The 57,671-nt window shown below is 70.3% G+C and carries 33 protein-coding genes, 1 tRNA gene, 2 pseudogenes and 1 riboswitch; of the genes and pseudogenes, 17 read left to right on the forward strand and 19 right to left on the reverse strand.

Annotated elements, in window-relative coordinates:
* Positions 1–286: 286 nt before the first annotated feature.
* Positions 287–835 (reverse strand): MarR family winged helix-turn-helix transcriptional regulator, encoded by a 549-nt coding sequence (locus AQI70_RS05510; protein WP_004000040.1) that lies wholly within the window; start codon positions 833–835, stop codon positions 287–289.
* Between the two features lie 133 nt (positions 836–968).
* On the opposite strand from AQI70_RS05510, the gene AQI70_RS05515 reads away from it, so the two are divergent.
* Positions 969–2,237, forward strand: a complete 1,269-nt coding sequence (locus AQI70_RS05515; protein WP_208607320.1) for an MFS transporter — start codon at positions 969–971, stop codon at positions 2,235–2,237.
* A gap of 446 nt (positions 2,238–2,683) precedes the next feature.
* Here AQI70_RS05515 and AQI70_RS05520 read toward each other — a convergent pair whose 3' ends face one another.
* Together AQI70_RS05520 and AQI70_RS05525 are read right to left on the reverse strand one after the other, a co-directional pair.
* Entirely contained in the window at positions 2,684–4,342 is a 1,659-nt protein-coding gene (locus tag AQI70_RS05520) for an ATP-binding SpoIIE family protein phosphatase (protein ID WP_062145119.1), read from the reverse strand.
* A gap of 195 nt (positions 4,343–4,537) precedes the next feature.
* A complete protein-coding gene (locus AQI70_RS05525; protein WP_062145121.1) occupies positions 4,538–5,935 on the reverse strand; it encodes an NAD(P)/FAD-dependent oxidoreductase in 1,398 nt (465 codons plus the stop codon).
* A gap of 384 nt (positions 5,936–6,319) precedes the next feature.
* On the opposite strand from AQI70_RS05525, the gene AQI70_RS05530 reads away from it, so the two are divergent.
* Both AQI70_RS05530 and AQI70_RS05535 read left to right on the forward strand, forming a co-directional pair.
* A complete protein-coding gene (locus AQI70_RS05530; RefSeq protein ID WP_062145123.1) occupies positions 6,320–7,099 on the forward strand; it encodes a TetR/AcrR family transcriptional regulator in 780 nt (259 codons plus the stop codon).
* Between the two features lie 316 nt (positions 7,100–7,415).
* The gene (locus AQI70_RS05535; protein ID WP_062145125.1) at positions 7,416–9,344 is read left to right on the forward strand and encodes a sigma-70 family RNA polymerase sigma factor; all 1,929 of its coding nucleotides are present in this window, start codon (positions 7,416–7,418) and stop codon (positions 9,342–9,344) included.
* A gap of 18 nt (positions 9,345–9,362) precedes the next feature.
* Here the strand turns inward: AQI70_RS05535 and AQI70_RS05540 are convergent, their stop codons facing one another.
* Positions 9,363–12,746, reverse strand: coding sequence for an AfsR/SARP family transcriptional regulator (locus tag AQI70_RS05540; protein WP_062145127.1), 3,384 nt, complete (start codon positions 12,744–12,746; stop codon positions 9,363–9,365).
* Between the two features lie 356 nt (positions 12,747–13,102).
* The gene (locus AQI70_RS05545; RefSeq protein WP_062145129.1) at positions 13,103–15,202 is read right to left on the reverse strand and encodes an asparagine synthase-related protein; all 2,100 of its coding nucleotides are present in this window, start codon (positions 15,200–15,202) and stop codon (positions 13,103–13,105) included.
* 725 nt (positions 15,203–15,927) lie between these two features.
* On the opposite strand from AQI70_RS05545, the gene AQI70_RS05550 reads away from it, so the two are divergent.
* From AQI70_RS05550 to AQI70_RS05565, 4 genes are all read left to right on the forward strand, one after another.
* Positions 15,928–17,352, forward strand: coding sequence for an NsdA family TPR-like regulatory protein (locus tag AQI70_RS05550; RefSeq protein ID WP_062145131.1), 1,425 nt, complete (start codon positions 15,928–15,930; stop codon positions 17,350–17,352).
* 99 nt (positions 17,353–17,451) lie between these two features.
* Positions 17,452–18,693, forward strand: coding sequence for an L-2-hydroxyglutarate oxidase (gene lhgO, locus AQI70_RS05555; protein ID WP_244181485.1), 1,242 nt, complete (start codon positions 17,452–17,454; stop codon positions 18,691–18,693).
* A 265-nt stretch (positions 18,694–18,958) separates the two neighbouring features.
* Entirely contained in the window at positions 18,959–19,810 is an 852-nt protein-coding gene (gene trmB, locus AQI70_RS05560) for a tRNA (guanosine(46)-N7)-methyltransferase TrmB (protein ID WP_208607298.1), read from the forward strand.
* Positions 19,811–19,938: 128 nt separating this feature from the next.
* On the forward strand, positions 19,939–21,285 hold the full coding sequence (locus AQI70_RS05565) for a PrsW family intramembrane metalloprotease (RefSeq protein ID WP_062145137.1): 1,347 nt from the start codon (positions 19,939–19,941) through the stop codon (positions 21,283–21,285).
* 360 nt (positions 21,286–21,645) lie between these two features.
* Here AQI70_RS05565 and AQI70_RS05570 read toward each other — a convergent pair whose 3' ends face one another.
* The 5 genes from AQI70_RS05570 to AQI70_RS05590 all read right to left on the reverse strand — a co-directional run bounded on the left by AQI70_RS05570 (position 21,646) and on the right by AQI70_RS05590 (position 26,909).
* Positions 21,646–22,593: an aldo/keto reductase gene (locus AQI70_RS05570; protein WP_062145139.1), complete on the reverse strand. Its 948-nt coding sequence runs from the start codon at positions 22,591–22,593 to the stop codon at positions 21,646–21,648.
* Positions 22,594–22,717: 124 nt separating this feature from the next.
* Positions 22,718–23,743 carry a M23 family metallopeptidase gene (locus tag AQI70_RS05575; protein WP_062145141.1) on the reverse strand — a complete coding sequence of 342 codons (1,026 nt, stop codon included), beginning with the start codon at positions 23,741–23,743 and terminating at the stop codon, positions 22,718–22,720.
* Positions 23,744–23,754: 11 nt separating this feature from the next.
* Positions 23,755–23,920: riboswitch (cyclic di-AMP (ydaO/yuaA leader) on the reverse strand.
* A 237-nt stretch (positions 23,921–24,157) separates the two neighbouring features.
* Complete coding sequence (locus AQI70_RS05580; RefSeq protein WP_062145143.1) at positions 24,158–25,267, reverse strand: PP2C family protein-serine/threonine phosphatase; 1,110 nt, start codon at positions 25,265–25,267, stop codon at positions 24,158–24,160.
* A gap of 117 nt (positions 25,268–25,384) precedes the next feature.
* A tRNA-Met gene (locus tag AQI70_RS05585) sits at positions 25,385–25,458 on the reverse strand.
* A gap of 317 nt (positions 25,459–25,775) precedes the next feature.
* Positions 25,776–26,909 carry a dihydrofolate reductase family protein gene (locus tag AQI70_RS05590; protein ID WP_062145145.1) on the reverse strand — a complete coding sequence of 378 codons (1,134 nt, stop codon included), beginning with the start codon at positions 26,907–26,909 and terminating at the stop codon, positions 25,776–25,778.
* A 64-nt stretch (positions 26,910–26,973) separates the two neighbouring features.
* Between AQI70_RS05590 and AQI70_RS05595 the strand changes: the two genes are divergently transcribed.
* Both AQI70_RS05595 and AQI70_RS05600 read left to right on the forward strand, forming a co-directional pair.
* Positions 26,974–27,489, forward strand: a complete 516-nt coding sequence (locus AQI70_RS05595; protein WP_062145147.1) for a MarR family winged helix-turn-helix transcriptional regulator — start codon at positions 26,974–26,976, stop codon at positions 27,487–27,489.
* A gap of 111 nt (positions 27,490–27,600) precedes the next feature.
* Complete coding sequence (locus AQI70_RS05600) at positions 27,601–28,245, forward strand: GTP cyclohydrolase II (RefSeq protein ID WP_062145149.1); 645 nt, start codon at positions 27,601–27,603, stop codon at positions 28,243–28,245.
* Between the two features lie 98 nt (positions 28,246–28,343).
* Here the strand turns inward: AQI70_RS05600 and AQI70_RS05605 are convergent, their stop codons facing one another.
* Positions 28,344–31,625: a S8 family serine peptidase gene (locus AQI70_RS05605; RefSeq protein ID WP_062145151.1), complete on the reverse strand. Its 3,282-nt coding sequence runs from the start codon at positions 31,623–31,625 to the stop codon at positions 28,344–28,346.
* Positions 31,626–32,190: 565 nt separating this feature from the next.
* Here AQI70_RS05605 and AQI70_RS05610 point away from each other — a divergent pair.
* Together AQI70_RS05610 and AQI70_RS05615 are read left to right on the forward strand one after the other, a co-directional pair.
* The gene (locus AQI70_RS05610) at positions 32,191–32,556 is read left to right on the forward strand and encodes a hypothetical protein (RefSeq protein WP_062145153.1); all 366 of its coding nucleotides are present in this window, start codon (positions 32,191–32,193) and stop codon (positions 32,554–32,556) included.
* A gap of 334 nt (positions 32,557–32,890) precedes the next feature.
* Complete coding sequence (locus AQI70_RS05615; protein ID WP_341845939.1) at positions 32,891–34,174, forward strand: serine/threonine-protein kinase; 1,284 nt, start codon at positions 32,891–32,893, stop codon at positions 34,172–34,174.
* A gap of 218 nt (positions 34,175–34,392) precedes the next feature.
* On the opposite strand, the pseudogene AQI70_RS40880 reads toward AQI70_RS05615, so the two are convergent.
* The 6 genes and pseudogenes from AQI70_RS40880 to AQI70_RS05640 all read right to left on the reverse strand — a co-directional run.
* Positions 34,393–34,839 (reverse strand): annotated as a pseudogene (locus AQI70_RS40880) (universal stress protein); the annotation flags it as partial.
* Between the two features lie 31 nt (positions 34,840–34,870).
* Positions 34,871–36,085, reverse strand: a complete 1,215-nt coding sequence (locus AQI70_RS05620) for an SLC13 family permease (RefSeq protein ID WP_425264609.1) — start codon at positions 36,083–36,085, stop codon at positions 34,871–34,873.
* Between the two features lie 569 nt (positions 36,086–36,654).
* Positions 36,655–37,407 (reverse strand): hypothetical protein, encoded by a 753-nt coding sequence (locus AQI70_RS38970; RefSeq protein ID WP_159042615.1) that lies wholly within the window; start codon positions 37,405–37,407, stop codon positions 36,655–36,657.
* A gap of 97 nt (positions 37,408–37,504) precedes the next feature.
* Positions 37,505–44,050 (reverse strand): hypothetical protein, encoded by a 6,546-nt coding sequence (locus tag AQI70_RS38975; RefSeq protein ID WP_159042616.1) that lies wholly within the window; start codon positions 44,048–44,050, stop codon positions 37,505–37,507.
* Between the two features lie 237 nt (positions 44,051–44,287).
* Positions 44,288–44,827 carry a GNAT family N-acetyltransferase gene (locus AQI70_RS05635; RefSeq protein WP_208607299.1) on the reverse strand — a complete coding sequence of 180 codons (540 nt, stop codon included), beginning with the start codon at positions 44,825–44,827 and terminating at the stop codon, positions 44,288–44,290.
* Positions 44,824–46,107, reverse strand: a complete 1,284-nt coding sequence (locus AQI70_RS05640; protein ID WP_079051164.1) for an NsdA family TPR-like regulatory protein — start codon at positions 46,105–46,107, stop codon at positions 44,824–44,826. Before AQI70_RS05640 ends, AQI70_RS05635 begins: the two co-directional genes overlap by 4 nt.
* A gap of 241 nt (positions 46,108–46,348) precedes the next feature.
* On the opposite strand from AQI70_RS05640, the gene AQI70_RS05645 reads away from it, so the two are divergent.
* The 6 genes and pseudogenes from AQI70_RS05645 (at position 46,349) to AQI70_RS05670 (ending at position 55,348) form a co-directional block, all read left to right on the forward strand.
* A complete protein-coding gene (locus AQI70_RS05645; RefSeq protein WP_062145161.1) occupies positions 46,349–46,795 on the forward strand; it encodes an ATP-binding protein in 447 nt (148 codons plus the stop codon).
* 606 nt (positions 46,796–47,401) lie between these two features.
* Positions 47,402–47,581: an FxLD family lanthipeptide gene (locus AQI70_RS05650; protein WP_062145163.1), complete on the forward strand. Its 180-nt coding sequence runs from the start codon at positions 47,402–47,404 to the stop codon at positions 47,579–47,581.
* Between the two features lie 217 nt (positions 47,582–47,798).
* On the forward strand, positions 47,799–50,753 hold the full coding sequence (locus tag AQI70_RS05655; RefSeq protein ID WP_062145165.1) for a lantibiotic dehydratase: 2,955 nt from the start codon (positions 47,799–47,801) through the stop codon (positions 50,751–50,753).
* On the forward strand, positions 50,750–52,024 hold the full coding sequence (locus tag AQI70_RS05660; protein ID WP_062146436.1) for a lanthionine synthetase C family protein: 1,275 nt from the start codon (positions 50,750–50,752) through the stop codon (positions 52,022–52,024). Before AQI70_RS05655 ends, AQI70_RS05660 begins: the two co-directional genes overlap by 4 nt.
* A gap of 21 nt (positions 52,025–52,045) precedes the next feature.
* Positions 52,046–54,127: a methyltransferase, FxLD system gene (gene fxlM / locus AQI70_RS05665; RefSeq protein ID WP_062145168.1), complete on the forward strand. Its 2,082-nt coding sequence runs from the start codon at positions 52,046–52,048 to the stop codon at positions 54,125–54,127.
* Positions 54,128–54,215: 88 nt separating this feature from the next.
* Positions 54,216–55,348, forward strand: a pseudogene (locus AQI70_RS05670) (hypothetical protein).
* A 6-nt stretch (positions 55,349–55,354) separates the two neighbouring features.
* Here AQI70_RS05670 and AQI70_RS05675 read toward each other — a convergent pair.
* Positions 55,355–57,070, reverse strand: a complete 1,716-nt coding sequence (locus AQI70_RS05675) for a relaxase/mobilization nuclease domain-containing protein (protein ID WP_062145170.1) — start codon at positions 57,068–57,070, stop codon at positions 55,355–55,357.
* Positions 57,067–57,636: a MobC family plasmid mobilization relaxosome protein gene (locus AQI70_RS05680; RefSeq protein ID WP_062145172.1), complete on the reverse strand. Its 570-nt coding sequence runs from the start codon at positions 57,634–57,636 to the stop codon at positions 57,067–57,069. Before AQI70_RS05680 ends, AQI70_RS05675 begins: the two co-directional genes overlap by 4 nt.
* Positions 57,637–57,671: the final 35 nt, after the last annotated feature.

The raw sequence follows: 57,671 nt of genomic DNA on the forward strand, positions 1-57,671 counted from the left end.
TGGGCTGTCTTCGCGGCCGTTGGGCCGTTCCGACGTCTCAAACCTTAGCGGATCCTCTCGGCGATTCCCAATCGGGCCGCCGAGTCCCAATTCGAATTGAATTCGGGCACGCCGAAATCAACCCCGTCGGGAGATCGTGCTGGTGGTTTGGGTTGCCGCTTTCGCGGCGGGAGGTGCAGTCGCAGAACCGTTACGGCTCCGCGGCAACCCGAAGAACCTTACGGATCTGGCAGAGCGGTGTCAAGCGTTCCCTGTCAAGATCTTTTCCTGTGGGTCAGGGCTCGCGTCAGTCGAGGTCGCTGAGGCGTCCGCCGGCGTCCGGCTGGGCGTGTTCCACCCTGCGGAGCAGGCGGGTGAGGACCTCGCCCAGGGCCGTGCGCTCCTCCGCCGAGAGGTCCTGGAGCAGGTCCTCCTCGAAGACCGACGCCAGCCTCATCGCCTCCAGCCACTTCTCGCGACCCTCCCCTGTCAGCTCCACGATGACGCGGACGCGGTTCGACTCGTCTCGTTCCCGGGTTACCAGACCCTCGGCGACCATGCGGTCGATCCGGTGGGTCATGGCGGCCGGGGTGAGGCCGAGGCGCTTGGCGAGGTCGCTGGGGCCCATGCGGTAGGGGGCGCCGGAGAGGACGAGGGCCTTGAGGACCTCCCACTCGGCGTTACTGATGCCGAGGGCGGCGGTCTGGCGGCCGTAGGCGACGTTCATGCGGCGGTTCAGGCGGGACAGCGCCGAGACGATCTTCTCGACCTGGGGATCGAGGTCCTGGAACTCGCGCTGGTAGGCGGCGATCTGCTCTTCGAGTGTCGGCTCGCTGATGCCGGTGGTGTCGCCCATGGGCCGAGTATCGCATGGGCTTGCTTGGCCTTAAAGTCCTTCGATGTGTACTGTTTAGCTTCGAAGTTTAGGTTTGAAGTCTTCAGGTTTGCATGTGAGAGAGGTGAACGTGACCAGGGCGATGGGCGCAGCGATGCGCCGGATCCACGTGGGCAATGCACTCAGCGCGTTCGGGCTCGGCTTCACCGTCCCCTATCTGTACGTCTATGTGGCGCAGGTGCGGGGGCTCGGTGCCATGACGGCGGGGCTCGTCCTCGCCGTGTTCGCCGTGGCCGCGCTGGTCGTGCTGCCGTTCGCCGGGCGGGCGATCGTGCGGCGGGGCCCGCTGCCGGTGCTGCTCGCCGCTCTGGTCACCGCCGCGCTCGGGGCGCTGAGCCTGGGGCTCGCGGGGAGTGCGGCGTCCGTACTGCTGGCGGCGGCCGCACTGGGAGCGGGGCAGGCCGTGATGCAGCCGGCGCTCGCCACGATGATCGTGGACTGTTCGACGGCGGAGACGCGGTCGCGGGCGTTCGCGATGCAGTTCTTTCTGCAGAACCTGGGGCTCGGGGTCGGCGGGCTGATCGGTGGTCATCTCGTCGACGCGACGAGCGTCTCGTCCTTCACCCTGCTGTTCGCGATCGAGGCGGCGATGTTCCTGCTGCTCGTCGTGGTGATGTCGACGGTGCGGATGCCGCAGGCGCCTCGGATCGAGGGGGCGCCGGGGGCCGGGTCGGCGAAGGGCAGCTGGAAGCAGTTGCTGGGGAACCGGGCGATGGTGCAGCTGTGTGTGCTGGGCTTCGTGCTGTTCTTCGCTTGCTATGGGCAGTTCGAGTCGGGACTCGCCGCGTACGGGGTCGAGGCCGCCGGGGTGTCCACGTCCGCGCTCGGGACGGCGCTGGCTGCCAACACCGCGGTGATCGTCGTGGCGCAGTTCGTCGTGCTGAAGTTCGTCGAGCGGCAGCGGCGGTCGCGGGTGATCGCGGCTGTGGGGCTGATCTGGGCGGTGGCGTGGGTTGCCGCGGGGTATGCGGGGCTGGGGCACGGGAGTCAGGAGATGGCTGTGGCGGCCTTCGTCTCCACCTATGCCTTGTTCGGGCTGGGGGAGGCGATGTTGTCGCCGACTGTCGCTCCGTTGGTGGCTGACTTGGCGCCTGAGGGGATGGCTGGGCAGTACAACTCCGCTTTTGCTCTGGTCAAGCAGCTTGCGTTGGCGGTTGGGCCGGCGGTGGGTGGGCCGATGGGGGCCTCGCTGCATGGGCCGTACATTGTGACGTTTCTGGTGTTTTCACTGGGTATCATGGTTCTTGCGCTGCGGTTGGGGCGTCGGCTCACCGATGTGCAGGATCAGCCGTGGCTTGCGAAGAGTCGGGTGGTGGCGGAGGGGGCTGTCTCGCCGACGGGGCGGCCTCGGGCGCACGCCTGAGTTTTTCTCGCCCCCGCCGCCCCATCCTCCAGGGGCTCCGCCCCTTCGACCCCGGCCCCCCTGGGGGCCTGCGGCCCCCAGACCCCCGCTATCGGCCCTGAACGGGCCTCGTCCTCAAACGCCGGACGGGCTGGATGATGCCGACCGGCGCTGGGTAGTGGCCGTCGTCGGGTGTGAGGAAGGGGCCGCTGCTGGGTGTGGGGCCCCAGCGGGTGGGTGGGGATCGGGATGGGGCGGTCTCGTCCTCAAACGCCGGACGGGCTGACATTGCCGGACCGGCGCCGAGAAGTGACCGCCACCGGCTGTGGGAAAGCGACCGCCGCCAGGTGCGCGGCCCCAGCGGGTGGGCGGGGCCAGGGATGGCCACGGCCGCGTCCTCAAACGCCGGACGGGCTGAAACACACCGGGCGGGCTGGATGATGCCGGGCGGCGCTGCGAAGTCGCGGCTAGCGGGGTGCTGTCTTCGGTAGGACGAACTCGCACCAGACCGCCTTCCCGCCTCCCGGTGTTCGCCGGGAGCCCCAGGCGGAGGCGATGGTGGCGACGATGGCGATGCCTCGGCCGGATTCGTCGCCCGGTTCGGCGCGGCGGCGGCGGGGGAGGTGGTCGTCGCCGTCGGTGACCTCGATGATCAGGCGGCGGTCGGTGCGGCGGAGCCGTAGGCGCATGGGTGGGGTGCCGTGTTGGAGGGAGTTGGCCACCAGTTCGCTGGTGGCGAGGACGCCCAGGTCGTGGAGGTCGGTCGGGAAGCGCCAGCTCGTCAGGACGCCGGAGGCGAAGGCACGCGCGCGGGGGGCTGCCTCGATGCCGCCCAGGAGTTCCAGGGCGGCGTTGCGGAAGAGGTCGCTGTCGGGGCCCGTGCGGGACGGGTGCTGGAGGACCAGGACCGCCACGTCGTCGTCGTGGTCCGCGGTGACGCCTGCGCTGCGGACCAGGCGGTCGCAGACGACCTGGGGGGTGCCGGTCGCGCCGGCCAGGGCTCGTTCGAGGGAGGCGATTCCCTCGTCGAGGTCCTCGTCCCGGCGTTCCACCAGACCGTCCGTGTAGAGGACGGCCGTGGAGCCGGGGCTCAGGGCGATCGAGCCGGAGGCGTGCATCCAGCCGCCGGTGCCGAGGGGCGGGCCGGTGGGTTCGTCGGCGCGTTGGACCTCGCCGTTCTCGTCGCGGACGAGGATCGGGAGGTGGCCGGCGGAGGCGTACACCAGGCGGCCCTCGTTCGGGTCGTGGATGGCGTAGACGCAGGTGGCGATCTGGTTGGCGTCGATTTCGGTCGCCAGGCCGTCGAGGAGCTGGAGGACCTCGTGCGGGGGGAGGTCCAGGCGGGCGTAGGCCCTCACCGCCGTACGGAGTTGCCCCATGACCGCTGCCGCCCGTACGCCTCTGCCCATCACGTCGCCGATCACCAGGGCCGTGCGGCCGCCGCCCAGGGTGATCACGTCGTACCAGTCGCCGCCGACGGCGGCCTCCGTGCCGCCCGGGTGGTAGGTGGCGGCGATGCGCAGGTCGTCCGGTTGTTCCAGCTCCTGGGGGAGGAGGGAGCGCTGGAGGGTGACGGCTGTCTCGCGTTGGCGGCGTTCGCTGGCGCGGAGGCGTTCGGCGGCTTCCGCGTGGTCGGTGACGTCCGTGGCGAAGATGAGGACGCCGCCGTCTCCCTCCGCCACAGGGGTGCAGCTGAAGGTGTACGAACGGCCGTCGGGGGCCTTGCGGGACTTGAGGGTGCGGGGCTTGCCGCTGCGCAGGACCTGGTCGAGGAGGGGCAGCAGGCCCAGTTCGGCCAGTTCGGGGAGGGCGTCGCGGGCCGGTTCGCCCGGAGGGCGTACGCCGAAGGCCGTGGCGTAGGCGTCGTTGACGTACGCGAGACGGTGGTCGGTGCCGTGGACCAGGGCCACCAGGGCCGGGACGCGGTCGAGGACCTCGCGGACCGGCAGTTCGTCCACGGCGGGGATCGGCTTGGCGTCGTCGGTGAGTTGTTCGGCGCGGGCCGCGGGGACCGAGCCCGGGCTCTCTCCCCGGCGGTCCTGGGTGACTGCCGCTGCGGGTTCGGTCCGCGCTGCGGCGCGGCGCTGCGTTCCGGGGAGCCGGGCGCTCCAGCGCGTGAAGTTCACGAATCCTTGCCTCGTGTCGTCGTCTTCTGCCGGCTCCGGGCCCGGCCGGGGGGTCTGCGGGGTGGCGCCCCGGGGTTGCAGCACTGGGGGGAGAGCCTCGTGGGTCGGGATCGGTTCGGGATCAGTCTGGCAGTGCGGCCGACCTGGCCGACACCCGTCAGACGCCTGCCCGGTCGGTGGAGTTCCTGGGTCCGGTCAGGACGACCCCTTCGGGTTCCCTTCCGGGTTGTGAGGAGCCTTTCCACCGGCCGCGAGTTCGAACTCCGCACGGGGATGTTCGAGCGAACCGAGGGAGACGATCTCCCTCTTGAAGAGTCCCGACAGGGTCCACTCGGCCAGGACTCGGGCCTTGCGGTTGAAGGTCGGCACCCTGCTGAGGTGGTAGACGCGGTGCATGAACCAGGCAGGGTAGCCCTTCAGCTTGCGTCCGTAGACGTGTGCGACCCCTTTGTGGAAGCCGAGGGAGGCGACCGAGCCCGCGTACTTGTGGGCGTAGGTCTCCAGGGGTTCGCCGCGCAGGGCGTGGGCGATGTTGTCGCCCAGGACCTTCGCCTGGCGCAGGGCGTGCTGGGCGTTGGGGGCGCATTCCTTGCCGGGTTCGCCGGCGGTGGCGTCGGGGACGGCGGTGACGTCGGGGACGGCGGCGGCGTCTCCCGCGGCCCACGCGTGCGTGGTGCCCTCGATCGTCAGCTCGGGGGTGCACTTCAGCCTGCCGCGCTCATTGAGCGGCAGGTCGGTCCTGGCGAGGATCGGGTGGGGTTTGACGCCGGCCGTCCAGACGACCGTACGGGTCGGGAAGCGGGCGCCGTCGCTGAGGACGGCGATGCGGTCGGCGCAGGAGTCCAGGCGGGTGTTCAGACGTACGTCGATGTTGCGGCGGCGCAGTTCGGTGACGGTGTAGCGGCCCATGTCCTCGCCGACCTCGGGGAGGATGCGGTCGGAGGCCTCGACGAGGATCCACTTCATGTCCTCGGGGCGGACGTTGTGGTAGTAGCGCGTGGCGTAGCGGGCCATGTCCTCGAGTTCGCCGAGTGCCTCCACGCCCGCGTAGCCGCCTCCCACGAAGACGAAGGTGAGGGCCGCGTCGCGGATCGCGGGGTCGCGGGTGGAGGAGGCGATGTCCATCTGCTCGATGACGTGGTTGCGCAGGCCGATGGCCTCTTCGACGGTCTTGAAACCGATGCCGTGGTCGGCGAGGCCAGGGATGGGCAGGGTGCGCGAGACGGAGCCGGGGGCGAGGACGAGTTCGTCGTACGACAGCTGTTCGGTGCCTGTGCCCTCCTCCGCCGTCGCCAGGGTGGTGAGGGTCGCGGTGCGCTTCGCGTGGTCGATGGCGGTGGCCTCACCGACGATGACCCGGCACTGGGGCAGGACGCGGCGCAGAGGTACGACGACGTGGCGTGGGGAGATGGAGCCTGCGGCTGCCTCGGGGAGGAACGGCTGATACGTCATGTACGGGTCCGGAGTGACCACCGTGATCTCGGCCTCGCCCCGCCGCAGTTCCTGTTTGAGTCTGCGCTGGAGGCGCAGGGCCGTGTACATCCCGACGTAGCCGCCGCCGACAACGAGAATGCGCGCACGTTCCTTCACCATCCCATGACGCACCCGGCGCTTGCGTTTGTCCACAGGCTCGACAATTTGTGTGACCGGAGGCCGGCGGCGCCGCGATTTGGCCGAATTGCCGGAGTGCGGAGAAAGTTCGCAGGTCAATGGGTGTGCGCCGGGGGATCGCGGGTGGCGCAATCGGGACGTAAACGACCCGTACTCCGATCGGGGGGCGCTCCGTGCGGAACCTGCCCCTTCTGAATTGACCCCCTCTCAACTATGTTCGTGTGTCGACGGGGTGTAGGGGGATGCGCTCTTCGAGTCCGTGAGTCACACGGGACGGGCTCGTTGTCCGGGCTTGTTCCGCGACGCTCCGGCTTGCAATGACGGGGAGAGTCTCCGGGGGGAGACGTCATTACCGGGGGATCGCTTATGCATGTTCAGGATTCTCGTTGGGCTTCCGCATCCGCCCTCGCAGCGGGCGGCGGGGCGGTGAGCGGCACGATGAGCGCGGCGACGGGCAACGGACGCGGGGACCAAGCGCGTACGACGCCGCTGCGCGTGGACGCACAGCGCAATCTGGAGCACGTGCTGCGTGCGGCGCGCGAGGTCTTCGGCGAGCTGGGATACGGCGCGCCGATGGAGGACGTGGCGCGGCGCGCGCGGGTCGGCGTCGGGACGGTGTACCGGCGCTTCCCGAGCAAGGACGTCCTGGTGCGGCGGATAGCCGAGGAGGAGACCTCCCGGCTGACCGACCAGGCACGTGCGGCGCTCGGTCAGGAGGACGAGCCGTGGTCGGCGCTCTCGCGCTTCCTGCGCACGTCGGTGGCCTCGGGCGCGGGCCGGCTGCTGCCGCCGCAGGTGCTGCGGGTCGGGGTCGCGGATGACGTCGTGCTCGACGAGGCGCGGGTGCCGCAGCAGCGGATGCAGCCCGGTGCCGGTGAGCTGCGGCTGGTGCCGGAGCAGTCGGCGGCGGTGACGGCGCACCCGGCGGACGACGCGGGGGCGGCGGCGCTGCTCGACGTGGTGGGCCAGCTCGTGGAGCGGGCGCGCGCGGCGGGTGAGCTGCGGGCCGACGTGTCGGTGTCGGACGTCCTGCTGGTGATCGCGACGGCGGCGCCCTCGCTGCCGGATGCGGCGCAGCAGGCGGCGGCCTCCGCGCGGCTGCTGGACATCCTGCTGGAGGGGTTGCGGTCGCGGCCTCAGGCGTGATCCGGCCGGTGTGACGACCGTGGCTCGGCACGGGTGACCGGAGGCGGGGTGCTGCGCCGCCCTCGCCTCGAACACCCTCGCGAGCCATGCCGGGCATTTCGGTCGCCGCACTCGACTCCCGCCGGGCGAGTCTCGACTCCCGCCCGGTGAGGGTCGTTTGAGCTTTCCCCATACGGGTGATGGCCAGTACTGCCGTGCGAGAAAATCCCCACGGATGAGTGGATGGTCCGTACTGGTGGGTCCTGGACCAAAAGCCGATGTGGCACCCTGACCCGGTGTCCGGGACTGGTGGAGCTGGCGGCGGGGGCTTTCCGCGATGAGCGTTGACGGGTGGGACGAGTCACGCGGTGACGGTGACTCGGCGACTCCGCAGGTGCCGAGTCAGGGCGGACGGGCGGACCTGCCGCCACGCGGCGACTCGCCGGAGCGACGCACACGGGGCCGTGCGGAGGGCAGCGTCCCGGCACAGCGCGACCGGCGCGAGGAGAGCGTGCTGCCGCCACCGCGTGAGCTGCCGCCGTCGGACGCCGATCTGATCGGCCGGATGCGCTCCGACGACGACACCGCCTACGAGGAGCTGTACCGGCGCCACGCCGAAGCGGTGCGCCGGTACGCGCGCACCTGCTGCCGTGACGCCCACACCGCGGACGACCTCACGGCCGAGGTCTTCGCCCGCATGCTCCAGGCGGTACGCGGCGGCTCCGGCCCCGAGCACGCCGTACGCGCGTATCTGCTCACCTCGATCCGGCGGGCCGCCGCGGACTGGACGAAGTCGGCGCGGCGGGAGCAGCTGGTCGACGACTTCGCCGTGTTCGCCGCGCAGTCCGCGCGCGTCTCCGAAGTCTCGGACGACACCCTGGACCTGGGCGCCGATGTGCGGGCGATGCACGAGGCCGAGCAGTCCATGGCCATGCAGGCCTTCCGGTCGCTGCCGGAGCGCTGGCAGGCCGTGCTGTGGCACACCGAGGTCGAGGACGAGTCGCCCAGCGAGGTCGCCACGCTCTTCGGGCTCGACGCCAACGGCACGCGCGTGCTCGCCAGCCGCGCCCGTGAGGGCCTCAAGCAGGCCTATCTCCAGGCCCATGTCAGCGCCAGCCTCGCCAGCGACGAGGGGTGCGCCCGCTACGCCGACCGGCTCGGCGCCTACGCCCGCGGCAGCCTGCGCACCCGCGCCGAGCGGGGCCTGCGCAAGCACCTGGAGGAGTGCGCCAAGTGCCGGCTGGCCGCGGGCCAGATCAAGGAAGTCGCCAGCGGTATCCCCGCCGTCGTGCCGGTCGCGGTCATCGGCTGGTTCGGCGCCGCCGGGTACGCCAAGGCGGCCGGACTCATCGCCGGCGGTGCGGGGGCCGGTGCGGCCGGTGCCGCGGGGGCGGCCGCGGCGGCGGGTGGCGGGTCGTCGGGCGGGGCAAGCACGGGCGGCGGCGCGGCGGTCTCGGAGGGGCTGGGCGCGCCGCTGAAGGCCGGTGTCGCGGCCGGTGTGGTCGCCGTGGGCGTGGCGGCGGCGATCGTGATCGCGCTGTCCGGCAACGACAAGCCGGTCGACAACGCGGACGCCAAGCAGCCTCCCGCGCCCTCCCCCATCGTCGAGGAGACGCCGACGCCCGAGCCGCCGGAGAAGGAGTCCGCGCCACAGCCGCCGGCCATCGTGCCGGCCGCGGAGCCCGAGCCGACGCCGACACCCACACCGACTCCGCCCCAGTCACCCACCCCCACGCCCGATCCGCCGCGCACGCCTTCTCCGACGCCGCCCCCCACACCCACGCCGACGCCCACACCCCCGCCCACGCCGACTCCGACACCCCCGCCGGCCCCGGTCGTCTACCAGTGGAGCGAGCTGTCGTACGACGTCGCTGGTGACGGCACCGCGCCGGAGATGCGCATCGGCGGGAGCAGCTGGGTGTGGCAGCGGTACGGCATGTCCATCGGCGACAAGCACTACGCGCACGGCGTCACCGTGCACGGCCGGTCCTCCGTCACCATCGATCTCAACCGGGAGTGCTCCGCCTACGACGCGATGGTCGGCGTCGACGACACGAACCTGGGGCTCGGCACGTTCTCCTTCTCCGTTCACGCCGACGGCGTCCGGCTGTGGTCGTCCGGAGCGATCAAGGGCGGGGACCCGGCGGTGCCCGTCCATGTGAACCTGGCCGGACGCCAGACCGTACGGCTGGTGGTCGAGCCGCACAGCGCCTTCGACACCCTGCTGCTGGCGGACTGGGCGGAGTCCAAGTTCAGCTGCGTGTAGCGCCCTCGGCTTCGGGAGCTACGGGGCCCGCTCGGCCGGGTGGTGGAGATCGCGCACGGCCTCGGCGAGGTCGCGCTGGACGTCGTCCTGGGTGAGGGCGGTGCCCTTGGTGTGCTCGGCGGTGAACCGCTCGGCGCCGAGGGCGGCGCGGGCGGCGGCCTCGGCCCGCTCGGCGTGCGCACGCTCCGGCAGGGGGCGTGGATGGCCACGACGCCAGCGCTCCGAGGCAGCCAGCAGGCGGACCGAGCGCGGATGGTCGCCGAGGTCGGTCAGCAGATCCGCCGCGGCGTCCACGAGGGTCGTCGTGATCACATCGGCGCACCGGTTCGCCACGGCCAGGTGCAGCGTGTGGGCGAGGAGAGGCAGTCCGTGCTCCGGACCCGACTCGCCCGTCACGATCAGGGCATCGAGCGCGTTCAGCATCACCATGAACTGGGGCGGTGGCGTGCCATGGGCGGCCGCCGCGCGGGCCGCCTCGTACATCTCACGCGCGCGTGCGGTGTCCTTGTCGTCCAGCGCGATCCAAGCCCGCATCAGCAGCACGAACGCCCGTGAGTCCGCCACGCCGTACCGGTCGGCCGCGGCGCTCGCCTCGTCCAGCGCGGTCAGCGCTGCCGTACGGTCGCCCGAGCGGTAGGCGATCTCGGCGAGCCGGGCGACGATGAACGGGGTCTCGGCGTAGGCGCCCACCTCGTGGGCGAGGCGCAGCGCCTCCTCGTACTCGCCCTTGGCCTCCTCGAAGCGGCTGCGCAGCATGGCCGTCTCGCCGGCCGCGCTGCACACCTGGGCCCGCATCCAGCGGTCGCCGGTGCGGCGGCTGAGGACGCGCAGCTCCGCGAGGTCGTCGTCGACGCCTGCCAAGCCGCCCGGTGAGTCGACAAGCAGGTGCGTGCGGAACATCAGGACGCAGCCCACCTCCCAGTCGCCGCCGTGCTCACGGCAGTTGGCGAGCACGGCGTCCATGAAGGACCTGGCGTTCACCGAGTCGCCCACGAAGAGGTGGGTGAACGGCCAGACCAGACCCGGCATACGGGCCGCCTCCGGGCCGCCCCGGACGAAGTGGGCCCGCACCCGCTCGACGTACCGCCGCAGTCGCTCGTCCCGCCGCCGCTCCAGCGGTTCGAACTCGATGGCGAGAAACAGATGCAGGAGGCGGAGGTTCATCCGGGGCGCATGCCGCGGATGGTGTGCCTCCCCGTCCGGGGCGGCGAGGAAAGTGTCCACCGGGTCGGGGGTGGAAGGAGCGGCGGGGGTGGGTGGTCCGCCGGTGTCCAGGGCGGCACACAGGCGCAGCACCCGGTCGATCCAGGCCGCGCCCTCGACGCGGTAGTTGCGCAGCCACCAGAACCAGCCCATGGCGAGGGCGATGGAGGTGGCATCCGGCTCGTCGCCTGCCGTGAGGGCCCGGTCGAGGGCCGCCCGGATGTTGTCCAGCTCCGTCTCCAGGCGGGAGATCCACGGGAGTTGACCGGCGGAACGCAGGAGCGGATCGGCCTCCTCGACGAGCCCGCGCACCCACCCGCGGTGTCGGCGCTCGGCCGCGAGGCGCAGCTCGGGGACCTCGGCGGCGCGCTCGACGGCGTACTCGTGGATGGTCTCCAGCATGCGGTACCGCATCCCGTCGGAGCCGTCCCGCTCGCACGGGGCGGCCACGATCAGGGACTTGTCGACGAGCGCGCCCATGAGGTCCGCGACCGGTCCGGTGCACACGGCCTCCGCCGCCGTCAGGTCCCAGCCGCCCGCGAAGACCGACGCCTCGCGCAGCACTGTCCGCTCCTGCTCGTCGAGCAGTTCCCAGGACCAGTCGACGACCGCGCGCAGGGTCTGTTGGCGGGGCAGGACCGTACGGCTTCCGGAGGTGAGGAGGCGGAAGCGGTCGTCGAGGCGGTCGGCGATCTGCCGGGGGGTGAGCAGCCGGAGCCGGGCCGCCGCCAGCTCGATGGCGAGCGGCAGACCGTCGAGGCGGCGGCAGATCTCGGCGACGGCCTCCTGGTCGCGGCCGTCGCTCAGCACGGCGTCGGTGTCGGGGCGGACGGCCGCCGCGCGCTCCGCGAAGAGTCGGTGCGCCTGGTCGGGGGGCAGGGGCTCGACCGGGCGCACCGACTCGCCGGGCACGCCCAGGGGCTCGCGGCTGGTGGCGAGGATGGTGAGCCCTGGGCAGTGGGTGAGCAGGGTCTCGGCGAGGGTGGCGGCCGCGCCGATGACATGTTCGCAGTTGTCAAGGATCAGGAGTCGGCTGCGCGGCGCGCAGTACTCGATCAGCAGGGCGACCGGGTCGTCCTGCGGGGCCGTGAGCTCGTTGGTCATGAGCACGGTCTCGCGCAGACCGAGCGCGTTGACCACCGCGCCTGGCACCGCCTCCGGCCGGTCGAGGGGGGCGAGCTCGACGAGCCATGCCTGGGGGAGGCCGGCGGCGGCTTCCTCGGCGAGGCGGGTCTTTCCAGAGCCGCCCGGTCCGGTGAGTGTGACCAGTCGGGCCCTGTGCAATTCGGAACGGATGGCGTCGAGTTCGAGTTCCCGGCCCACGAAAGAGGTAAGGCGAGGACGGAGGTTGCCGTTGGGTTCTGGGGGGTGGGGGTGGGGGTGGTGGGGAGCTGGCGGGGTGGGATGCGGTTGGGGGGTCGGGTTGAGGGCCAGGGTGGGGGTCGGGGCCGGTTGTCGGTTGGGGCCGGCCTCGGGGTGCTCCGGTGTGAGCAGTTCCGTGTGCAGGGAGCGGAGTTGGGGTCCGGGGTCGGTGCCGAGGCCGTCGGCGAGGGTGCGGCGGGCGGTTTCGTACGCGGCGAGGGCGTCGGCGGTGCGGCCCGTGGCGCGCAGGGCGCGGATGAGGTGGGAGTGCAGCGGTTCGTCGTACGGGTGCGCCGCGGTGAGTTCCTTGAGTTCGGGTACGACGGCCTGGGCGCGGCCGAGTCGCAGGTCCGCCTCGATACGGGCTCGGGTCGCCTCCAGGCGCAGGGCGTCCAGGCGGGTCGCGGTGGTGGTGCGGTCGGGGAGGTCGGCCAGGGCGGGGCCGCGCCACAGGGCCAGGGCGGTGGCCAGGTCGCGGGCGGCTGTGGAAGGGGCGCCGTGGGTGAGGGCGGCGGTGCCCTGGCGTACGAGGCGTTCGAAGACGAAGAGGTCCACGTCGTCCTTGGTCGCCGTGAGTCGGTAGTCGCCGGGGGCGGAGGTGATGGTGGCCTTGCCGAGGGTGCGGCGCAGGCGGCCGATCAGGGCCTGGAGGGCGGCGGGGGCGTCCTTGGGTGGGGCGCCGGCCCAGACCTCGTCTATCAGGGTGTGGGAGGTGGTGATGTGGCCGGGGCGTAGGGCCAGGGCGGTGAGCAGGGCGCGCAGGCGGGGGCCGTCTAGGGATATGACGGTGCCGTGATCGTCTTCCGCCTGGGTGACGCCCAGGATTCTGTACCGCACCGGGTCATTGTCGCGGGGGTGGCTGTTGGGGGCACGGGTTTTGTGGGCTTGGGGGGCGTGGGGTGGGGGTTTGTGGTTGCGGTGGTCGCGTGGGTGGGCGCTGGGAGGGTTTTCGCCCCCGCCGCCCCTACCCTTCCCATCCTGAAGGGGCTCCGCCCCTTCCACCCCGCCAGGGGGCTCCGCCCCCTGGACCCCCAGGCCTTTGCCCACCCACCACCCGACTCGGTCCGCCAAGAGGCGGGCTCGCGGGTCTGCACCACTCGGTCCGCCAAGAGGCAGCGCCGCCGGACGGAACGACCACCGCCCCCACTGGCCAGCCAGCCCACAAGGAACTGGCCCCACCCCTCCGACGCCCCCTACCCCCTGCGCACCGCAGCCCCCGCCCCCAGCGCCCCCCGCTGGGGCGTGATCCCCGCCGGTACCGCTCGCTGGCGGGCGGGGGTGCCCGTCCAGCAGGTGCCGCGGCGGGCCAGTAGGCGGCGTAGCCAGAGTTCCAGGGAGACCAGGTCGGCCAGGCCGTCCAGGGGCAACGGCTCGCCCTCGGCCGCCGCGCGGAGGGCCTTGCGGACGACTCGGGCCTCCACCAGGCCCGCCTGGGCCAGGAGGGGGGTGCCGAACAGGGCCATCAGTGAGTCCGCTGCCACCCTCAGGCCGGTTCGCGCGGCTACCGCCGTGGGGGCGTGGGACGGGACGCCCCAGCCCGGTGGGAGGTCGGCCACTCCGGCGCCCTCCAGGACCGTGCGGAGGATTGCCGCGCGGGCGCCCGGCTGGACGCGCAGGGCCTCCGGGAGGGCTCGGCAGGCTCGGACTACCTGGTTGTCGAGGAACGGGGTGTGCAGGCGTTGGGAGCGGATCTCGGCGGCCTGTTCGAGGACGCGTAGGTCCGCCGCGTGGCGGGCCAGTGCCGCACGCGCGCGATAGTCGCCCGGACGCTGGCCCGGGCCCACTCCGTTGCGGTGTGTGGCCGCTTGCAGGCGAACCGATACTTCAGCCAGCGCCTCGCCGGTCAGCCAGCGGGCCGCCGGGCCCGGTCTGGCCCAGGTGAGCGCGGCGAGCGACGCCCCTACGGCACCTCCGGGCTCGTCGAAGCGGCGGTGGAGGAGGCGGTCCGCCAGGGATTCCAGGCCCGTTCGGTAGGGGGTGCGGGACAGTTTGCGTGCCGCGCCGTACACGCGCGCGGGGACCAGCACCGAGCCGTCCGCCTTCGTCAGGGCCGCGACCGGGCGGACCAGGTGGCGGCGTTTGCGGTCCATCAGGAGGTCCGCGAGGCGGGCGGGGTGGGCGTCGAGGACCTGGCGGGCGCCGTAGCCGGTGAAGTGGTCCGCGCTGCCGGACGCCAGGCGTGCGCGGTGCCTCGCCGCCGTCACCAGGCTCGGTCCCGGCTCGTCCGTCAGCGGGCCGTCCAGGTCGGCGTACGGCAGCGTCTCCTCGCCGCCGGTCACCACCACGTGGTGCAGGCGGGGGTTGGCCGCCAGGGTTCCGGCGCGTTCCATCTCGGCCTCGCGGCCGCCCACCGCCAGGTCGTTGAAGGTGACGGCCAGGAGGCGTTCCCCCGCGCCCGTGCCGTGGCCCAGGACCGTGCCCGGCATGCCGGGGAGGCCGGCGGCCAGCAGCGCGAGGGTTGCCGAAGCCGGTCCCCCGGACAGGTCCGCCCCGATGCCCGGAACCGGCATCCCGCGCGCGGCGCGCCGCTCGGCGGGGCCCATCCCCGGCACCGGCCCGGGGTCTATGTCGGCGCCGGGCACATGGCGGGGCGCGGACAGACGCGCGCGTACCGCCTCGATCAGCGCGTCCCGTACGGCGTCCACCGCGCTGTCCGGGTCCGCCGTGGGCGCGGCCACCGCCAGCGAGGCGACCGGCTCGTACCCGGCGATCTCCCGGGTCCCCGCGCGCAGGATCAGCGCATGTCCGGGCGGAATGCGCCGTACGCCGTCGTACGGGGTGGAGTCGTGCAGGGCGGCCGGTACGTCGGGGGCGGCGAGCAGGGCGGCGAGGTGCCCGAAGTCGAGGTTGGCCTCGATGAGGTCGGCGAGGGGGAGCGCGGCGGTCGCATACGCCGTACCGCCCGCCCACGGGGTGTAGAACACCGGCCGTGCGCCCGCCAGGTCGCCGCACACCGTGACCCTGCGGCCGACCTGGACGACGGCCGTGTAGCTGCCGGGCCACGCGGTCAGATGCCGAAGTGCCCCTCCGCGCGCGGCGAAGAGGCCGACCCGCAGCTGTTCGTCGGTGGCGCCGCATGTCCCCAGGACGGCGATCCGGTTCTGCGCGTCGGCCTTCACCACGCGCACCTCGTCCGGGCGCCAGTCACCGACCGCCCACAGCGGATCGGGGTCGCCCCACAGGAGTTGGGACCCCACCGGGTGCACGGTCTCGCCGTCGCTTCCGGTGGCCCCCGCGGAGCCGATCCGGGCGGCCACCGCGGCGGTGCTGCTCCATCCCACCAACCACCGCATCGACGCCTCCACAGGCTGTGGACAACCAGTGCACCGAACGAACCGGGTCACCATGCTGCCATGAAGGGCGCGCGCCGGAGCGGCGGCGGAGCCGCTCGAGATCCGGTAATCGCGCCTGCGCGGGCGCCCCCGTGCCGATCGGGGCGCGAGTCGGACACGGCCCGAACTCAAGGACGGGGCAAGGGGATCGATGGACGGCCGCGACGCGAATGCGCCCCCGGTACGCTCCCCGAAAACGCCCTTCGCGCCCTCAACTGCCATGGTGGGAGCGGTAATCACCCCAAGGCAGCGGGGTCGATTTTCGGCCAAATCGGCGCTGTAGAGACAGGCTCGCGCACACTCCGTGCAAGCCCTGCGGACTACTCGCCGTGCTCGGCGTGCGCGCAGTCCGGGGAACGGAGTTCGCCCCCCGGACCGTTCCGCCGCCCGCGGGGATGGAGGCGGCGGAATCCCCCAGCCCACTGGATCCAGTACAGCGGGCCGACCCACGCACGAGTCATGGAACCGTTCCCCGGATGGCCGGAGAAGAGCGCACGGACGGGCGCACGGCCACACAGCGGGAGCACGCCACAACTGTCCGTACAGAGGCCGTACTTCAGTACGGACCACAATCCCGCCATCCGGAAGAATGCCCCTTAACGCTTGGGATGCGGCGAACTACGCTGGGTTTACGAATGCCGCGTGGTTATGCCAGCGCGGCAGCCGTCTGTGTCGAGGGGTGGCGCATGTCCAGGGAGCAACGCGGGCCGAACGAAAAACTCGGCACCGTTCTCGCCCTCGCGGGAATCAGCAACGCAGGACTCGCCCGACGCGTCAACGACCTTGGCGCTCAGCGGGGACTGACTCTTCGCTACGACAAGACGTCGGTGGCGCGCTGGGTGTCGAAGGGCATGGTGCCGCAGGGTGCGGCGCCGCACCTCATCGCGGCCGCCATCGGCCAGAAGCTGGGCCGTCCGGTGCCGCTCCACGAGATCGGCCTGGCGGACGCGGACCCCGCACCCGAAGTGGGCCTCGCCTTCCCCCGGGACGTCGGACAGGCGGTGAAGTCGGCGACGGAGCTGTACCGTCTCGACCTCGCCGGGCGTCGCGCCGGCTCCGGCGGCATCTGGCAGTCGCTGGCCGGATCGTTCGCAGTAAGCGCATACGCAACGCCTGCCTCACGGTGGCTGATAACCCCGGCCGACAGTTCGGTGGCGCGCGAGGCGACCCCGGCCGAGGGCTCCGGCGCACCGCTCAAAGTCGGCCACAGCGATGTGCAGAAGCTGCGGGAGGCCGCCGAGGACGCCAGGCGCTGGGACTCCAAGTACGGAGGCGGCGACTGGCGTTCGTCCATGGTGCCGGAGTGCCTGCGGGTGGAGGCGGCACCGCTGCTGCTCGGCTCGTACTCCGACGAGGTGGGGCGGGCGCTGTTCGGCGCGAGTGCCGAACTCACGCGTCTGGCCGGGTGGATGGCCTTCGACACCGGGCAGCAGGAGGCCGCCCAGCGCTACTACATCCAGGCGCTGCGGCTCGCGCGGGCCGCCGCCGACGTCCCCCTCGGGGGGTACGTGCTGGCGTCGATGTCGCTGCAGGCGACCTACCGGGGCTTCGGCGACGAGGGCGTCGACCTCGCGCAGGCCGCCCTGGAACGCAACCGGGGGCTCGCCACGGCCCGCACCATGAGCTTCTTCCGACTCGTCGAGGCACGCGCGCACGCACGCGCGGGTGACGCGCAGGCGGCGGGCGCCGCACTGAAGGCCGCCGAGGGCTGGCTGGAGCGGTCCAGGGAGGGCGACAACGACCCCTCATGGCTCGGGTTCTACTCCTACGACCGGTTCGCCGCCGACGCCGCGGAGTGCTACCGGGATCTGAAGGCGCCACGGCAGGTGCGGCGGTTCACGGAGCAGGCGCTGTCGAAACCGACGGAGGAGTTCGTGCGCTCGCACGGGCTGCGGCTCGTCGTTTCGGCGGTCGCCGAGCTCGAATCGGGCAATCTCGATGCCGCATGCGAGCAGGGCGTGCGGGCGGTGGAGGTCGCGGGGCGCATATCGTCGGCCCGCACCACCGAGTATGTGAAGGATCTTCTGCATCGGCTGGAGCCGTACGGGGACGAGCCGCGGGTGGTGGAGCTGCGGGAGCGGGCACGGCCACTGCTCATGGCTCCCGCCTAGGAGTGAGTGCCCGACTGCCCCGTCAGTGCTCCCTCGGTGCCCCGTCGCCTGCCGGGGCGCTGTCCGCCTGCCGCGTTTGAAGGCGATGTCAGTGGCACAGTGCACTATCGGAAGCGGGAGGTGGTGCAGGTGCGGCCGGGGATCGCTTACGACTGCGATGTGCTCGTGATCGGGGGTGGGATCGTCGGGCTGTCCACGGCGTATGCGATCACGCGTGCCGCGCCGGGGACGCGGGTGACCGTGCTGGAGAAGGAGCCGGGGCCGGCCCGGCATCAGACTGGGCGCAACAGCGGGGTCATCCACAGCGGGATCTACTACCGGCCCGGCTCCCTGAAGGCGCGCTATGCGGTGCGGGGCGCCGCCGAGATGGTCAAGTTCTGCGCGGAGTACGGCATCGCGCACGCCGTCACCGGCAAGCTGATCGTCGCCACGGAGCGGGAGGAGCTGCCCCGGCTGCACGCGCTGGTGCAGCGCGGGCGGGAGAACGGCATTCCGGTGCGGGAGCTGGGCGCCGCGCAGATCGCGGAGTACGAGCCCGAGGTGCGGGGGCTCGCCGCGATACACGTCGGGACGACGGGCGTGTGCGACTTCGTCGGGGTGGCGCGGCAGCTGGCCGAGGCGTCGGGGGCGGAGATCCGCTACGGCGCGGAGGTCGAGCGCGTCGACCGGCGGGCGGAGCTGGGGGTCGCCGTACGGACCTCGCGCGGGGACGTCGTGCGGGGGCGGGTGCTGGTGAACTGTGCCGGGCTGCACTGCGACGAGGTGGCCCGGCTGACGGGGGACGAGCCGGAAGTGCGGATCGTGCCGTTCCGCGGGGAGTACTACTCGCTGGCACGGCCCGAGCTGGTGCGGGGGCTGGTGTATCCGGTGCCTGACCCGGCGTTTCCGTTTCTCGGTGTGCATCTCACGCGCGGGATCGACGGGAGCGTGCACATCGGACCCAACGCGGTGCCGGCGCTGGCCCGCGAAGGGTACGGGTGGGGAGTCGTACGGCCGCGGGAGGTCGGCGCGACGGTGGCCTGGCCCGGAGTGTGGCGGATGGCCCGGCGGCACTGGCGGTACGGGGCCGGGGAGCTGCGCCGGTCGGTGTCCAAGGGGGCGTTCGCGGGGGCGGTACGGAGACTGTTGCCGGCCGTGACGTCCGATGATCTGGTGCCGGCGGCTGCGGGCGTGCGGGCGCAGGCGGTGTTGCGGGACGGGACGCTGGTGGACGACTTCCTGATCAGGGAGGGGGACCGGGCCGTGCATGTGCTGAACGCGCCTTCCCCGGCGGCTACGGCGTCGCTGCCGATCGGGCGGGAGGTGGCGCGCAGGGCGTTGGCGGTGTTGCGGGGGGTGTGAGCGGTGTGGGGTGGTGTGAGCGGTGTGGGGTGGTGTGAGCGGTGTGGGCAGCGTGAGCAGTGTGAGGTGGTGTGAGCGGTGTGGGCAGCGTGAGCAGTGTGGGGGACCGCCGGCACTGGGGCCGTCTGGATGGGCTGGGCGATGGCGTCCGGGTCAGAGGATGATCGTTGGCCGCATGGAGGGCGATCGCTGGTCGCATGGGTGTCATCGGGCCCGGACACCGGGCGGCTCGTCGGCTTGGCGGCGCCGTAAAATCGGTTGCACTGTGTCTGACTCCCTCAACGCCCCCGACGTCCCCCAGCCCGGCACCACCGGTCGGTCCGACAACGACGGTGAGCACCCCCGCCACCTGCCCGGTGTCTCCGTTCGGCATAGCCGGGCCAAGGGTGAGCCCCGGTTTCCGGACGGGCCCAAGGCCGATCCCGCCGGGTCCCACTTCGAGCGGCGGATCCGGAGTTTTCAGCCGCGGCGGAGCCGGGTGACCGCGGGCCAGGCGGACGCGTTGCAGCGGCTGTGGCCCAAGTGGGGGCTCGACATCGACGGGCAGCGGGTCGTCGACCTCGGCGAGCTGTTCGGGAACGACAATCCCGTCGTCCTCGAGATCGGCTTCGGGATGGGCGAGGCCACCGCGCAGATGGCCGCCGCCGACCCCGGCACCAACATCCTCGCCGTCGACGTACACACCCCGGGGCAGGGAAACCTGCTCAGCCTCGCCGACCGGAACGGGCTGAACAACGTCCGCGTCGGCAACGGCGACGCCATCATCCTGCTGCGCGAGATGCTCGCGCCGGACTCGCTCGACGGGCTGCGCGTCTACTTCCCCGACCCCTGGCCCAAGAAGCGGCACCACAAGCGGCGGCTCATCCAGCCCGAGTTCCTCAGCCTCGCCGCGACCCGGCTGAAACCCGGCGCCCTCGTGCACTGCGCCACCGACTGGGAACCGTACGCCGAACAGATGCTCGAAGCGCTGACCGCGCACCCCGACTTCGAGAACACCCAGGCCGACGGCGGTTTCGCGCCGCGTCCGCAGTTCCGGCCGCTGACCCGTTTCGAGGGGCAGGGACTGGACAAGGGACATGTGGTGAACGACCTGCTCTTCCGCCGCGTAGAGCGGTAGGAGCAGCGGGAAGAAAGCGAAGAACAGCAGACCAGCACCGACAAGAGCACTGAGAGCAACCCCCCACCGGCGCCTGAGCCCCCTCGCGCTGCTGCGGGCGGCGCCCTTCCCTCGTTAGGGTCAATGCCGTGGCCACCTGTCCCCCGTATCCGACGCCCCCCACCGGTCCCACCGGCGGTGCACTGCGGCAGGCGCACTGGTGGCAGAAGCGGTGGGTGCGTTACGGCGCGCTCAGCACCCTGCTCGCGCTGTCCGGGCTGGTCATCCTCGCCCTGGTGCGTGAGCAGACCGGCACCGAAGGGTTCCTGGTCGGGCTGGGGCTCGCCGTCCTGCCCGTGCCGCTGCTCGTCGCCTCCTTCCGGTGGCTGGACCGGGTCGAGCCGGGCCCCTGGCGCAATCTGGTGTTCTCCTTCGCCTGGGGCGCCTGCGCGGCGGCGCTGATAGCGATCGTCGCCAACAGCTTCGCGACCAGATGGATAGCGACGGCGACCGCCGATCCGTCCCACGCGGACACGCTCGGCGCGACGGTCATAGCGCCCGTCGTGGAGGAGACCGCGAAGGCCGCCGCCGTCTTACTCGTCTTCCTCTTCCGCAGGCAGGACTTCACCGGGATCGTCGACGGCGTGGTGATAGCGGGGGTCACGGCCACCGGATTCGCCTTCACCGAGAACATCCTCTACCTCGGCACCGCCTTCGGTACCGACCAGCTCTCCGGCGACAGCGGCATCGCCTCCGTCACCGCGGCGACCTTCTTCGTCCGCGTCATCATGTCGCCGTTCGCGCATCCGCTCTTCACCGTCCTCACCGGCATCGGCTTCGGGATCGCGGCGCTGTCGGGCGAACGGCAGCACCTGCGCCGCGTCTTCCTCCCGCTTTCCGGGCTGCTGCTCGCCATGGGCATGCACGCGCTGTGGAACGGCTCGTCGACCTTCGGTGAGTTCGGGTTCTTCGCCGTGTACGCGGCTTTCATGGTGCCCGCGTTCGGGCTGCTGACCTGGCTGGTGATCTGGACGCGGCAGCGTGAGCTGAGAACCGTGCGGGAGGAACTGCCCGCATATGTCCTCGCCGGGTGGCTGGCGCCGGCGGAGCCCTTCGCGCTCGGGTCGATGCGGGCCCGGCGGGTGGCCCGGCAGTATGCGCGGCGCCATGGTGGGCGGGCGGCCGGCCGGGCGGTGGCGCAGTACGAGGCCTACGCGACGTCGTTGGCGTTCCTGCGGCATCGGGGGCGTCGGGGGCGGGCCGGGGCGGACTTCGTCGTGCGGGAACGGGAGTTGCTGTACGAGCTGTGGCGGCGTCGGGAGGTTGCTCGGCCGGCGCTGGAGCGGGCGGCGGGTGCGGCGCAGGCTTGGCCGGGGTATGGGTATGGCTATGCGGGGCCGGTGGCGGTTTACTGGCCGGCGTACGGGCAGGGGGGTGCTGGGCAGGTCCACGGGTCGGTGGCGCCGTATCCCGCGTACAACCCGTATCGGTCGTGACCGGGGGTTTTCCTCGCCCCCGCCGCCCCTACCCGTCCCATCCCCCAGGGGCTCCGCCCCTTCGACCCCGGGCCTCCTGGGGGCCTGCGGCCCCCAGACCCCCGCTATCGGCCCTGAACGGGCCTCGTCCTCAAACGCCGGACGGGCTGAGATCGCCGGGACCCGCGCCGAGAAGTGACCCTCGCCGGGTATGGGCAAGTGACCGCCGTCCCGCGCGCGACCCCAGCGGGTGGGCGGGGGCTGGGGGTGATGCGGTCTCGTGCTCGGACCTCGGAGGCCGGTGCAGGCCGATGCAGGCCGGTGCAGGCCGATGCAGGCCGATGCAGGCCGGTGCTCAGAGGTCGTGAGGTGGCCGGGGGATCAGGCCGACGCTTCCGTCAGGCGGGTGAGTTCCTCGTCTGTCAGGGTCAGTTCCGCCACGCCCAGCAGCGCCGGGAGTTGGTCGACCGTCCGGGCCGAGGCGATGGGGGCCGTGACCGTCGGCTGGGCGGCGAGCCAGGCGAGGGCTGCCGTGGCTACCGGGACCTCGTGGGAGTGGGCCACCTCGTCCAGGGCGGACAGCACCCTGCGGCCCCGCTCGGTCTCCAGGTGCTTGGCGGCGCCCTGGGCGCGCGGGCTGCCCACCGTGGTGCCGGCGCGGTACTTGCCGGTGAGGAAGCCGGACGCCAGGGCGTAGTACGGAACCGCGGCCAGGCCTTCGCGCTCGGCGAGGTTCTGGAGTTCGCCCTCGTAGGTGTCGCGTGAGACCAGGTTGTAGTGGGGCTGCAGGGCCACGTACCGGGCGAGGCCCTCGCGGTCGGAGAAGTCCAGGGACGCCTGCAGCCGCTCGGCGGAGATGTTGGACGCGGCGATGTGGCGCACCTTGCCCGCCTTCACCAGGTCGTCCAGTGCGCCGATGATCTCCTCGACGGGGACTTCGGGCTTGTCGAAGTGGGTGTAGTAGAGGTCGATGTAGTCGGTGCCGAGACGGCGCAGGGAGGCGTCGGCGGCGGCCTTGATGTTGGCCGCGGTCAGGCCCTGGAAGTCGGGGTGCTGGCTGACCTTCGTGGCGATGACGACGTCCGAGCGGTTGCCGCGCGCCTTCAGCCAGTTGCCGATGATGGTCTCGGACTCGCCGCCGACGTTGCCCTCGACCCACGCCGAGTACGCGTCGGCCGTGTCGATGAAGTTGCCGCCTGCCGCTGTGTAGGCGTCGAGGACGGCGAAGGACTCGGTCTCGTCGGCGGTCCAGCCGAAGACGTTGCCACCGAGGGCGAGGGGGAAGACCTCAAGGCCGGAGGAGCCGAGCTTGCGAAGAGAGACAGTCATGCTCCATATCAACGCCCTTGGCGGAGGCCGGGCTTCCGGGACCGCCGCAAAGATCCCGTAAACAAGCGAGCCGGCGCTCCGGACATGCAGGGCATCGGAGCGCCGGGTGAACCTCAAGGGTCGTTCAGGGCGTGAGGCCCTTGCCGCGCAGCCACGCCAGCGGGTCGATGCCGTTGCTGCTGCCGTCGGGGTGCACCTCAAGGTGCAGGTGGGCGCCGGTCACGTTGCCCGTCGCACCCACGCGGCCGATGACGTCGCCCGTGCTGACCTTCTGGCCCACGCTCACGCTGATCGAGGACTGGTGGGCGTACCAGATCTCGGTGCCGTCCTCCAGGGTGAGCACCGTCTTGTAGCCGTACGACCCGTCCCAGCCGGCGAAGGTGATCGTGCCGGTGTGCACCGCCTTGATCAGCGTGCCGGAGGGGGCGGCGAAGTCGAGGCCCGTGTGGTAGCCGGAGGACCAGTAGGCGCCGGCCTGACCGAAGGTCGAGGTGATGGTGTACGAGGAGGTCGGCAGCGCGAACTGCTTGGCCAGCTCGGCGAGGCGCTCCGCCTCGGCCTTCTTGCGGGCCTCCTCCTCGGCCTTGGCCTTCGCGGCGGCGGCCTTGGCCTCGGCCTCCTTCTCCGCCTTGGCGGCCGCGGCGGCGGCCTCCTTCTCGGCGGCGGCGACCGCGTCGGCGACGGCCTTGCTCTCGATCTGGTCCTGCTGCTGCTCGACCTGGGCCATGATCCGGGCCCGCAGCGCCTCACCGGCGTCGCCGGCGCCCTGCGTGGTCTCCTCGGTGACCTCGCCCATGGTGCTCAGCGCGGTCGCGGAGTCCTCGGGGTTGTCGGAGGAGTCGTCCGAGACGAGGGGCAGGTCGGGGATGGAGATGGAGACCGGCGGCTTGCCGGTCTGCGCGGTGGCCATGCCGCCCGCGCCGACGGCGGCTATGACGCCGACGCCGAGAACTGTGGAGCTGCGGGCGAGTCCCCCGCCGCGCTGCTTGGTGACGCGATGCCTGCCGCGGACCGGACGGATGGACTCCGCGGTGGGGTTCCACTCCTCGAACGGGGCCTCGTCGGTGCGGTAGCGGTCGTAGCCGAAGGTGTCGGTGCTGCGCTGACTCGGCACAAACGGGGCTTGCGGAGCAGGCCTGTTGGACGCCACGTGGGCGTACTCCTTTCCTTCCTTCTCGCCTACCGGGTTAGCTGACGGGTTCGGAGCAGGAAGGTCTCCTACGCGCGTAAACCGGCCGTGAGTTCACGGCGGTTTTCGCGCGATTCACCCCAGGGTGGTGGTTCCCCGGTTCCCGTACTGCGGTACGGGATTCGGCGCGTGCGCACGGAGCCGCCTCTTGTGACGGCTGGGACGACCGCGCTGCGTTATCGAACGTTAATAGACCCGGGGTAGGGATTCCAAGCTGTTCCACTTGATCGTTAACGATTTCCGCGTGGACTTACGGGTCACGAGCGGGCCAAATCGGGCGAGTTGACCAGAGCGCGAGGGGCGCGTCAGCGCTGACGGTTTGTCAGTTGTTATGCGGAGGGGGGTCGCCCGGTCACGGTTGGTGACAGGCGGGGATCAGGGCCGTCGTACGGCGAGGAGGGCCAGGTCGTCCGCCATGCCGCCGCCGGAGTGCCGGCGCACCTCCGCTTCGAGCTCGTCGATCAGCGCCGCCGGTTCGGGAAAGACGCCGGCCCGGCCCGCGAGCCGCACCTCGGGGTCGTAGAACCGTCCGCTGTCGTCCCGCGCCTCCGTCAGGCCGTCGGTGTAGAGCAGCAGCGTGGCCCCGCTCGGGAATCCGGCCTCCTCGGCCCGGTCGGGCCAGGCGCCGAGCTCGCCCATGCCGAGCGGCAGCGCGGGCTCGGTGGCGAGGAGCGAGGTCACGGTGCCGTCGGCGTACAGCAGCAGGGGTGGTGGATGGCCGCGGTTGACGATGCGGACGACGCCGTTGCCGTGCGGGAGCTCGGCCAGTACGACGGTGGTGAACCCCTCGTAGGACTCGGTTCCGTCGCGCCGTGTGCGCTCGCGGGCCAGCGCCCGCTCCAGGCGCTGTGCGACCGCCTCCAGTGTGGCCTCCTGCTCGGCGGCCTCCCGGAAGGCGCCGATGAGCACGGCGACGACCGCGACGGCACCCATGCCCTTGCCGCGCACGTCCCCCACGACGAGGCGTACGCCGTGCGGGCTGTCCTGCACGGCGTACAGGTCGCCGCCGATGGAGGCACCCTCCTGCGCCGCCTCGTACCGTGCCGCGATCTGGAACCCGCCGATGCGTTCCGGGGGTGCGGGCAGTACGGCCCGCTGGGCGGCCTCGGCGATCTCACGGGCGGAGGCGAGGCGCTCGCCGGTGCGGCGGACGAGGAGGTTGATGAGGACGGCCAGGCCGGAGACGGTCGCGATGGTGACGAGTTCGGTGATCGTGGTGGCGTCGAAGGCGACGCCGAGATGGATGCGGACGCCGAGTGCGACGGCGAGCGCCGCGATGCCTGTGAGGACCGTGTCGCGCCGGGAGTAGAGCGGGGCGGCGATGAGGGGGGCGGCGGTGAACAGCGGGGCGCCGGTGAAGTCCGCGGGGGTGACGTAGTCGTACACGCCGCCCAGCGCGATCAGGAGGGCAGGGAGCAGCAGAACGAATCGGCGGGCATAGGAGATCCGCCGCCCGCCGGCTCTGGCGTACGGTCCCTCCTCCACGTCACCAGGGTGGCCCGGGAGGGGGGTGGGTGGCGAGCGCTGAGGGCCGACCGGATGACATGGCCCGGGAAACACTCAGGGCCCGGAACTGATCAGTTCCGGGCCCTGAGCCTTCAGTAGCGGGGACAGGATTTGAACCTGCGACCTCTGGGTTATGAGCCCAGCGAGCTACCGAGCTGCTCCACCCCGCGTCGTTGAATCCATAGTACGCCATCCGCAGGACCCGAAGCACACGGCTTTCCGACGCCCGGCCGTGGCCTGCGGTTTTTTGGTCGGTGACGGGGCTTGGGCGGAGGGGTACGACAAGGGGTTTCCTCGCCCCCGCCGCCCCTACCCGTCCCATCCCCCAGGGGCTCCGCCCCTTCAACCCCGGCCCCCCTGGGGGCCTGTGGCCCCCAGACCCCGCTTCGGCCCTGAACGGGCCTCGTCCTCAAACGCCGGACGGGCTGGGTAATACTGACCGGCGTTGGGAAGTGACCGCTCTCACACCGCCAACGCCGTCCGGCCGTCAAGGCAGCAAGTGAGCGTTCGGTGCCTTGGCCTGGGTCTCGTACTCGGGCAGGACCAGGACGTCCACCCCCGCCGCCGCCAGCAGCCCGCTCCCGTCGGCCCCCGCCACGAACGTGTCCGGCTCTCGCCATGCCGTCACCACCCGCCGCACCCCCGCTTCGAGGATCAGCCGTGCGCAGGGCACCGGGCGGGAGGCCCGGTGGGTGCATGGCTCCAGGCTGGTGTACACGGTCGCGGAGGCCAGCCTGGGGTCGCCGGGCGCCAGCTTCGCGAGCGCCGCCTCCTCCGCGTGCACCACCGGGTCGTCGCCCTCGCGGGAGTGCCCGCGGGCCAGTTCCGTCCCGTCGGCCGCGACGACCACCGCGCCGACGCTGAACGCCGTCCGCGACGGTGGGCACTGGGCGGCCAGTTCGCACGCCAGCGCCAGCCAGTGGCGGTCGGCGGCGGAGGGGAGGGTGCCCGTTCCGGGGGCGGTGGGCTGGTAGCGCATCAGCACGACGTCCTCGATCCGGCGCGTCTCCAGCAGGCGCAGCCGTCCCTCCTGATACCCGCCCGGGCCGAACAGCCGGGGCGCGTCCGGGTCCCCCACGAACAGCGGCGCCAGCACCAGCTGCAACTCGTCGGCCAGCCCCTGCTGGAGCAGCTGCGTGTGGATCGTGCCGCCGCCCTCGACCATCAGCCGGTCGACGCCGCGCACCTCGTGCAGATGCCGCAGCAGGTCCCGCCAGTCCAGCTCCGCGCCCAGCGCGACCACGTCCGCCGCGACCGGCGTCCGCCGCAGCCGCTCCGCGCCCTTGTCCGTCGTGCAGACGAGCTTCTCGCCGCCCGTGTGCCAGAAGTTCGCCGTGGGGTCCAGCTCGCCCGAGGCGCTGACCGTGACCTTCAGGGGGTACTCCGGCTTGCCCGCCGCCACCCGCGCCGCGCGCCGCTCGGCCGAGTTCACGAGCAGCCGTGGGTTGTCGGCCCGGATCGTGCCGGCGCCGATCAGGATCGCGTCCACGGACGCCCGTACCTCGTCGACCCGGTCGAAGTCGGCCGGGCTGGAGAGGAGCAGGCGCTCGGGGGTGGTGTCGTCGAGGTAACCGTCGAGCGAGACCGCGGCGGACAGCAGGACATAGGGGTACGACGGCATCGGCGCGCTCCGGCTCGGCAATCTCGGTCTTGGTTCAACTTTGAAACAAACCTACACTGGTCGCATGACGACTCGCTGGCTCACTCCGGAGGAGCAGCGCGCCTGGCGCGCCTACATCGCCTCCGTCGCCCTCGTGGAGGACGCACTGGACCGGCAGCTCCAGCAGGAAGCCGGCATGCCCCACCTGTATTACTCCATCCTGGCCTCCCTCTCCGAGGCCCCGGAGCGCCGGTTGCGCATGACCGACCTCGCGGAGCGGCTGAAGATCACCCGCAGCCGGCTGACGTACGCCGTGACGCGGCTGGAGAAGGACGGTCTGGTGCGGCGCGAGGACTGCCGCTGGGACAAGCGGGGCAGCATCGCGACCCTCACCGACGAGGGGATGCGGGTCCTGGAGCGCGCGGCACCGGGTCATGTGGAGACCGTACGGGCGCTGCTCTTCGACCGGCTGACCCCGGAGCAGGTCGGGCAGCTGGAGGAGATCTTCACGGCGGTCGGCGAGGGGTTCCAGGGGGACAGCGCGCACGCCACGCCGGAGGACGTGCCCTGGCGGCGGCGCTCCCCCAAGTCCTGCTCGTGACCTGCGCGACAAACTTGTTGCTTCAAATTTAAAGCATGGGGTAGGGTCCTGAACCGAGGAACTGCTTCAAATCTGAAGCAGATGGCCACGTACGGAACCCGGAGAACCCGCATGCCCGACTTCACCGCCGCCGCCACCCAGCGCGCCCGTGTCCGGGTCCCGCTGCGCTTCCACGACGGCTACCGCGCCGACGCCGAACTCGTCACCTTCCACGGCCTGGCGGACGGCCGGGAGCACGTGGCCGCCGTCCTCGGCGACCCGGCCCCCGGCACCACCCCACTGGTCCGGCTGCACTCCGAGTGCCTGACCGGCGACGTCTTCGGCTCGGCCCGCTGCGACTGCGGCCCCCAGCTGCGCGAGGCCGTCGAGCGCATCGCCGAGCGCGGCGGCGTACTGCTGTACCTCCGCCAGGAGGGCCGGGGCATCGGCCTCTACAACAAGCTCGACGCGTACGCCCTCCAGGACCAGGGCCTGGACACCTACGCCGCGAACGCCGCCCTCGGCCTCCCGGAGGACGCCCGCGACTACACGGCGGCCGCCCAGATGCTCACCGCCCTCGGCGTCGGCGAGGTGGACCTGCTCTCCAACAACCCGGACAAGGCGGGCCAGTTGCGCGCCCTCGGCATCGAGGTCCGTGACCGCGTCCCCACCGGCGTCTTCGCCACCCCGGACAACGTCCGCTATCTGCGCGCCAAGGTCCTGCAGACCCAGCACACGCTGCCCCTGGGCGACCTCGCGGAACTCGGCGTCGGCTGACCGTACGGCAACGGGAAGGGGCGGGTGTCCGGCATCGGACACCCGCCCCTCACTCGTGCGATCACTCGCGCGAGACGGCTACAGCAGCCGTACGGCGACTACGGCGTGACCTTCTGGATCGTCACCCCGCCCACACCCGCGGTCGTGCCGCGCGTGTTCACCAGCCGTACCTCGCCGAAGAGCTGCCGGCCCTCGGGCACCGCCCGCGCGACGGTGACGTTCGCCGACACCTTCGCCGAGTCGCCCGTGCCGAGCTTCACCGGCGCCGAGCCGTCGACCGTGACCGAGCCGAGCGAGGACGAGAAGAACGCGTCCCGGTAGTCGAACGCGGTCGAGCCGGACGGCACCTCGAAGCCAACCACCTCGACGGTGTACGTACCGGCGGCCGGGTCGGCGATGGAGACGGACTCCTCGGAGTCGCCGTCCGCGGACTGGCCGACCAGGTCGCCCTTGGCGTCGTACACGCTCAGGTCGAGGTCGGAGCCCAGGTCGGAGACCTTGCCGATGGCCACGTCCAGCGACGTGGTGCCCTCGGGCACCTCGATCGTGCTGGTCTGCGTCGCACCGTCGGCGATGGTCGGCCGCGCGGTCCTGGACGAGCCGAGCGCGCCGCCCTTGAGGCTGCCCCCGACGGCCTCCAGCTTGTTGGTCACCGTCCAGGAGGCGGCGACCGGGGTGCCGACCTTGGCCTCCGGCACGGTCACGGACTCGGGGTCGAAGGACGCGCCGTACACGGTGGCGTTCAGCTTGTACGGGTTGTCCAGCAGGGCCGACGTACGGCGCGAGTCGACCTCGATCTCCCAGACGCCGGGCAGTGGGTCCTCGTACCGGGCGATGTCCGTGGTGTTCGGGTCGTCGTCGGCGACCTGGGTGCCGTACGGGCTGATCGCGCTGAACAGCGTCCGGCTGCCCTCCTTCAGCCCGCCCAGCGTGACCTGGAGCGACTTCGCGCCCTCGGGGACGGTCACGAAGTAGGACCTGAAGTTGTTGCGCTGCACCGAGCCCGAGGCGGTGAAGGTGTGCTGCACCGGCGTGGAGACCACGACGGTGTTGAGGATCTGCTTGTCGACGCCCACGGTCCGCGGGTCGTCGGCGACCAGGATCGCGCTCTTGATGCCCGCGCGCTTGGGCGCGGCCTGCACCTTGACGGTCACCGCCTTGTTCAGCGGCAGGTCGACGACCCTCGGGCCGGCGATCGAGAAGGTGCGGGCCTTGTTGTTCACCAGGCGCAGGGTGTGCGGGAGCGAGCCGGCGGGGCCGGACGTACGGGTGATGGTGACGTCGTACGTCTTCTTCTGCCCGGCCTTCAGGCCGCCCTCGCGGTCGTAGACGCCGGTGCCGAAGCCCGGCGTCTTCAGCGCCTGGTCGAGCGCGGTGTCGACCGGGGCCTTGACGGCGTAGTCGTGGGCGGTGGCGCCTGCCTTGATCGCCTTCCAGGCGTCGACGATGTCGATGAGGCCGGCACCCTCCTCGTACGCCTGAAGCCCCTTGATGTGCTTGGCGGTCGAGGTGAGGGCGGTGCGCAGCTTCTCCGGCGTCAGCTTGACGCCCTGCTGCTCGGCGGCGCTCAGCAGCAGCGCGCTCGCGCCCGCCGTCTGCGGGGACGCCATCGACGTGCCGTTGTACATGGCGTAGCCGGCCGGCAGCTTCCAGCCCGCCTCGGCGATGGGCGCGCCGGGCATCCAGGCCGGGATCGGGCTGACCGCGGAGCCGGGGGCGACGACGGTCGGGGTGAAGCCGCCGTCCTCACGGGGGCCGCGCGAGGAGAAGTTGAACAGCTGGTACCTGTTCTTCACGCCGGTGCCGTAGTTGGCGGCGAAGGTCTCCTTGGAGACGCCCGCGCCGACCGAGATGACCTTGTCGGCGAGGCCGGGGTCGCCGATGGTGTTGGCGCCGGGGCCGGAGTTGCCGCCGGAGATCACGAGCTGCACGCCGTAGGTGTCGATCAGGCGGGTGTACAGCTCGGCGCGGGCGTTGTTGCCGTCGTTCAGCGGCGGCAGGCCGCCGATGGACATGTTGACGACGTCGACGCCGCGGTTGACGACGAGGTCGATCATGCCCTCGGTCATCGCGACGCTGGAGCAGCCGGGGCCGAAGACGCAGGCCCGGGACGACACGATCGTCGCGCCGGGGGCGGCGCCGTTCATGTGCTTGCTGCCGAGCATGCCGTGCGCGGCGGTGATGCCGGCCACGTGGGTGCCGTGCGAGCCGGCGGTGAGGCCGATGTTGACGAAGTCGGCCTTCTTGCCGGCCCAGTCGCCGCCCAGCGGGTCCATCGGGACGTCCTTGCGGATCTCCACGACGAAGTCCTGGCTCTCGGGGATGTCCGTGGCCGGGTCGTCGGTGCCGAAGTGGCCGACCTGGTGGCCGTCCTTGTACGGCTTCATCGGGGTGTCGTCGGTGAAGTCGCCGTTGTCGTCGACGTCGACGGTGACCGTGCCGGCGGTGGGGTCGTAGAGGACGCCCCAGTCGTCGGTGGTGTCGCCGTCGCGGTTGACGTCACCGTCGGCGTCGCCGTCCGTGACCTTGCCCTGGTTGGTGACGGCCTCGCGGAAGGTGCTGATCCGGTACGAGCCCTCGGGGGCCTTCCAGCTCTTGCCGCCGTAGGTGAAGGACGACCCGGAGACGGAGGTGGTCATCGGCCGCCAGGTGCCGTCGCCGTCGACGATCGGGTCCGTGGCGGTCACCCAGTCGACGATCTTGCGCTCACCGGTCGTCGTCTTCTGCAACGACGGGCTCGCGAGGTCGACGCCGGTGTCGAGGACACCGATGGTCACGCCGCGGCCGTCGGCCTTGGGGTTCTTCTTCACGAAGTCGACGGCGCCCGTCTCGAAGGACGGGTTGTACGGGTTCTTCGCGGGGGTGTTCTCGTCCGGGCCGGGGTAAGTGGCCGCGGAGGCGCTGGTCTTGCTGCCGCTGTCGAGGCTCGGCTCCTCCAGGGGTATCTCGTTGCGCAGGTCGATGGCCTGCACGGAGGAGAGCTTCGCGGCGGCGGCGATGGCCGAGTCCGCCTTGCCGGTCGGCACGGTGGCCCGTACGTAGCCGAGCTTGTCGTAGGTACGGCCCACGGAGCCGCCCTTGATCGCGTCCAGCTCCTCGGCGACCTTCTCGGTCTGCCCGGGGGCCGTGGCGATCATCATCGTGACGGTCTTGTCGCGCTGTGCCTTGGCCTCCGCGAGGAGGTCGGCGTCGTCCGAACCGAGCTTGTCGTGCGCGGACTTGACGCCGGGGTCGGCCGCGGTGGCGGTGGAGCCGTCCGCGGCGAGGGCGAGGGGTATGGGCCCGGCCGCGGAGAGCGCGGCGACGAGGCCGGCGGCCACGGCGATACGGGCGACGCGTGTCGCGCCCGGTATCGGGGCCGGGTGGGGGGTGGTGGGCATGGTGATCCCTGGTCCTGAAGGAACGTAGGCACCGGCGGCCGTATCGAGCATCTTCGACCGCCGCGGTCCGGAATGTGATCCCAGATGATCGCCTAGCTTTCCTCAACGGACCGATTTCTGTTGATACTTCACGGACGCGAGATCGCCGACTGGCGGGAACTCGCCATACGCCACCGGGGATGTACCGGGCCAGTCTGTGACATTCCTGTGAGGTGAGGTGAGGTGAGGTGAGGCGAGGTGACCGGGCCGGGGACCGGGCCGGTGACCGACCGACCCCGCTCACGGTGGTCGCCCCCCGGCCGCCCCCACCGGGCCAATCCACCTCCCCGGCCTCCCAGTTCCGGCCGTCACACACTCTTGGCCCATTACTTCCCGGCGAATACCCCGAACAACTTCCGCAGCACCGCCGCCGAATTCTCACGACCTCCCGTACCGGGATGAATCGCGGTGACGTGTAACGCTCCTCCGGAGTGCGGCGCAGTTTTTGGCAAGGGCGCGCGAGTGCCCGCACGTCGCTCTTCCGTGCCGTCGAGGCGGTGCACACGTCAGTCAGATTGGGAACCCCGTGAGTAACACCGAACCCCGTTACGACAATCAGCAGTACGACCACAACCACCAGGGCCAGAGCCAGCCGTACAGAAGCCCCAGGGACGGCTCGGCCGCACGGCGAGCAGCCCTGACAGCCCACACCCTCGGCGACATCGCCGCCGTGTTCCTGGGCCTGTGGGTCCTGCTCTACCTGCTCGAAGCCAACCAGGCGAACGTGTTCGTCGAGTTTGTGAAAGACGTCGCCGACTGGCTGGCGTGGTGGTCGCAGGACATCTTCACGATGGACACGGAGGGCCTTCGCGTTCTGCTCAACTACGGCCTGCCCGCGGTGATTTATCTGCTGGTCGGGCACGGTATAGCAACGTGGATTCGGCGGCTCTGAGTGGCGGCTCCGAGTCGATCCACCCCACGTCGATTCTGTGAAGAATCCACGATGATTCGGCGGCGGATTTGAAACCGCATTTCGAGGGGTCCTGGGATTCGGTCGGCAATCCTGCGGAATTCGAGGAACGCCGGACCGGCCCGGGCGCCCGTCGGCCGAGGCACACCACCAGCAGGCAGCTGTCGGGGGGCAGGCCCCCGCCCGCCCGAGGGTGCTGTGACGTCGTGCGCTCCGAGTGCGCTGAAAGGTGGTACGGGTCGCCGCGTGCCCTGTGGGGCGCTCCCCGCACCGACGGGTACGGCGACGACAACAGGCGGGTACGGGGACGTGGTACGTGGTGCTGGTAGCGGAGCGGTACTGGCTGGAGCAGCCCCTCGGCCGGGGTGCAATGGGCGAGGTGTGGCGCGCCCGGGACGAGTTGCTGGGCCGCATCGTGGCCGTCAAGCTGCTCCTCGCAGAGGCGGACGAGACGGCGACCCGGCGTTTCCGCCGCGAGGCGGAGATCGCCGCCCGGCTGAACCATCCCCATGTGGTGGCCCTGTACGACGCCGGAGCCCACGAGGGCAGGCTCTTCCTGGCGATGGAGTTCGTCGACGGCGGCAGCCTGGCCGGACAGCTCGCGGTGCACGGTGTGCTGCCCCCTGAGCAGGTCGCCCGTATCGCGGCGCAGATCGCGACGGGTCTGTCCACCGCGCACCAGCAGGGCGTCATCCACCGGGACATCAAGCCCAGCAACCTGCTGCTGTCCACCGACGGCATGGCGAAGATCTCGGACTTCGGAATCGCGCGGATCGTCCACGAGACTTCGGCACCGCTGACCATGACCGGGCAGATCCTGGGCACCAGCTCCTACCTCGCTCCGGAGCGTGCCCTGGGACGCCCGGCCGGCCCCGCGTCCGACGTGTACTCCCTGGGCTGCGTGCTGTACGAGCTGCTCACCGGCCGGCCGCCCTTCCTCGCGGACACCGCCGCCGCCGTCGTGCACCAGCACGTCGATGCCCTCCCCACCCGGCCGGGCGAGCTGCGGCCCGGCCTGCCCGGCAGTTTCGAGGACTATCTGCTGCGCCTGCTGGCCAAGGAGCCCGGCCACCGGCCCACCGCCGAACGCGTCGCCGACTGGTTCACCGCCTGGCACACCGACCAGCACGCCCCCACGTCCGGGCCGCACATGGCGCAGCACGCCGCCGCGGCCACGCTGTCATCGCCCCCGCGGGCACGGCAGCACGCCCGACGGCGCACCACGCTGCTCCTCGGCACCGCCGGCGCCGTCCTCTTCGGCTCCTCCGTTCTGCTCGGCACCACCCTGGGCAGCCAAGCGGACGGCCAGCCGGGGGGTGCGGGCCCCTCCCCCACGCCCACCGCACCGACGACCACGCCCACCACGCCGACGACCACCCCCGGCGAGCCCTCAAGCCCGCGGCAGACCGGCGCGCCCACCACCTCGCCCACCACCGCACCACCGCCCGCTCATCGGACCAGCCCCACTCCGACGGCCCGCCCGACCAGCGCCACGCCGTCCGCGACGCCCACGGAGTCTGCGACCTCGCCGGAGTTTGCGACCACGCCCACGCAACCGGCCAAGAAGAAGGGCCCCAAGCGCAAGTCGACGGCCAGGTAGCCGCCGCCACGGCCGACATCGTCCGGAGCGCTTGCCCGGCGGGGCTGCGTCAGGGGCGGTGGCCGGGGCCGGGGGGGCGGGGACGAGGGTGCGGGCGGCGGGGACGCGGGCGGAGGTGCGGACGGCGGGGACGCGGGCGGAGGTGCGGACGGCGGGCCCGGGGGCGGAGGTGTGTGCGGCTGTGTGTGCGGGGCCTCGCCGGGCCAGACCAGGAGGACGGGGCAGGGTGCGTGGTCGACGACGAAGCGGGCGGCGTGGCCGAGGCTGTGCGGGCCGAGGCGGGTGGGGTCTCCGTCGCGGGCGCAGATCAGCAGGTCCGCGGCCCGGACCGCGGCGACGACCTCGCGCTCGACGCGCCCGGCGCGCTCCACGCGGGCGCAGGGACGTCCCAGGCGGTCGGCGGCGGCCCGCAGCAACTGCCGGGCGGAGGCGGCGGCCAGCTGCTCGACCCGGGTGCCGGGGTCGCTCCCCCAGCCGTCGGCCGGGCCGTGCCCCCGGGGGTGGCCGCGGCCGAGGAGGCCGGCGAAGGCGCCGTGCGCGGTCGCGGCGACGGTGTCGTCGTGGACGTAGAGCAGCACGGTCTCCGCGTCCGGTGCCGTGCGGCTGCGGGCGGCGTCCACGCAGGCGGGCCAGGTGCCCTCGGTGATCCAGACGATGACGCTCATGGGCGGCTCCGGCGCTGCGGACGGGACGGGCTCAGGTGCCGATGGTGTGCAGCATCCCCCACAGCGCCACGGTGGAAGCAAGCAGTGTGGCCGGTACGGTCACCAGGCCGAGCCGGGTGAAGTGGCCGAGGTCGGCGCGGGTGTCGTGGGCGTGCAGGATGCGCCGCCACAGCAGGGTGGCCAGCGAGCCGACATAGGCGAGGTTGGGGCCGAGGTTCACGCCGATCAGCACCGCGAGAACCGGGCCGGGGCCGCCGGGCGCGGTCAGCGGGAGCAGAGCCAGGACCGCGGGCAGGTTGTTGATCAGATTGGCGAGCAGGGCGGCCACACCGGCCACCGCCAGGAGCGCCGGCAGCGAGGTGCCGTCCGGCAGCAGACGGCCGAGCCCGGCTTCCAGGCCGTTGTTGACGACCGCCTGCACCACGATGCCCAACGCCAGCACGAACAGGCAGAACAAAGGGGCGGCGGCACTGGCCAGTTCGCGTACGCCGGTCCGGCGCCGCCTGAGCGCCCGCCCGCCGAGCACGAGCACCCCGCCGAGCGCCGCCCACGCCGGTTCGAGCCCGGCGAAGGAGGTCACGGCGAACCCGCCCAGCGTCAGCGCCAGCACGACGAGCGTGAACACCGGGAAGCCCCGGCCCTTCTCCTGGCTGTCCGGCGCGACGGGGACGGCGAGGTCGGCGCGGAAGTACCACCGGAAGACCAGGTACTCGACGGCGACCGCGGCCAGCCAGGGCAGCGCCATCAACGCGGCGAACCGGGTGAAGGTCAGGCCGCTGGCGCTGAGCGCCAGCAGGTTGGTCAGATTCGACACCGGCAGCAGCAGGGAGGCGGAGTTCGCCAGGTGGGCGGTGGCGTACACGTGGGGACGCGGCCGGGCACCGGCTCGGGCGGCGGTGACGAAGACGACCGGGGTGAGCAGCACGACCGTCGCGTCGAGGCTGAGGACAGCCGTGATCGCGGAGGCCACGGCGAACACCCCGGCCAGCAGCCGCGGCGGACTGCCGCCGCACCAGCGGGCCACGGCCGCCCCGGCCGCCTCGAACAGCCCCTCGTCCGCGCACAGCCGCGCCAGCACCAGGATGAGCGCGAGGAAGACGACCACCGGCAGCAGGCTCCGTGTCTGCTCCCAGGCGTCCTGCGGCGACACCGCGCCGACGGCCACGGCCAGCCCGGCAGCCGGAACGGCGGCCGCAGCCTCCGGCCAGCCCCGGGGGCGTACGACGGCGAAGGCGAGCACACCCAGCAGCAGGGCAGCGGAGACGATCCCGGAGACGACGGTGGCGGACAGCGGACTTTCTCTCCTCCAGCACCAGGGGGGCCGGACGGCACCCTTCGAACAGCAACGCTCAAAAGGCTCGCACCCCTGGGTAAGGCGGGAGTCAACGCCCCGGCCCCCAGTGGACCGGCCGGCACAACACCCCTCGCCCCACGCCGGTTTCGCCCTCCGTAGCCGTCGACCCTCGCCATGACGCCGGCGCACAAGGGCCCGGAAACGAGTCAGCGCCCGAGCCGACCGAAGCCGACCCGGACGCTGCGTAGCAGGTCAGAGGGCATATCCCCCGCCTACCACCGGTAGGCCCTGTGGGACTCGAACCCACAACCAATGGATTAAAAGTCCTGGCCAAAGCTTGCTGGGTGGTTCCGGACGCTGGTTCGGCGTCCAGAACCACCTGGTCAGAGCATGTGCGCCGTAAGTGCCGATCCGCCGCGTGGCCGGTTGTGCCGCACCGTCCGCTCACGCATCGCTCACGCGTTACACCTCGCCAGGACAGCCGCTGGAGGTGATGCGTGGGCGGCAGCCCTCGCGCCGACTTACGAACTAGTTTTGGCACGGGCCACCACGCGTTCTGCGAGCTTCAGCCGCGCTCGTGAGAGCTTCCTGATTTGCCGCAGTGCTGATTCGGCTCGCTCTGGTGCCGTCAGGCTTGTGCCCTGTTCCCTTTGCTGACGTCCTTGTGCGAGTTGTAGGGACGCCGACCTGTCAGTCAGTCGCTCGTCCAGTCGTTCCTCCGCATGCTCCGCCGCATCAGCGATGGACTCAAGTTGCTGCCTTTCCTCCTCCCCCAGAGTTGCTCCTCGCTGCTCAAGCCACGCGCGGATGTCGCTTGGGTCGACGTCAGCGAGGGCCGTCAGTCGCCAAAGCTCTTGCTCTTCCGACAACAAGTCGAGTGCCGCCGGCAGTACCGTCCACCACGAGACGTCATCGTCCTGCTCCGGCATACGTGCCCTTCGCCATGGGCTTGTTTCCTCCAAGCCGCTAACGACTTGCCTGGCAGATTCGGGAGGCCAGCCCTGGGGCCAATTCGATCGTGCTTCCCAAACTCGCAGGACCAGATCTTCGCAGTTACGCGCGGCTTCTTCCCGCACGGAGGCGTCATCGGCTTCCTCCACATCGCGCATGAGTTGCGCAATGCGCAGAGCCATCCACCTCGACAGCAGCGTGGAGTCGTCTCCGCCGAGCTCAGTTGTGATGCGCAGACCCAAGGCGAATGTGTCAGCTCCGAGAAGATGCTCTGCTGCCTGGCGCTGAGTGTCCTCGGCACTGTTGGTGTGTCTTTCGTCCATGCCGTTCTGTGGCTCTTTTCCGGCTTTGTTGGTCGCCGGTGGGCCAGCGGATGCGGTTGAGGTTCCTGCCTCAGCCTTGTCACCTGGGTGGTACGGCTCAGATGGTCTGGTCAACCTCGACGCTGACTCGCCGTCCGTCCTCGTGGAGGACGGTGTAACGGGCTCGCCGGTGTTCATCTTTCGCCTCCTGCTGGCTGCGGTTCATGAGATACACATGGGCGTCTGCTGCCAAGGCGAGGCTGAGGCAGCGTTCCTTGAGATATGCCATCAAGACGTCGCGACGTACCGAGAGGTAGGAGCCTGAATAGTCGTCGTATGTGTTGCGCTGACCGCGTTTGTTCTCGTCTCCCCAGCACGTCATGTGGGCGGCGATCTTTCCTTTCGGGTCGATGAATTGAGTGCCTGCCGCGTTAGCAGACAGATGAGCCCAAGCGAAAAAGTCCGTGAAAAGTGAGCGTTGAGCGGTAGTGATTCCACCCGTCAGCGGGTCGTCGCGGTCTAGGCCGCCGTCGTCTGACTCGCGATAAACGATCCAGCCGAGCAGTTGCAGCTTGGGTTCATCTATTTCGTCTCCCCATGGCGGCCCCTCGCCAGCCCCAGGCAGGCCCTGCGGACGTGTGCTGCTTGCCAGAGCAGCGAGTAGGGCGGCACTGGCTTCTGGGGTTACTAGAGCGCTGGTCAACCAGGCCGTACACGAATGGCGGTCAGAATAGGTGGTGATGGATGCGGACACTACGATCATTTCGGGATCGTCATCGAGCATGTCCAGTTCGCGGCATGCCTGTCGCGCTACAGCGGCTCCGTCGAATCCCCTCCGAACTGCTGAATCCGGATCAACAGCAGACGTGGAAGCATCCTGAGACGTCGTCGTTTGCACTGAGGTAATGGCGTCGTCTAGCTGGAGCCGATCCCACATACCGAGGGTGAGCGAGCGAGCCGGAACCGGTTCGCGGATATCGGCCAGCCAGTGGGTTGATGAGTGGGGAAGATGACCGGTCAGCCAGCCCGTCCACTCGTCGTCGTCACGCCAGTGTCTGAGCACGGGGTTTTCCCCGTCGATAAGTTCGCCAGCCACCATGTGGAGTGCGTGGTACTCCAGGTACTTCTGGAGCGTTTCCACAATCGGCAAGGAACCATGGTCAGCACTGATCAGCGCCCACGACCGCTCGTGTTGGGCCGCCCTGGGGTCCTGCCGTGTTTCCTCGGAGCTCCGGCCCCACCGCTCGCTGATCCACTTGTCTGCACTCTGCATGACGTCGGCGAGAAACACTCCGTCGAATGCCTCTGCCAGAGGGGAGTACCAGTACGGTACGACGTCCATAGAGTCGAAGTGGAAGCGCGTGTCGTAGTCGCCATAACGCGATCCAACGTTCCGTACGTCGCGTGAGGTGCTGCACAATCGAGGCCGATTCGCGAACGCGAGGTCGCTGACAACGTGCGCAGGCAATGCCTCAGGATGAGCTGCGGCCACGTCGAGCGCCGCTTGGCGTGCCAACTCGCGAATAGCTGCATGGGGCTGACTTCGGTCTACTGCCATTGCGGCTAGTTCAGTGGCCAGCGGCACTAGGACCAGTGGGGCTTCACTGGCTACCCGCGCGAAGACGATGAGCAGCCACTGTTGAGCTGATAGCGGAAAGAATTCAAGCGTGGCGGAACGGAAACTACCACCGGTGGAGAATTCCGTTACGCAGCGCCAGAGCGCGTCAGCCACAGAGCTGCCGTCGCTGCTTCGAGTCAGGATAATTCGTGCCGTGTGTGCAGCTCGCCATCGCACGCGCCGGTCGGGATGGCCGAGCAGGGCCCACAATACCGCTGCAAAGAGTGTGCTCGAGTCCTCTGGTGGTTCAGGCAAGGTCTCTCGGGCGGCCTTGATGTCAGCTGCGGAATTACTAATCGCCGAAGCAGCGGGAATCCGTGTGATAGGTGCAGAGTTGGGTAGAGACGGACGAGAGTCCAAAGCCCATTCGATGATTTGTGAAAGTGTGGACGTGGCCGGCAGTGTTTCTGCCAGTGATGCTGCCAACGTGTAAAGCTGGTTGGCAGTCAACTCATCGAGGTGAGCAGATGCTGACGGAAGGAGCCAATTTGACCATCCCGGTTCATTACTTGGCAATTTTAGCAATAGGCCGTAGTTGCCATGCCGATCTAGTCCGGTGGTGAATAGGTCGAGTAGATGTCGCGATACCCACATCGGCAGATGCTGGCTAGCCCAGTCACGCACGCTTGCGCTCGCACGCCATTCGTAGCATAGCCCGCTCACTACGCGCGCTACCTGGGGTGCGCGGGCGCCCCGCACCCCACGATCGGCGAGTTTTAGGAGCTCCTCCAGCGCCGTAGTACGTCCCGACGGGCCGGCGCGATGAGCCGCAGTCGTCAGGTAGGTGACTACGCGTTCATCAGAGGCATAATGAGCGACAAGTACGGGGAGATCCTGATCGGCTCGGATGAAACTCGCCGCACTGACTAGGCCAGCAATGTCCACTGCTTGCTCTTCACCGGATCCTCCCCAGTCCCGTGAGGAGCGGATGGCTGGCTTATTTGCGCTTAGGGCGGAAAGTTCCTGTGCACGGGATTGCAGTCGCTGCGCGGCCTGAATCTGACCCAGTCCCATTTCTTGAATGGCAGTATTGAGATTACGGGAAGCGTCACCTTGTTGGTGAGGCGGTAGATCGCGAACGACCCAGTCGGCGAGCGTTCCGAGGCACGTGACGGCCTGGCTACGACCCGCCGGTCCCTGGTTGAGGAGGCATCTGAGAACAGTGACCGCAGGGGTTACCACATCGGAGTGCTGACTGAGCAGCCGCAGCATCCAGAACGCCTCAAAGCCGCCGACTGTTCCTGTCTCGGCGAGGAGAGGAATGACCGTGCCAATGCCTTCAGATAGGCCCACGTGTCCGTCGTCCTCCCACCGGCAGGCGAGAGCTAGACCAGACGGCCCGTGGAGTCGGCTCGCCACGCTGAGAGCGAGCCGGTATGGCACTTGTTCCCGAGGGTCCGGCACAAAGGGGGTGGCGTCTTCAACTGCGTGGGCGAGCCGACGGGCGATGTGTGCACGGTCTCCGCCTGTTGTGGGGTCTGTTGGCCGATCGGGGATCCGGTCGGCAATCGTGAGCAGAGCCCGTAGCCTCAGGGCGACATCCACGTCCACGCCGCTGGCGGCATCTACTGCGGCAGCGAACAGGTCCGCGGCCAGAGCCGTGTCAGCGTGTTGCGCTGCCGCCGCTGCGTCCAGGAGTACGTCCCGCCGTTCTGTTGCCGGGACCGTCGCTGCACCCATGACGTCTCCCACCCGCTGAAGTAGCTGAAGAGCAACTTCTCGGGCGACCCCATTTTCAAGGAGGATACGGCTCATTTGCACCCACGCGTATGCCGACCCGTCGGCCAACTGCTGTCCGATGCTCTTCCCTACGTCTGCCAACAGATTTTCGATCTGCATCTGCATGGCATTTGCCTCTATGCTGGTGAACGCGGCCATGGCCCGTGCAGCTGATACCAATGCCTCGACCGCAGCCATGAACCAGACGCGTTGGCGATTACCAGGCCGGTCGAATCTATGCTCTGATCCCTGGGCCTCCACCCGACTACGCACGACCTGTACGACCTCTGCAGTTGCCAGCTCGACATCGTCAGCGCGGGATTTACGATCGGCGGCAACTTTCACACATTCGGCCTGTGTAGTTACTACAGGCAGCAAGTCATTAGCAATCTGCAAGAAAAGCCGACGTGTGGACTCATTCTTGTCATAACTTCGGTCATTATCGGTCGGTGGCCGCAAATTGTCTGGGAGCAGCTTCTCAGCTGTGATTTTGGAGCCGCGGATGGCGGCTTCCAGGCATGCCGCCTTCAACGGACTAAGCATCTCGCTGCTGCCGGTGTAACTATTGAGGTGAGACGGTACTGGCGGCGCAAAGCGCCGGAGTAGACGTCTCACCTTGGATTTGGCGGCACCATGCGCCAGCGCGATCTCACAGAACGGCATACCCCACTCGGCTGGATGGCTCACCGGGCGCAGAGGCAACCGGTCTAGCCGGGTCGCAACCTGCAGTACCCACCTGCCGGGCAGACTTTCCCCGGCCCGTGCGTAGGCGACTGCGAACTGGGCCTGGGTCCATGCACTGGCTCGTACCTGATTCAGGTCCCGAATTGCCTGCTTGACGGGCACATGCGCAGGTGCATGTTGGGCCACGTGCCACGTTACCTTGTCAACGAATTGGGGCGGATTCCAGCCGGCCGCCAGGCGATGGGCGCGATTTAGGCCACGCAGCACGTATGCCGCATGTACGCCGTAGGCGATGTCCTCTGCGCTCAGTTCCCAGCCCGCGTCCTGCCGCGACCAGGCCCGCAGCCACGCGTAGGCAAGGTCGAGTTGCTCGACCGCCTCTGCCGTACGTCCGTTCAGCCATGCAAGCATGGCTGCGGCCCGGAAGTGAGCGCGGCCTCGCCAAGTGCCCGATTCTTCTCGCAACAAGATCTCGGCGACTGTGCTCGCATCTGCATGTAGCAATGCGAGTTCCGGCCGCTGACGGACCGTGTCAACGAGGCTGGAATCGGTGCGGGCTGCGTCCCCTGCAGCCAGCAGGAGTCGGACCGCATCTCCGGATGCGTTGTTGTCATTGCGCTCCATGACCGCGCGCAGTGCCAGCGTGAGCCGGGTCCGTTGAGCTTGGGCTCGTGCTATGCCGTCTGCGATCGCCGCTGGCGCGCCTTCATCAAGTGCTATGGCGAGCAGTTCTTCGTGGCGGCCGGAGTTAAAAAGATGCTCACCAACCAGTCGTGCTGCTTCCTCGTCGACATGGCGGTGGTGAAGGAAGTCCTCAGCAAAGAGATCGTGGGCCTGGCGTACATCGGACACTGACAACTTTTGACGCAAATGATTCTCAAAGTCCTCGTCGGCGAAACCGACGGCGCCGTCGGAGATTCGCAGCGCCGGAAACAAGTCGTCGCACAGCTGCCGCACGCGGCCTTCGTTGGTCTTCAGTACCCGGGCGAGTGTCGAGGGCCGCGCAGGGCGGGCCATGGCAGCAAGGACGCCCATGTGCTGCTGCCGCACGTCGCGGTCATGGACGGTGGAGAAGGCGCTATCTAGGACCTCGTCGAAGATGGCTGCCAGGCCGGCTTCCGCGCGTACGAGTACGTCCTCGATATCCAGCATGGCTGGGGTTTCACTCGTGCCTTGTGACCGCTGCTCCCCAGCGCCCAGTGCGTATGTCTGGACGCGCGCCACTCCGTTGCTGGCGGCATGGAAGGCCGCGCATTGGTTATCCGTTGCGTTCGGATACATCGAACGCAACATCGCCGCGCTGGCCGAGGCATCAAATGCGCCAAGTGCTGTCTCAGTGATACCTGTCTCTTCGGCTCCAGCCAGGACGTCCGAGCGACGAGCGCTGCGTGCAGTCATCAGCACTCGCACGTTAGGCGGCAGTTGCATGTGCCACAGCCCACGCACGAACGGTTCAGCTCCACTACGGTGCGCCGCGAAAACGGCGTTATCGGCAGCATCGACTGCGACAACGAGGAGGGCGGACTCTGGCAGTGCGTCTGCCACCACGGTGAGCGTTCTCTCAAGTCCTCGCCAAAGCTCACTGTGGACGACTGGCCCATCGGGCACCACCAAGGGCAGAGCGCCGCCTCGAACCGCGACGTCGTTTGCGATCTGGACAACGGCCCGTTCGCTGTGCCGATCGTTGGCCGGATTGAGGTACTGGCCGTCGCCGTAGCAGTCGTACGCAACGAGGATCGATCCTGGTGGCAGTTCGGCTTCCAACGCAGTCAGAACGGTTGTCTTGCCGACACCCGGCCCACCGTGCGCCAGGAGCTTTCCGGCCGTTGCACCCGTTACAGCTGCGGCCAGACTCTGCGGCTGGGCCGTTGGTACAAGCTTCTTAGGCTTCGCCACAAGTGTGGGATAGGGAAATAGCGATCGTTCCCCGCTTGCACCCAAAGCGACGATGATGTCAGCGCGACTCAGCCCAGGGTCACCCGCTGTTTCTGGGAGCATCTGCTGGCGCATGAGTTCTATCAGCCCGATGACTCCAGGACGGGACGAGCCGACGAGGAAGGAGGATGCCTCCTGGTGGAGTGTCAGCGTCTGCAGTGCCCGGCTGTCAGCGCCACAGCCAGAAAGGTCCAATACCCGAACAAAATCAGTAAACCGACCACTCTTCAGCCCGGACGCCGAACGCAACTTGGTCAAGATCTGCTGGTGAGGCTTGGCCAGTGAAGCAAAGGCGCGTCCCGCGTGCGCACCCAGCGGTCGGTCCGCCAGTGCTGCCTGGGCCGATTTCAGCGCATTGAGGAGGTCGACGTCGGCTGGCTGGTTACTCACCAGTGCGACATTGATCTTGCTTACTACGGTCGACGCATCCCAGTCTTCTGCTAGCCCGCTGAACATGTCTGCCAAGCGGCGAAGCGGAGGTGCACCGCCAGGGGTCTTGGCCTGGCACAGTCTGGCCGCCGTCCAGGCTCGACCTGAGTGCTTGACGCTGTATTTCAGCTGAGTCAAAACCAGACGATTCGCTGTCGCGAAGGTGTCTCCGCCGTAGTATTCACTCAGGTCGCAGCCCAAGTAGCGATCATCTTCTTCGGCTGCGTCAGCTGGTGATAGCCCCTCCAACCGCAGAATCCTCAGGTCGGTGTGGGGCATCAGGAGTTGCAATGCACGCCGGGCTGCCCATAGCAGGTGGAAATCATCCCCGGCTCGTGATTCGCGAACAGAAATGACTCGCTCCGGACGGATCGGGCACGCAATGCGCGCTACTAGCAGACCTAGTTCATTGTCCCGCAGATCAGCAGACCAGGACCCGCGGAGCGAGTAGCGATCCCAAACTGACGGTCAAGATCTACTGCGATCGGCTCTGTAACGAATGGAGAGACGTCGGGATCAGCGAATGATGCGGATCATCACCGTGAGGACTGGCGAAGCCGGTGACGGTTGGCTCTGCCCGATGTCCTCGTACCCCCACGACTTGTAGAGCGCGTGAACCTTTCCGTCGCCGGCGGCCGGGTTGACCATGAGCGTGACGTACGGCTCGTCGCGGGTGGCGAGGAGGGCGTCGTGGATACGGCGGGCGGTGCCGGTCTTCCGCCAGGTCGGCCGGACGCCGATCTCCTTGAGGGCCACGGCAGGGCGCTCGGTGTACTTCTCGGCCGGCGTCGGGGTGGTGCGCTGCCAGTAGCGGTCGCCGTGTTCGATGGTGTTGCCGTAGGCGTAACCGACCGGGTGCCCGTCCGCGTACGCGAGGACGGCTGTGAACCCCGGCTCGGTGCTGTGTCGGTCCAGGCGTTCGCCGAACGCGGTGACGGCGTAGTTCGGCAGGTGGAGGAGCGGGGCGCGCACGTCTGCGTACACGTCGAGGAGGTCACCGCGGGCTGTGTCGAGGGTGGTGAAGGTGCGCAGTTCGATGGAGGGCGCCGTGGTCATGCGGCCATCCTCCAGGCGGCGGTGTGCTCGGTCCAGGTCTGCACGGTGGAGCTGCCAGGCGCGGTGGCGCGCAGTGCGGCCCCGAACTCCTGCAGCATGCGCGTGACCCGGGCGTGCTGGGTGGCGGCTTCGGCGGGGACTTTCATCGCGGTGGCCGTAGCAGCGTCGGGGGCGCCCTGGGCGAGCTGGGCGTGGGCGAGCCGGGTGGTGGTGATGGCGCGGGACCGGATCATGTGGGGTCGGAGGGCGGACAGGCAGCGGTGGGCGTGGTACTCGGCGGTCGAGTAGTCGCCGAGCGCCAAGTGTGCGGAGAGGGCCAGGGAGTCCAGTTCGGCCTGGTCGTAGAAGGCGAGCATCCACACCGGCCGGTAGTCGGCGGGGTCGGCGCGCAGCATGGCGTCCTGCGCCTGCTCGAACGCGCGGCGGGTGCCGGTGCGGTCCTGTGCCGTGCCGTGGATGGCCGCCTGGCGGGCCAGGCCGAGGGAGGCGAACAGGGGGTCGCGGCGGGTGAGGTGCAGGTTGCGGGCGACGTCGTTGGCGGCGAACGCGTCGGCGGGTCGGCCCATGTGGCGGTACATGGTGCCGGCGTGACTCCAGATGCGGAACTTGATCGCCTGGTCGCCGGACATCTCGGCGAGGGCCTGGGCCTCGCGCATGTGCGCCTTGGCGACGTCGTAGCGCCGGCCGTCGATGGCGGCCCACATCGCGGAGGAGCGGAAAGCGGCTGCTGAGGCGTAGAGGTTGCTGCGTACGCGCTGGGTGGCGCTGCCTGCGTTCTGGAGGTTGAGCGCCTCGTCGGCGAGGGCGGCGGCCCGCTGTTCGATGCCGAGTTGTCCGCCATGGCGGTGGTCGCTGGCGATGATCTCGGCGAAGCGCTTGTTGAGGCGGTTGACGTCGCTCATGCCGATACGGCGCGGCGATGCGGTGCCGGGTGCGGCTGCTGCTGCGGCAGCCGCCGCGATGCTGCCGACGAGGGTGCGGCGCTTCATGTCGGGGTCCTCCTGCTGCGGTGGGGCCGGGGTGGACGAAGGCCGGCTCCGTGGCACGAACCCTAAGGCGATGGCGGGTAGTCCGGTGACGTCCTCAAGTGCCTTGCGGGCGGCCGACTTTGGCCACGTGACCCGGCCCGCTTTCCATGCCCGGACCGATGAGCCGTCGAGTCCTCCAAGGCGCCCGGTCAACCGTTCAATGGCCCTGTTCACGGCCTCGGCGAGGCTGTTGGAGCTGTAGCCGTGCTCGGTCATCCACGCCTCAAGAACGGTGTTGCGGGTGGTGTCCATGCGGGCACGGTAGTCCGCGCGATCCCCACTCGCCAGGTAAAGGGGAGGTCAAAACGTCCTAGGTGGGTCCGTCGGCTGAGTGCCTGAACGTCCTAACCAACCTGCTGCGAAAGGGAGTTGTCTGGGTGCTGGTCGCCCGCCGCGCCCCACCGTGCGGGCGGCTGTTGACGGCCCGGCCCGCCCCTGAGGTTCCCCCGCGGGGGTGGGCCGGGCGCCGAGACGACACGAAGGCTCCACCCCAATGACGAGTCTGAAAACACCAGTTGAGGCCCTCTCCGTCGGCCACCCCACGTACAGCCAGACCTTCCCGTGCAAGCCGTCCACGGCCGAGCTCGGCCGCGAACTCGTCCGGGACGTCCTCGGCGTGTGGCACCTCGACGGCCTCGCCGACCGTGCCGCGCTGATCATCACCGAGCTCATCGCGAACGCCTCCAGGCACACTCCGTGTCCCGAGATCCGCCTCACGGTTGGGCGGCCGAGCGCGACTCGACTGCGTGTCGGGGTCGTGGACCGGGAACCATCGCGTCTTCCCATACTCAGCCAGGCGGCTGACGACGACGAATCGGGCCGCGGGCTGCTCCTCGTCGATGCTGTCGCCGACCGCTGGGGCTACGACCTGCACGGCTCAGGCAGACGCCCTTGGGGCAAAGAGGTCTGGGCGGAACTCCGCACCGGGGGCGGCGAGTGAGCATCCCCGCCACGGCACCCTCGCCCCTTCCGGACCTCGCCCGACTCCGGCCCCGCCAGCAGATGGCCATGGACTGCGCCCTCTGTGCCCGGCCGCTGGGAGCGAGCGGTCGACGGCTGGGCGAGATACGCCACCGGGGCCTGCCGTTCCAGCTCTGGGCCTGTGCTCCTGACTGCCAGGCCACCAGATCGACCATCCCGACCGGCTGAGAAAGGGGACGTCCTTCCATGGAGTGGCCGCGGATCACCGGTGATTGCTGGCTCGGCTGTGGGCGTACTGGAGTCCTGGTGATCTGGCTCGGCCCGGTGCAGTGGGACGGGCAGCACGCCCCCTTCTACCACATGCGAGCCGTGCCTCGATCGTCTCAAGGCCCAGGCACTCGCCTACTTCATGGAGCGGCGACCGGCATCCGCTTGATCAGACTCCCGGCACACGACTTCCCGGCGTGAGGCAGGCAGCCCGCGAGGACTTCCTACGCGGGGCACGTTGCCTCCCGCCGGGCGGCCAGGAGCCGTCCGGGGAGCAGCCGTCTGGCAACGCTCCCGTGACGGCACCTGGTGGGCGCTCCAGCCCAGTAACACCACAACGATTGCGAGGAGTTGCAGCATGACGCGCAGCACCGTAGTTCCCAGCCGCACCGAAGTACGCCCCCAGATCCGGGGGGCATCAGACGGCTTCGACCTGGACGTCTCCCTCGTCGAGATCGCCGACCCGGCGGGCCTGGTCAACCTGACCGACGACAACTGCGGGTCCACCTGCGGCGCCTGCACCACCAACGTCGCCTGACCCGGACCCCAGATCACCCCGGTCTGGTGCCGCCGCGTCTCCGCGCGGCGGCACCAGCCGCCCGCCCCCTCACCTACGGAGGTACTTGGTGGTTGCTCCGCCCGCAGCGTTCCGCACCGGTTCCACTGCTCTCGTGCGCGCCGTGGCCCGGCCCTCGCTGCCGTTTCCTCCATGTCCTGACCTCGATGACCGCTCACCCAGTGGTTCGTCTGCCCATGTGGCGTGGCTACGCGCGGTCTGGGCTGACACGGACGTCGCCGAGGCACTCCAGCACTCCAGCCCGGTCCTGGCCACGCAGGTAGGAGCCCTGTGCACGGCCGAGTACCCCGCCCTCCGGGATGTGCGGCGCGCGGTGCTGTCCGTGGCCCGCTACCTGCTGCGGACCCAGCACCGGGCGACACCCTTCGGCCTGTTCGCCGGCGTGGCCACCGCGGAGTTCGGCCCGCAGGCGCGGGCCGACTGGGGCGAGGAGCACGTGGCCGTCGGCCGCGCGGGAGCAGAGTGGCTGGCGGCCCTGGTCGCACGGTTGGAGTCGTGCCCGGACCTCCTCGAACGGCTGCCCGTCGTCATCAACAACACCGTGACATACCGGGGAGACCGGCTCATCGTGCCGTTCCAGCCCGACGTCCAGGACGACCGGACTCGCCCGGTCGAGGCGTCCCTGGCCCTGACCGGACCGGTGCACGCCGTCCTCGCTGCGACCCGACTGCCGATCCGGTTCGGCACCCTCGTGGACAAGCTCCAGGCGGAGTTCCCCGAGGCCGGTCCCGAGAAGGCGCGTCAACTGCTGGCAGAGTTGATCCGGCGGCGGGTGCTGATCACGGGCCTGCACGCTCCGAGCACTGAGACCGACGCCCTTGGGTATCTGCTCGGCCAACTCGACGCGATCGACGCTGGAACCCTTGCCCCGGTGGCGGAGACGGTGCGCGAGCTACGCGCGGTCCGGGCGGGCCTGGAGGAGTGTGCCACGCACGGAGGCCGGGACAGCGTCGCGGCGCGGATGCGAGACCTCGTCCCTGGTCTGCGTCGCCACCCCGTCGCGCTCGACCTCCGCCTGGACGCCCAGATCGTTCTACCGGAAGCGGTCGCCCGAGAGATCGAGCGCTCCGCTCTCATCCTGACCCACTTGAGTATCCGCCCGTACGGGACCGCCGCGTGGAACGCGTATCACCAGCGGTTCTACGAGCGGTACGGCATCGGCACGATGGTGCCGCTCGTGGAGGCCGTGGCGGACAGCGGCACCGGCTATCCCGACGGCTACCCAGGCGCTTCGGCCAGCGCACGCAGGCCCCGCGTCTCTGCTCGGGATGACGCCCTCGTACGGCTGGCTCAGGCCGCCGCGCTCGACGGCCGTGACGAAGTGATCCTCACGGACGAACAGATCGAGGCCCTGGATGCGGGTCCCGACGAGCCTCGGCTGCCGCCGCACTTGGAGATCGGGGTAAGGGTGCACGCGGCCAGCCTGGAGGAGTTGCAGCGCGGGCGGTTCCGGCTGGAGGTCGTGAGCGTCTCCCGTGGTGTCGGCGTCTCCACAGGCCGATTCCTCAGCGTGCTGGCCCCCGCCGACCGGGAGGCCCTGGTCGCAGAGCTTGCCGGCCTCCCGGCCGCAGACGGCAACACCGTGCCCGCGCAGCTCTCTTTCCCGCCCCTGCTCCCCGAGAGCGCCCACGTCACCCGCTCCCCACAGGTTCTACCCACCGTGATCAGCCTTCAGGAGCACCGCGCCCCGCAGGACACCGTCCTCACCCCGGAGGACTTGGCCGTAGGGTGTGATGGCCGCCGCATGTACCTCGCCGTCCCCGAGCGGGGCCACCGTGTTGAGGCCGTCGGGGTGCACGCGCTGAACCTGCGCACCCACACCCCGCCGCTGGTGCGGTTCCTCACTGAACTGTCCCGCGCCCAGTGCGCGCAGGTCACCGTCTTCGACTGGGGCGCCGCAGCGGCGATGCCGTTCCTTCCACGTCTGCGGTACGGCCGGACCGTGCTGGCCCCAGCGCGCTGGCGGCTGGAAGTGTCCGAACTGCCCGGCCATGCCCGCCCTCGGGCCGAGTGGGACGCCGCGCTCAGCGACTGGCGTGCCCGGCGGAGGCTGCCGCGCCGCGTCCATCTCGTCGAGGACGACCGGCGCCTCTTCCTCGACCTCGACGAGGCCGGCCACCGTGCGCTCCTGCGCAGACACCTCGACCATAGGCGCCTGGCCGTACTCGTCGAGGCCCCGGAACCGGAGGCGTATGGCTGGTGCGGCGGGCGAGCCCACGAGGTCGTGGTGCCCCTCAAAGCGACCAGGCCGTCGGCATGGCCGCCACTGCCCGCCCCCAGCCGCGCCCGTGCCCTGTCTGCGGCTCAGATGCAGACGCCTGCCGCTTCCTCGGTTGTTCTTGCCGCCCTGTACGGCGCCCCTCGCCGCCAAGACGTCTTGCTCTCACAGCACTTGCCCGGCCTCCTCGAACAACTCGGTAACCCGCCGTGGTGGTTCATCCGCTTCCGAGACCCGGACCAACACCTCCGCGTACGCATCGCCCTCCCCGACCCGGAAGCCTTCGCCGACACGGCCCGAACCGTGAGCGCTTGGGCCGACGAGCTACGAAGCATCGGCCTGCTGGCCGACCTGCGCTATCCCACCTCCTACCGCGAGATGGGCCGCTGGGGCTCCGGCACCGCATGGGAGGCGGCTGAGGAGGTGTTCCGGGCGGACTCGCGCGCCATCCTGGTCCAGCTTGCGCAGCCACAGCGCCCCGGACTGCGCACGCTGGTGGTGGCCCACACCGTCGCCATCGCCTCCGCGTTCCTCGGCAGCACCGCAGCCGGGATGCGGTGGCTGATTGACCACATCCCGCCGACAGCCCCCGCTCCCGTTCCGCGCCCGCAGTTCACCGACGCCGTACGACTCGCCGACCCGAGCGACGACTGGGCGGCGCTGCGCCAGGTCCCGGGCGGGGACGCCATTGTGTCGGGATGGGCAGACCGAGATGCGGCGCTCGCCGCGTACCGGCCGCACCTGCCCGGCCCGGACACCCAGGGCATCGCCGTCGACGACGTCCTGACCTCCCTGCTGCACGTTCACTTCGTGCGCCACGTCGCCGTGAACTTCCCGGAGGAAGAGGTGTGCCTCTACCTGGCGCGCGCCGCCGCCCTGGCCTGGACGGCCCGCACCCGTGGGAGGGCCTCGTGACCACCCACCCCGCGCTCGGCCTGGTCGACGCCATCGCCGCCCAGCTCGCCGACCCCGACACCGTGCCCCGCGGCTCCAGGGCGCTGTCCTCGGACCGGCAGCACCTTGCCTACGGCCCGCCCGGCATCGCGCTCCTGCACATCGAGCTGGCCGCGAACGGCCTCGGCCCGTGGCACCGCGCCCACGACTGGCTCGCCGCCGCCTCCCGGCAGCCGCTCACCAGCGGCCCAGCCAGTCACCCCTTCTACGGAGTACCCGCCTTCGCCCACGCCCTGACCTGTGCGGCCGACCACCTTCCCGGCTCCTACCAACGCGCCCTCGACGCGATGGACGCCCAGATCGCAGTCGACGTCGGACGCCGTCTCGATGCCGCACACCGCCGCATCGACGCCGGACGCCTGCCGCAGCTCGCCGAGTTCGACGCCATCCGGGGCCTCATCGGATACGGCGCCTACCTACTGCGCCGAAACCCCGGCAGCTCCACGATGCGCGCCGTTCTCGACTACTGCGTGCGCCTCACCGAACCGATCACCCACCACGGCGAGAGCCTGCCGGGCTGGTGGGCGGAGACCGGGCCCTCAGGCAGCCCGGACGACCGATTCCCCGGCGGTCACGCCAACACCGGTATGGCCCACGGCATCGGCGGCGTGCTTGCACTCCTGGCCCTCGCCGCTCGGAACCGCTCCGTCACCGATGGGCACCATGCAGCACTGCGCACCATCCTGGCCTGGCTGGACCGCTGGAAGGAGAAGACCAGCGGCGGACCGGTCTGGCCGTACTGGGTCACTCAGGGGGAGCTGCGCAGCGGGCGTCCCGGCTCGTCAGCCCCCAGGCGGCCCTCCTGGTGCTACGGCACCGCCGGCCTCGCCCGCGCCCAGCAACTTGCCGCGCTGGCCCTCGGCGATGCGAGCCGCCAGATCGCCGCGGAGAACGCGCTCGTGGCCGCCCTCACTGATCCCGAGCAGCTGAAGGCCACGACGGACAACGGCCTCTGCCACGGCTTCTCCGGCCTCGCCCACGCTGCCGCACGCACGGCCGACGACGCCCACCCCTCGACCGCTGGGAAACTCCGCGCCGCGATCCCGACCCTCCTGGCTGCGGTCATCCCACCGGGCACCGACCCCGAACTCATGGCCACGGCGCTCATCCAGGACGAGGAAGGCGGCCCCGGCCTACTCGACGGCGCCGCCGGCATAGCCCTGGCCCTCCTCGCGCCCAGCACCGCCGCACCACACCGGTCCGCCTGGGACGCATGCCTCCTCATCGCTTGATCCACCGACCGAAGGACCTCTATGCCTCCCGACCGCTGGCAGCAGCACAACATCACCTTCGTCGACCGCGAGATTGCCCAGCGCACCATCGCCGAACGCCTCGGCCCCACCCTGATCGAGGCGGAGGCCGACGGGCAGCTCACCGACTGGTGGTTCATGAACAAGCAGCCCTGGCCGCTGCGTTACCTCGCGGACAAGCCCTCACCAGCCATTGAGTCGCTCCTGAGCGATCTCGTCCGCGACAGCGTGGCCGTGTCGTGCCTGCCCTGCGTCTACGAGCCCGAGACCGACACGTTCGGCGGCCCGGAGGCCATGGACACAGCCCACGAACTGTTCCACAGCGACTCGCGCCACCTGCTCACCTACCAGCTGAGCCCGATGCATTTGGGACGTCGGGAGACCGCCGTCCTGCTGGCGAGCGTCATGATGCGCGGTGCTGGACTCGACTGGTTCGAGCAGGGCGATGTATGGGCGAAGGTCGCGGCCCTTCGCCCGGCCACCGCTCCACAACCACCTGAACGAACCGCCGAACTGACTCCGGCCATGCGGAAGCTCATGACCGCCGACGCCCACCGCCTCTGCCGCCCGGGTAGCCCACTCCACGCGCACGAGGAATGGGTGACCGCCTTCGAACGGGCCGGCGCCACGCTCGCTGACCTCGCAGCCCGCGGCGCCCTCACCCGCGGCCTGCGAGCCGTCATCGCCCACCACGTGATCTTCCACGCCAACCGCGCCGGTCTCCTCCGGGACGACCAGAGCGCCCTGTCCCACATCGCACGAGAGGTAGTCATGGGAACGAGTGACCACACCGAGTCGCCCACCGAGGCAACGGCCGAGATCGATAGCGTCAGCGCGGTGAACCCCGACACGATCGCCACCCCCACGGCGGACGCCGAGCGTCTCCGCAACGCCCTGGTCGACCAGCTCCGCGCGGACGGGCATGCCCGCACGCCCGCCGTCGAGACCGCGTTGCGGACCGTCCCCCGCCATGTGTTCGTGCCCGACGCGTCCCTCGAAGACGCCTACGCCAACGCACCGGTGCACATCAAATACGACACCCACGGCACATCGATCTCCTGCGCCTCCCAGCCGGGCGTCGTCGCCCTCATGCTGGATCAGCTCGACGCCCAGCCCGGGCAGCGCGTCCTCGAACTCGGCGCCGGCACTGGCTACAACGCCGGTCTGCTCGCCCACCTGGTCGGCGAGAGCGGACACGTGACCACCCTCGACGTCGACGACGACCTCGTGGAGGGCGCCCGCGCGCACCTCGCCGCCGCCGGGATCACCAACGCCGAGGCCGTGACCCGTGACGGAGCCCTCGGCTACGCCGAGGGAGCGCCGTACGACCGGATCATCGCCACCGTGGGCGCGCACGGCGTACCGCACGCCTGGCTGCAGCAGCTCGCCCCCGGCGGCCGGCTCCTTGTCCCCCAGCGCCTGAAGGGCACCGTCTCCCGTTCCATCGCCTACGAGCAGCGCGATGGCCGATGGGTGTCCCTCGGCAGCGAGATGAACACCTTCATGCCGCTTCGGAGGGGCATCGCCGACGACGACCGCCGAGTGATCCCGCTCAGCACGGACGGCACCGTACGACTCCAGGCCCCCGCCGGACTCAACATCGACGCCGACGCCCTCGCAGGTGTACTCGACCAGCCGCGCACCGAGGAGTGGACCGGCATGACGGTCCGCGCCATGGAATCGCCGGAGTGGATGGAACTGTTCCTCACCTGCTCCCTCTCCTCCGGCCTAATCCGGATGCTGTTCCCTCAGAGCGCCAAGGGCACTCTGCTCACCGAGGATCCCTACCCCTCGTCGACCGCCGTCGTCGACCAGGGCGCCGTCACCTACCTGGCGCGGCGGCTGTCGGAGAAGAGGACCCCCGAGGGCGGCAAGCTCTGGGAGTTCGGCGTCATCGGCCACGGTCCCGGCAGCGACGAACTGGCCGCGAAGGTCGCCGACGCCATCCGCACCTGGGACCGCGAATACCGCAGCCGTGAGGCCACGTTCGAAATCCAGCCCCTCGACGCCCCCAGCATCGAGCGGCGCCCCGGCCTCTTCGCTCTCGACACCCCGCTGAACCGCATTGTCGTCGACTGGCAGTGACGCCCCACGCGTAGCGGACGGTGCCCGTCGACACATGGCTGGCGGGCACCGCCGCCTCAGCATTCCTCACTCTCGACAAGGGGGATCCATGGACCCACACGGCTCCACAGCCCAGCGCTTCCCGCTCGTCGCCCGATTCCGACCCGCCTGCCTGCCCCTGCCTGAACGCGTACGCGCACTCGTCGACCTGGCCGACACCGCGGTGAAAGAGACTGACCAGGGGCTCGCATCAGCCGTCTACAACCAGGCCGCGCTCATCGCCTCCGACCTCGGCCTCCCCGACCTCGCCCGCGAGATGTGCCACCAGCACGCCGCCGCCTACCTTCACGCCTGCCCCCTGCCCGGCATGAGCGCGATCCGAGGACTGGAACCGGTCGTCAACCTCGCTCGCCTCCAGATCCGCGCCGGTCACGCCGATGAGGGTCGGCAGCGACTCCTCAACCTGTACAAGGCCGTCGAGGCGGGCGCAGCCGCCCGGTTCGAGCGCGTCACCGTACCCGCGAGCCTCACTGCGACCGGCGAAGACCGCCAGGAGGTTCGCGCGTGGCTGTGGCGCGTCCTCCTCGCAGACGGCACGCGCACCCTCACCACCGAGGGGCAATGGGCCGAAGCGCTGGCGCACATCGAAGCCCACCATGGCATCGGAAAGCGGATGCTCGACGGTCGGCAGGTCGCCGTCCTCGCCGCTCTCGTTGCGGGTGACACCGCGTGGGCCGCTGCCCTCCTTGCCGACACGATGCCCGGCGGCCCATGGGAACAAGCCGTCACGACATGCCTGACCGTCCTATGCCGCCGCGACGCCGGGCAGCCGATCGACGGGCACCTGGCGGACCTGGTGACGGTCTACTCCCGACGGAAGACCGAACCCGGGTGATCGTATTCGACACCCGGCTCGGACTTACGGCCCTCGACGCGATCGGTTCCGCCGAGGCGCTCGCCGCGCACCGCATCGTCGAGGACCTCCACCGCAGGACGACAGACGCCGAAGACGGCTATGCGGCTCGCGAGAGCTTGGCTCATCCTCTGTTCACCGAGACCGCCACGGACCGGCAAGGGCAGGACTGTCGCGCGCTGGTACGCGCCTGCGCCCTTGGCTCAGGGACCCTCCCGAACGAGCTGCGAGGAGAACTGACGGCGGCTCTGCGCGCCAGCGACCGCGTGATCCGGGAAAGCCTCGCACGTCCCTCCGATCCCGGAGGAACGCAACTCCTGCGGCTCTGACGGTGTCTAACGGCGCCATCGGTGCTGCTGCTCGGCAGGCGTCGTCGCCGCCGACGGAAGCTGACCGTTATGGATCTGCTGGACGCGGACCGAGGGTGTGATGGTCGAGCGTCGGCGGGCAGCTTCAGCGCGGCGGTTCGGGGCCGGGTTCCGGCCGGTGTGCTGAATACGGGTGATCAGCACTCGGGCCGGTTGGCGGGCGCTGGTCAACTCGCGCTGGACAGCGGCCTCCTTGAGGAGCTGGTGGGGTTGATGGCCACGGGCTTCGGCGTCGGCAAGGACGGTGGCGAGCGCGGGCCAGGCCGGGTCGGCGAGGATGCGCTCGGCGTGGTCGGGGACGGCTGCTCGTACGTCGTTCGCGAAAACGCGGCGCGTTTGCTCCCTGGGCGGTCGGGCTGTGAGTTCGGCGAGAGTCGGAGCAAGGGCACGGTCGGCGGCCGTCTGGAGGTGCTGGACGGCCTGGCCGGCGGCGTCAGCCTGGTGGGCGTGGTGCTTCGCTTCGTGCCAGCGCCTGGCGACGATGGTGGCCCAGACGAGGGCTGCGACCATGGCTGCCAGTGCGCTGCCGTCGGGGCCGGTGGCGGTGTGGACGATGTCGCGGGCCGCGCTGCGCAGGGCGTGGGCGGCGCGGTCTTCGGCTCGGATCTGGGAGCGCTGGGCTCGGGCGAACGCCTTGGCGGCGGCCTGGAGTTCGGTGCGCAGGTTGGCGGGTACCTTCTGGGCGGTAGCTTCGAGCAGTTCACCGAGGGCGGTGATGTGGGCCTGGGCGTGTGTGTCGGCGGCGAGGTCGCTGTGGAGGGTGTCAAGGGCGTCGGTCGCTTGGCGCCAGGGGGTGCTGGGGTGGTTGCGGCGGGCGGTGGGGTGTTCTTCGGGGCGGCTGGATTCGAGACGGGCCTTGATCTTGGGCAGGGAGAGGTCGGGGGAGATCTTGCTTCCGGGGTGGTAGATCTGCTCGCCGGCCTCGTTGACGTCGCCAGGTCGGCCGGCGGCGTAGCCGAGGAGGTCGCCTGACGGGCCGCGCCGGACCTGGACCTCGACGCCGCTGGCTTCGAGGTAGGCGATGAATTCCCCGGCGTTGGTCACGTGCGGGATGGCGGCGCGGATGCGGGCCTGGAGCCACTCAGGGCTGGGCTGTTCCCAGCCGAGGCGTTCGGCCTTGTGCATCTCGGCCTGGGTGGGGCGGCGGGTGCCGGTGCGGTCGCCCTTCTTTAGGCGGCGCAGCCCGTAGTCCTTCTCGGCCTCGCGGCAGGCGTCGCCGACGCGGATGCCGCTGTCGTGGAGCTTGGGGCGGCGTCCGTCTTCGCGGACGGTGGTGGCCAGGATGTGGATGTGGTCGTCGGCGTGGCGTACGGCGATCCAGCGGCAGGCCAGGTCGTCACCGGCCGGAGCGATGCCGGCCGCCTGGACGATGCGCTGGGCGATGTCGCCCCACTCGGTGTCGGAGAGATAGCGGTCCTCGGGGGCGGCGCGCACAGGGCAGTGCCAGACGTGGTCGGTGACCTTCCCGCCGAACTCGCTGTTGCGCAGCCGCACGGGCTGGTCGAGGTAGCGGGCGAGTTCGGTGAGGGTGGCGTTCTCGTCTCGGCCGGGGTCGGGCATGCCGAGCATCGCGAATCCCGCGACGATGTGCGGGTCGAGGTGCTCGTCGTGGTCGCCGGGGCCGTAGAGGTAGGCGAGCAGGCCGCGGGTGTTGGACCCGGCCGGTTTGATGGCGGCGATCACGCGGCTGACTCCGTCCCCGGATCGGTGGGCTGGCACAGAGCTTCGGCGATCAGCTCCAGCAGGTCGTGGAGTTCGGTCAGGCGCTGGCGGATGTCGGGTGGGGTGCGGTCGCTGTTGAGAGCGCGGGCGATCTGGTTGACGTTCACCCCGATCCGGTTGAGCTGGCGCAGCACCTGGGCTCGGAAGATGTGCGTGCGACGGCGGTCCTCCGACAGGGGCAGGTTGGCAGTGAACCGGCCGGTGATGAAGGCGAGGACGATGTCGGCGGCGAACCCGGAGTCGCCCTTGTAGCCGTGCTCGGCGGCGGCCTCCTGGAGCTGGGTGTGCTCGTCGCCGGTGAAGCGCAAGGGGCCGACGCGGACGACGCGTTTGGTGCCGGTGAAGCGGCGGATCGTGGGCTGGACGCTCTTCACGACGGGCTCACCGCCAACGCTCTCGGCGGTGTCGGTGGCGCGTACGGGGCGCAGGGTCTCGCGCTGGACGGTGTGGAGCGTGTCCTCGTCGGGGCCGCCCTCGGCCCCGACGTGCTGGCCTGGCGCTCCCTGGCGCTGGGCCATCTCCGCCACCCCCGGGGCGGAGATCCCCGATGCCCGGCCGTGAG

Origin of the sequence: Streptomyces curacoi (assembly GCF_001513975.1) — a bacterium.
GTDB lineage: Bacteria > Actinomycetota > Actinomycetes > Streptomycetales > Streptomycetaceae > Streptomyces > Streptomyces curacoi.

Excerpts from the sequence above, each read along its gene's own strand:
- AQI70_RS05510 (WP_004000040.1), bottom strand. The coding sequence starts at position 835 with ATGGGCGACACCACCGGCATCAGCGAGCCGACACTCGAAGAGCAGATC.
- AQI70_RS05515 (WP_208607320.1), top strand. The coding sequence starts at position 969 with ATGCGCCGGATCCACGTGGGCAATGCACTCAGCGCGTTCGGGCTCGGC.
- AQI70_RS05525 (WP_062145121.1), bottom strand. The coding sequence starts at position 5,935 with ATGGTGAAGGAACGTGCGCGCATTCTCGTTGTCGGCGGCGGCTACGTC.
- AQI70_RS05530 (WP_062145123.1), top strand. The coding sequence starts at position 6,320 with ATGCATGTTCAGGATTCTCGTTGGGCTTCCGCATCCGCCCTCGCAGCG.
- AQI70_RS05535 (WP_062145125.1), top strand. The coding sequence starts at position 7,416 with ATGAGCGTTGACGGGTGGGACGAGTCACGCGGTGACGGTGACTCGGCG.
- AQI70_RS05545 (WP_062145129.1), bottom strand. The coding sequence starts at position 15,202 with ATGCGGTGGTTGGTGGGATGGAGCAGCACCGCCGCGGTGGCCGCCCGG.
- AQI70_RS05550 (WP_062145131.1), top strand. The coding sequence starts at position 15,928 with ATGTCCAGGGAGCAACGCGGGCCGAACGAAAAACTCGGCACCGTTCTC.
- AQI70_RS05570 (WP_062145139.1), bottom strand. The coding sequence starts at position 22,593 with ATGACTGTCTCTCTTCGCAAGCTCGGCTCCTCCGGCCTTGAGGTCTTC.
- AQI70_RS05590 (WP_062145145.1), bottom strand. The coding sequence starts at position 26,909 with ATGCCGTCGTACCCCTATGTCCTGCTGTCCGCCGCGGTCTCGCTCGAC.
- AQI70_RS05595 (WP_062145147.1), top strand. The coding sequence starts at position 26,974 with ATGACGACTCGCTGGCTCACTCCGGAGGAGCAGCGCGCCTGGCGCGCC.
- AQI70_RS05600 (WP_062145149.1), top strand. The coding sequence starts at position 27,601 with ATGCCCGACTTCACCGCCGCCGCCACCCAGCGCGCCCGTGTCCGGGTC.
- AQI70_RS05605 (WP_062145151.1), bottom strand. The coding sequence starts at position 31,625 with ATGCCCACCACCCCCCACCCGGCCCCGATACCGGGCGCGACACGCGTC.
- AQI70_RS38970 (WP_159042615.1), bottom strand. The coding sequence starts at position 37,407 with ATGGACGAAAGACACACCAACAGTGCCGAGGACACTCAGCGCCAGGCA.
- AQI70_RS38975 (WP_159042616.1), bottom strand. The coding sequence starts at position 44,050 with ATGCCCCACACCGACCTGAGGATTCTGCGGTTGGAGGGGCTATCACCA.
- AQI70_RS05635 (WP_208607299.1), bottom strand. The coding sequence starts at position 44,827 with ATGACCACGGCGCCCTCCATCGAACTGCGCACCTTCACCACCCTCGAC.
- AQI70_RS05640 (WP_079051164.1), bottom strand. The coding sequence starts at position 46,107 with ATGGACACCACCCGCAACACCGTTCTTGAGGCGTGGATGACCGAGCAC.
- AQI70_RS05645 (WP_062145161.1), top strand. The coding sequence starts at position 46,349 with ATGACGAGTCTGAAAACACCAGTTGAGGCCCTCTCCGTCGGCCACCCC.
- AQI70_RS05650 (WP_062145163.1), top strand. The coding sequence starts at position 47,402 with ATGACGCGCAGCACCGTAGTTCCCAGCCGCACCGAAGTACGCCCCCAG.
- fxlM (WP_062145168.1), top strand. The coding sequence starts at position 52,046 with ATGCCTCCCGACCGCTGGCAGCAGCACAACATCACCTTCGTCGACCGC.